This is a genomic window from Leptospira sp. WS58.C1, assembly GCF_040833995.1.
Taxonomy (GTDB): domain Bacteria; phylum Spirochaetota; class Leptospiria; order Leptospirales; family Leptospiraceae; genus Leptospira_B; species Leptospira_B cinconiae.
This window is the reverse complement of record NZ_CP162137.1, coordinates 1,896,747-1,954,417: the sequence shown is the minus strand read 5'-3', so window position 1 is coordinate 1,954,417 and position 57,671 is coordinate 1,896,747. Positions and strand designations below refer to the sequence as shown.

Sequence of the window (57,671 nt, the reverse complement as noted above, 5' to 3'; positions counted from 1 at the left end):
GAGAAAATACTCTTTCCCCTGCTCGAAAATCCGGAAGTCCAAGGCCGATCCCTGCATTTAACACTCCAACGAGAGTGACCCTTGCCGCATCCAAACCCTTAGAGATCATCTGGGTTCCGGTCAAAATATCGATCTCTCCGTCTACCAATCTTCCGATCACATCCGTGAGAACACTTTTGTCCTGGATGGAATCCTGGTCTAAACGTTCTACTTTTGCGCCCGGGAAAGTTTCTAAAAGGAACTCTTCCAATTTTTGGGTGCCTGTTCCCATCATGACGAGTTTTTCTCCCAATTTGGATTCCAATCTTTGGAGAGAATCCGAAAATCCGCAGAGGTGACAGATAACGGTACCTTTTTTATGATAACATAGATGAGATGTGCAGTTCGGGCAAGGGATGTACGTTTTTTCCTTTTCGGAATAGAGTAAAGGACTATATCCTCTTCTGTTTAAAAGAAGAATGATCTGTTCTTTTTTATCCAACCTCTGCTTGATCGCAAATGTAAGTTCCGAACCGAGAAGCCTTGCATCTTTTTTATTTTCTTCGATCCGAACTGTCGGAGGTTTTGCGGTTCCCGGTCTTTTGGTCAGAGTTTGTAGACCGATTTTTCCCGTTTTTGCCAAATGATATACTTCTAAAGAAGGAGTTGCCGATCCTAAGACCAATACCGCTTTGTTTGTTCTGCAACGTTGTAGCGCAACCTGTCTTGCATGGTATCTAGGTGTAGAATGTTCTTTAAAAGAACCGTCATGTTCTTCGTCTATGATGACGAGTCCCAAGTTTGAAACGGGTGCGAATACGGCGGATCTTGTTCCTACTGCGATCCTTTTTTTCCCTTGAAGTAGGTCCGTATATGCTTTGAATCTTTCCGAAACTTTTAATGCGGAATGTAATAATGCGATCTCTCCCGGAAATACCGCTTCTAATTTGCGGATGATATGATAGGTCAAACCTATCTCCGGAACTAAAAGTAAAACTCCCTTGTTTGAGTTTTGTAGAATGTCCCGGATCAAATGCAGATACACTTCGGTTTTTCCGCTTCCCGTTATTCCGAATAGAAGATGTATGGAGTCTTTTCCAAAATCCGCTTTGATATTTCGGTATGCCGCTTCCTGTTCTTCGTTTAATGGGAACGGTTCCGAAGCCGAGAGTCCCTCGGTTAGTTTTACTTTGGAATGCCTTCTCCCCGACGGGATCATCTTGTGGATACATTCCCCGAGAGATGCGAGGTATTGTTCTTTTACCCAATAGGCAAGTTGGATCTGCTCATCGTTGATGACAGGAATTTTGTCTATGACCCGATCTACTTGTAAGACTGCGTAGCTGGGTTCATTATGATGTAAGGATAATACGATCCCTTCTTCTTTTCTTCCTCTGAGTTTGGCTTCTACCCTCATTCCGATTTGTGTGCCAGAAGGGACCTCGTAGGTGAATGTATCTTCTAAGATCGGAAGATCGAAGGCTAGTTCTGCATATTGGATCAAATTTTCTCTTTAATCTCCTGATGAAAGATCCCGAGTTGGGAGAGGATACTTTCTTTGACTTCTATTTCCTTCTTCTTGGCTTCTTGGAATTCGATAGAATCGGCTTTACTGGATTTTCTTTTTTGTTCCGCCGCTAAGATCGCTTCCGGAGAACGAAGCACCACCATCGGGATACCTGGTTGGAACTCTAAAGTTTTGCCCATTTGTTTGAGGGCCTCTTCTTTTCCGAAATATAGAGTGGCTGCGGCGCCTAACAGTATAATTCCTTGTATATTTTCTTCTTGGATGGTTTCCTGCACTTGGACCTTACAGTTCTGGGTCCTTCTTTTCCAATCTTCTTCATTCGATCTGTCTTGGGAAAATAAACATCCCGGAAATTCTTGGAAATAGAACTCCTTCATCGTAAATCCGAATACTTTTTGGATCATTCTATCGAATACATCCTCCGCTTCGCTGGTCCTGAAAATTTTTAAGGGAGATGTTTTTACGTACGATTGTTTTCCCGAGATCGTTTCGCCAGTATAATGTAATACTAATATTTTTTTTCTACCCCGGATGATAAAATGACGAACTGCGCTCAAACGGTCAGGGCATAATTTGCAGGAGAAGTTTCTGTCCTCTTTTTTCGGAGGGATCCTCATTTGGATCCCGGGAATGGTAGTCTCTTTTTCTTTTTTCGATCCGATGGAGGACCAATTCCAGGAATCTTTCCATTCTAAGTCCAGATCCTGGGGATCTTTTTCTCCCTGTTTTCTTATGATTGGGAATTCTCCGTTTTGGACTAAAAATTTAAAGTCCTGCAGGATCCCTTTCAGCTCTGTAAAAATTCCAGGCTTAGTCATGGATGTCCTCCGCCTGTATTCCTAAAGATTTCATTTTTCTGTATAAATGGGATCTTTCGATTCCGAGCGCCTTGGAGGTTTTGGAGACGTTTCCTTCATTCGTCTGTAAGGTTTTTAGAATATACTGTTTTTCAAATTCTTCTTTTGCCTTTTTGAAGTCCCCTTTTTCCACCAGATCGTTTGCCTTCACGAATCCGGTCATGGAATCCTTCACATCTTGGGCGCGGATGATATCGCTTACGGTCATGATACAAAGTCTTTCGATCACGTTCTTTAATTCTCTGATATTTCCAGGCCAAAAATGGTTTTCTAAGATGGCGACCGCTTCTTTCTCTATAATTTTAGGAGAAAGATTATTTTCCGCGATCGTTTGTCTTACGTAATGATCCACTAAAAGTGGAATATCGGATTTTCGATCGCGTAACGGAGGGATCGTAATCGGGATCACATTCAATCTGTAATATAGATCTTCTCTGAACTTTCCGTCTTTGATCGCTTCTTCCACAGGTATATTAGTCGCTGCGATAATTCGAACATCTACGGATATTTGTTCCGTACTTCCCAACTTTTCGAATCTTTGTTCTTGGAGGATACGAAGTACCTTTGCCTGGGTGGATAGGGACATATCGCAGATCTCGTCCAGGAATAATGTGCCTCCGTTGGCAGCCTCGAATTTTCCGATCCTTGTGTCCGTAGCCCCTGTGAATGCACCTTTTACATATCCGAACAATTCCGACTCTATCAATTCCTCTGGGAGAGCGGCACAGTTGACCTCTACGAAGGGTTGATCCTTTCTTTTAGAATTTTTGAATATAGTTTTGGCGACCAATTCCTTTCCCGTTCCATTCTCCCCGTAAATGAACACCCTTGCGTTTGTGGCGGCCGCCTGAGCTATGGAAAATTTAACTTTTTGGATGGCGGGAGAATTTCCTAAAATTTCATCCGATTCCAGTTTAATTTCAGGAACTTCCGACTTTCCGGAATATACTAAAGCCTCTTCTACCGCTTCTAAAACTTTTGCTATCGATAATGGTTTTTCTAAAAAGTTTAATGCACCCTTTTTGGTGGCTTGTACTGCAAGTTCTATCGTTCCATGTCCTGAGATCATGACCACTGGGACAGTCGGATAAATTTTTTTGATCTCATCTAGGATGCTTAGTCCGTCCTCTTTTCCGAGCCAAACATCCAGCAAAACAAGACTTGGTCTTTCTATCTTAAGGTGTTTTAAGAAGTTTTTTCCGGAAGAGAATTGTTCCGCTTCGTAATTTTCGTCCTCCAAAATATCTTGGAGGGATTTGCGGATTTCCGGTTCATCATCTACTATAAATATTCTCATCTTAAGCTACCGGAAGTTCTATCCTGAATTTACATCCGCCTAATTCGGAAGAGTCTACAGAAATATGACCGTTATGATCGATCACCGTTTTTTGTACGATTGCAAGTCCTATCCCTGATACATGTTCGTCCTTGGTGGAATAATACGGTTCAAAAACTTTGGATCTGTATTCTGGAGTGATACCGATCCCGTTATCTTCCACAAGTAAAACCACTGAACGTCTCATGATCCTTTTTTCTAATACGGTGGAGATACGGACTTTTCCTTGGAAAAAACTGGAATCGCCTCTCTGTCTTCTTTTTTCGATGGCTTCCACAGCATTTTTAAAAAGATTGTTCATGATCCCTAAAAACAGTTTTTTGTCCAAAAAGATTTCGGGTAAATTTTTAGCGAAGTTTAGTTCTATTTGGATTCCCGGAGTATGTTCGAAAAGTTTTGCACTTTCTAACACGACCGGTTCCAAATGTTGGTTGATCAGCCTAGGTGCGGGCATTCTCGCAAATTCCGAGAATTCATTTACCAGATGTTCCAGAATTTTTACCTGACCGACAATTGTTTCACTACCTTTTGTTACGATTTCTTGGAATTCTTCCGGAACTTCAGAGTTCAGCTTTCTTCGTATTCTTTCCGCCGAAAGTTGGATTGGGGTCAGAGGATTTTTGATCTCGTGCGCCATTCTTTGAGCCACTTCTTTCCAGGCGGCGATCCTTTGAGAATGCATCAATTCCTCGTTCTTGGATTTTAGGTCCTTCACCATCTGGTTGAAGGATTCTACCAAGGCTCCTATCTCTCCTCCTTCCGTAAGCGGAAGATTGATGTCGGTATCTCCTAATGAGACTTTTTGCGTGGCGTTGGCAAGATCAATGATCGGTCTGGAGATTTTTCGTGCGAATACAAGGGAGAAAAAAATGGAAAGTAAAAATGCGAATACGGTCAATAAAGTGATAGTAAGCCTGACCTCGTACGGAAGTTTTTCTTTTGTCAAATCGGCAGTGATATAATTTTTTCTGGTATTTATAAAAGAATATGCTTTGGATTCTTCTCCGTGAAAAACACGTTTTCCTAATATTAAGAACTTTGAAGGATTTAAGGATTCTATTTTGAGCAGATAAAAGCTTAAACTTTGGCTCAATATTAATTTTTCCGAGATTCCTTCCGTTCCGAAAGAGGTAAATTCTTCCGGAGAGATGGTCAGTTTTAATGATCTGTTTTCGAGTGCGGGCACATTATTATCGTACCAACCCACATAATAATTCGGGTTCGAGATCAGATCTAATTCGTTCGCACGATTTGTGAGTAGATTCGGGTTTGGATTTTCCCTTTTGACAAGATTTCTAAATAGTTTAGCCTTTTCTAATAGATTATTCTTTTCCGGTTCCAGTTCCTTTCGAACGAAGTGATCCCCCGCTTCCAGAGCTTGCGCGATATCCAAACCGTAAAATCCTTCGAATACTCTTCCGATCACATTAGAAGTGAGAAGAAATACCGGAAAAGAAGGAAGCATCGCGATGAACAAAAAGGATAGAGAAAGTCTGTATCGGATGGAACTTTTGAGCCTTCCAGTCTCCAAATTCCTGCGATTCCTATAAAAATAGGAAAGGATCAAGAATAATACGACTAATGGAACCGTATAATATACGTAGATCAATATTCGATCTACTATATCTATACTTTCCGAATTTCTAAAATGAATGAGTTCAGCAGCGAGAACTGCTATAAAGATCACTCCGGATAAAATCAGAAGATCTCGAAGATAATATCGATTTTCCTCCTCTATCCGAAATGGAAACCATTTCATACAGCAAAATCGCCTTCCACTAATTTTGCCAAAGCATCCGCTGCTTCTTCTTCCTGTGGACCTTCGGTTTTAATGGAAAATTCAGCGCCGGGGGCTAATGCCAACATCATAAGTCCCATGATACTTTTACCGTTTACTTCCACACCATCTTTTGAGACTAGAACTTCGCAGGAGTATTTTGCCGCGCAATTCACAAAGACAGAGGCGGGACGAGCATGCATCCCTGCGCCGTTTTCGTTAATTTTGAGGTGGATTTCTTTCAACTTTTCCTTGCTGTAGATAAATATTTAATTTTTGGCTGAATTCCGCCGCCGCATTTTTTCCCAACTTTTTTAATCTTTGGTTCATTGCAGCGGTCTCCACGATGATCGGTATATTTCTTCCCGGTCGGACCGGAAGTTTGATCAATGGAATATTGACTCCGAGAACTTCTTCCGTTCTATTTTCAAGTCCGGTTCTGTCGAATTCCTTTTCTTCGGTCCATTCTTCCAGATGGATGATAAGTTCAATAAGTTTATGGTCTCTAACGGATCCGATCCCGAATATATCTTTTATATTCAAAATTCCTAATCCTCTGATCTCCATGTGGTGTCGTAGAAGGTCCGAACAAGTCCCGATCAAATAACTTTCGGAAAGTCGTCTGATCTCCACCATATCGTCCGCAACCAAACGGTGTCCTCTTTCTATGAGTTCGAGAGCCGTTTCACTTTTTCCCACACCGCTCTTTCCGGAGAGAAGTATCCCAATCCCGAATACCTCGATCAGAACTCCATGTCTCATGGTCCTAGGCGCAAGACTTCTGTCCAAAATCTGAGAGATTAGTGTGATGAACTTATGAGTGGAAACATCGGAACCCAATAGTGGAATATTCAGACGATCGCAGTATTCTATAAAGATATGAGGAGGAACATTCCCGTGAGTGAATATGATACAGTTCAAATGAAAATGGAAAAAGTCTGCGGCGAGTTTTTCCATTTCCTCACCTTCTTTAGAAGTGATATAGGCCCATTCTCCTTTTCCAAAAATTTGGATACGATCATGGGCGAAACTTTCGTAAAAACCAGTAAGTGAAAGACCGGGACGGTTGATCTCAGAACTATGGATCCGGTTTTGGAGCCCATTTTCTCCTGCAATGAGTTTTAAACCTAACTCCGGATGATCTTTTAGAATATTAGAAACATTAATTCCGGGAACGGACATGAGTTACCTTGCTTCCAGAGATTTTACTTTTTTTCTTTGGTTGGATGGTAAAATTTTTAGGATTTTACGGTACTTTGCAACGGTTCTTCTGGCGATCTCTATCCCTTTACTCTCGATTTTTTCGACTATATCTTGGTCGGAGAGGGGATTTTCCGGATCTTCTTCTTTTACTAGAATACGTATAATGTCATGAATGGTTTTTGAAGATTCCATTCCACCTTCGGAACTTTTGGATTTTAATCCGGAAGAGAAGAACCATTTTAATTCTAAAATCCCCCAAGAAGTTTGGACATACTTATTGGAAGTGATCCGCGAGACTGTGGATTCATGTAGGTCCAATCTTTCTGCGATATCTTTTAAGGTGAGAGGTTTTAAAAATCTCACACCTTTTCGGAAAAATTCTGTTTGGAGTTCGATGATCGCAGATACAACTCTATAGAGGGTCTGTCTTCGTTGGTTTACGGAGCGGATGAGCCACTCTGCTGAATTCAGCTTTGTGGAAATATATTCTTTATCTGAATCCTTAGCCCCGGCCCCTTTTTTGAGCATACCCTTATATTCTTTATTAATTTTTAATTTAGGAAGCCATTCGTCGTTCAGCAATATGCTGAACTCGCCTTCTATTTCTCTGATGATTACATCGGGAACTATATAATCCGGTTTTTGGGGAGTGTATAATGTTGCGGGGAAAGGTTCCAGTTTTTTGATCTCAGCCGCCATTGCTTCGATCGCTTCCACAGGAAGACCCATTTTTTTGGAAATTCCCTTATAATCCAGTTTTTCGAGGTCTTTTAGGTAATTTAAGATAAGATCATGTAGGTTTTTATCTTCCGGTTTAAGGATCTTTGCCTGGATATATAATGTTTCTTGAATGCTTCCGGCACCTATTCCGAGTGGATCCAATTGATGGATTTGTTCCAAAACCTTTTTGATCGTTTTGACAGAAACTCCTATCTCCGCGGCAAGTTCGCTTTGAGTTTGCGAAATAAATCCTCTATCGTCCAGCATGGAGATCAGAATTTCCGCGATCTCCATTTCTTTTCCCTTTAAGGAAGAGATCCTGAGTTGCCAAAGTAAATGTTCCGAAAGGGATTGTGTGTTGGGAGAGGATTCTATATATTTTTGGTTTCTATCGGAAGCATCGGTGCCTCGATACTGAGGTTTGTCTAAGCTGAAAGAATCCTGCCAACCCGGATCCGAATTTTTGAGAAAGTCGTTCTTCTCTTTTCTTTTCAGATCGTCTACCGAATAGAGTTCCGGACTTTTACTTCGTTCCGAGCCTGGCTCTTCTTCCAGCATAGGGTTTTCCACCAGTTCTGCGCTGATCCTATCCGCTAATTCCAGAGTTGACAAAGGCAAAAGCTCTATGGACTGGCGCAAATCCTGCGTCATGACAAGCTTTTGTGTCTGCTTCTGTACTAACTGGTGGTTCAGATTCACAGCTTGAAGTCCTCTCCTAGATACATTCTCTTAGCTTCTTTATCATTCACGAGTTCTTTCGGAGTTCCCGCGATTAAGATCCGACCGCTATGCATGATATACGCTCTGTCAGTGATCTTTAGTGTTTCTCGAACATTATGGTCGGTGATTAATATGCCCAGTCCCTTTTTCTTTAAACTATTTATAACAGTTTGAATATCTTTAACTGCTATAGGGTCGACCCCTGCGAAGGGCTCGTCAAGAAGGATAAAATCCGGATTTGTGACTAATGCTCTAGCAATTTCGCATCTTCTTCTTTCCCCACCGGAAAGAGTAAAACCTTTTTGGTTGGCGACTCGCATAATCTGCAATTCTAACAGTAGTTCGTCTCTTCTGCGAATGATTTCGGATCTAGGAATGTTTAGAGTTTCAAGGATAGCTTCCAGATTTTCAGCAACGGTGAGTTTTCTAAAGATGGAAGCTTCTTGTGCAAGATATCCTACTCCTAATTTGGCTCTAGTATGCATAGGAGCGTCCGTTACGTCTTGGTCATCTATGAATACATGACCTGAATCGGGTTTTACGAAACCGACGGACATATAGAAGGAAGTGGTTTTTCCGGCTCCGTTCGGACCAAGGAGACCTACAACTTCTCCTTTACGAACATCGAAACTGACTCCGTCTACAACCTTACGCTTATTGTATATTTTGATTAAGTTTTGGCACCGGATCCTTTGTCCCATTATGCAAGCCTAATTTCCTAAATGGACTCCTTCTGTCAGAATTGATCTTCCTTCTCTTGGATAAAAGACGATTTTTCCCGCCCTTAGGATCTTACCGCTTCGGTTAATCCTTGGATTTCCTTCTAAAGTAACCGATTCTTCGTTTTCAAAATAAGTGGCGTATTCGCCTTGCGCTTCTGTCGACTTGGATTTGATCCAAATATTTCCTCGGATCACCGTTTCTTTTTGATCCAAAAAACGTTCGAATTCTTGTGCGGTGATTGTGCTTGTCACTCGATCGGAATTTTTTTCTAAAAATTCCATTTTACCTTCGTCCGTCAGGTGGAGATAGTTTTCGTTTCGAAAGTAATCGAATACGTTACCCGAAAGAAGTAGATGATTTTCTCGATCATGTACCTTAATATTCTTTCTTGCTTTGATGATACGCGAATCTTTTCCTACGGACTCGATAGTATCCGATGTGATCTTCAGGTCTTTTCGTAGTACTGTTGCATTCCCGCTGATGAGTACAGTGCGATCGTTCTCTTCATTGGGACGGCTTTCTATTTTATCCCCTTTTAGGATAGTGAGAATTGTTTGTTTTTTCTCGTTTCCTTCCGGATCTTTTTTAGTCTCTTCCGAGGATTGAAATAGTACAGTGTTATCTTCTAAAAGTATCCTACTTTCATTTGTGTAAAAGGATAATTTTTTGCCGCTCAAATATCTGTTCTTGGAGATCAGGATCGGGTTCGGATCGGTAGTGATTAGATGTTCCGATTCTTTAAAAACTGCTTCCGAGCAGAAGATCGTAACTTCCGGATGATTTACGATCACTCCTCCATGCAGCTTTGTAATTTTCGTGCTTAATTCTCGGTCTATTTGTTTTGCGGAGATGACCGTCGTTTTACCTGTTTTATCCCGAAAGCTAAGCCTAGGTCTTTCTTTGATATAGACCATTTCGGAGTATTTATCGTATTCCCCTACTCCTGCTCTCATCACGGTCCCGTTCTCCTGGTCTTCTATATGGACTCCGTTCTTTAAAAAAGCCTTATATGCTTCTTTTCCATAGACCTCGATCCTGTTTGCGCCCAATTTTACTTTTTTATGTTGGATCCAGGCACCACCTTCCAAACTGAATATTGTGACTTTTAATCCCTGGATTTCTCTATCTTCTTGGGTAAGCGCACTTGCTCCCCAATAGGTGGGAAAACTTTCCTTACGTTTCGGATCGACTTCTCCGATCCCTTGGAAACTTTTCGGGTCCAATGTTTCCGCAGAAAATAAAAGCGGAGGCCTGGAGTGAGATCCTGCAGGAGAATAAAATAAAAAAAATAGATAGAATGAGACCAGGATACGTTTCATTTTTCTTTAGGGGAAGAAGAAAGTGGATTGGAACCACCTTGGGTAATAGCAGTCGGTTTTAAAATAGTAAACTTATTCAGATCCTTGTCAGCTCTGAGCCCCACTCCTCTGATATGTGTTCCATTTGCGTCAATGATCACTTCCTCGTTGGAAGTTAATTCCTTAGTCTCGTCGTTGTAATCCAATGATCTTGCTTTAAGAGTCCGATTTTCTTCCGTTTTCAGAAGAATGTTCCCGGTAATTTTCATCAGTTTTTTGACCTGGTTGATCTCTCCCTTATCACCCGTGAGTTTGGACTTAAACTTTCCGTTCTCATATTGGTCGAAATTGATCCCATACAGAACGTATCTTTTTTCGTCTGCGTAAAGATAAGCCTCTTCCGCTTTCAATTTCCATAATATAGTTCCGTTTCCGTCGTACTGATCCTTTGCAAAATTTTTGAAAGAAACGGTGGAACCTTTTTCTTTTTCTTCTTCTACACGAGTGTATTTAGCGTCCGATTTTCCACCGGAATAAAAGAAAAGAACTAAGAATAAAATTCCGAGTCCTACTCCTAGGCCCGGACCGTATTTTCTAACGGTTTCCGGGTCTAATTTGAGTAGAGTGAGTATGCGGGAATACAAGGTTCTATCGATTAGCGGTTTAGGATTTCCTGTTTTACGTAACGATCTAAACCGACCAATTCCTTTAATAAGGATTTAATTTCTGAGAGAGGATATTGAGTGGTAGCATCGGAAAGCGCTTTGGCAGGGTCCGGATGCACCTCCATAAAGATACCTTCTATCCCGAGCGCCACTGCACTTCTTGTCATACTCGGAATATATTCTCTCTGCCCCCCGGTGATATTACCCGCCGCTCCAGGCAATTGTGCGGAGTGAGTGGCGTCGAATACTACCGGAATATCATAACTATGTAATATAGGGACGGTTCTTCCGTCGAATACCAAATTCCCGTAACCGAATGTGGTCCCTCTTTCGGTAACCATATACTTTTCGGAGCCGGATTCTTGGATTTTTGTTTTGATATGTCTACAATCGGAAGGAGCTAAGAACTGTCCTTTTTTGACATTCACCCATTTTCCGGTTTTAGCGGATTCTGCGATTAGATCCGTTTGTCTACTCAAGAATGCCGGGATCTGATACATATCGATCACATCTTTCAGCGGACCAACTTGAGAAGTCTCATGGATATCGGTTAACACCGGGACGTTAAATTTTGTCTTAATATGTTCTAAATGTTTGATCCCTTCCGTAAGTCCGGGACCTCTATACGAAGTAACGGAGGAACGATTTGCCTTGTCGAAACTACTTTTGAAAACATAAGGGATGCCAAGTTCGGAGGTGATCTCTAACATCTCCGCACAGACTTTTTCGAGTAAGTCCCTGTTTTCCATGACGCAAGGACCGGCGATCAAGAAGAATGGATTTTTTCCTCCGATCTTTTTGCCGGTTAAAAAATCCCTTTCTTGGGCAGTTTTATCGCTCATTACGCCTTCCTTGCAAATTTGACCGCGGCACGGATGAATCCGGCGAATAATGGATGCGGTTTTGTAGGTTTTCCAGTGAATTCAGGATGGAATTGAACTCCAATAAACCAAGGATGATCCGGAATTTCTACGATTTCAATCAGGTTTTCATCCGGAGAAATACCGGAAAGGATCATTCCTTTCTCTTCGAATCTTTGTTTGTATTTGTTGGTAAACTCGAATCTATGTCTATGTCGCTCATAGATCAGCTCTTGTTTATATTCGTTAAATGCTAAGGTGTTCTTTTTGATCTTACAAGGATAAGATCCTAAACGCATGGTCCCACCCATCTGATCGATATCCATCTGCTCTTCGATAAGAGAGATCACCGGGTCCGGAGAGTCCGGCCTAAATTCAGTGGAGTTTGCATCTTTAAGACCGAGCACATTCCTTGCGTATTCAATCACTGCACATTGCATTCCAAGACAGATCCCGAAGAACGGAATTCCTTTGGTTCTTGCGTATTGGATTGCGGCGATCTTACCTTCTATCCCTCTGTCCCCGAATCCACCCGGAACTAAAACACCATGAGCGGATTTTAAAACATCCTTCACATTCGTTTTATCCAGTTTTTCAGGATCTACTTTGATAAATTCCACGTTTGCTTCGTTTGCAATCCCGCCATGAGATAAACTTTCGTAAACGGAACGATACGCATCATGAAGGGAGATGTACTTACCGACTACTGCGATCTGGACGGTTTGTTTTGCGGATTGAAGACTTTTTATGATCTTCTCCCATTCCGTAAAATTGGATTTTCCAAGTTCAAGTCCTAATGTTTTTAGAACTACTTGGTCCAATTTTTCTTCCTTGTACATTTTAGGGATTTCGTAAATGGAAGTGCTGATATCGGAAGCGGAGATCACATTTTCTTCTTTTACGTTACAGAAGGAGGAAATTTTTCCTTTCATCTCCTTTGGCATCGGCTGGTTCACACGGCAGATCAAAATATCAGGTTGGATCCCGAGAGCTAAAAGTTCTTTCACGGAGTGTTGGGTAGGTTTTGTTTTTGCTTCCCCAGCTACTGTGATGGTTGGAACTAAAGTAACATGGATAAATAAAACTTGAGAAGGTCCATGCTCGTATCTCATCTGACGGATCGCTTCCAAGAACGGAATAGACTCGATGTCACCCACTGTTCCGCCGATCTCAACGATCACAAAGTCGGTCGCATTTTCTCTGGCAAGAGTATAGATCCTATTTCGGATCTCGTTCGTGATATGAGGAACTACCTGAACTGTTCTACCCAGATAATCCCCTTTTCTTTCTCTTTGGATTACAGTATTATAAATTTGTCCGGTGGAGACGGAATTTTTACGAGTAAATTTGGATTTGGTAAATCTTTCGTAATACCCGAGATCCAAATCGGTTTCTGCTCCATCTTCGGTCACATACACTTCTCCATGCTGGTACGGACTCATGGTTCCAGGATCTATATTGATATAAGGATCCATTTTTTGCAGGGAAACGGAATAACCCCTACTTTCCAGAAGGCATCCAAGGGCTGCTGCGGATACACCCTTTCCAAGGGAGGAACAAACACCTCCGGTCACGAAAATAAATTTAGTTTTGGACAAACCGATCTCCTACCTGCTGAACAGAGTTTTCTTCAGTCTCGGAAAATCCAACTCGGAATTTCGCGGAATTGAGAAGGAATTCTAGGGTTTTTGTCGAATGCGCCGGATCAGATCCGTGCTGGAAAATCCAGGAACAAAAGGCAGAATTTTCACTTCTCCGCCTAATTTGCGAACAAGGGGAGTTTCCGGAAGCGCTTCCAGATCATAATCTCCCCCTTTTACGTGAATATGAGGTGCTACCTCTGAGATCAGCTCTAAGGGAGTGTCTTCGGAAAACACACTAATATAGTCCACAAAAGAAAGACAGGAAAGAAGAAGTGCCCGGTCCTCTTCCGGATTGACAGGACGTTCCGGTCCTTTCAGTCTTTTGACAGAAGAATCGGAATTGATCCCTACCCAAAGAACGTCTCCCAAATCTTTTGCTTGCGAAAGATACGTTAAATGGCCTTTATGAACTAGATCGAATACACCGTTTGTAAAAACGATTTTTTGGTGAGAGCGAATCTTCTCCGAAACATTCTTCACTTCCGTAAAAGGAATAATTTTCTCGATACAGGAAGAGAAAGAAGACTTCACTGAAAACTTCCTCTTTTCTCTAAAGCTTCCAAAAGTTCTTCTAAAGAAACGGTTTCCGCACCCAATTTTCCGACAACCACACCTGCTGCTGCGTTCGAAACGATTGCCGCTTCTAATTCTCCTAAACCTGCCGCTAAAAAGGAAGTATAAACCGAGATCACAGTATCCCCTGCTCCGGTTACGTCGAATACTTCTTTCGCAACTGTAGGAATATGATAGGTCTTGGATTCGGAAGAAATGTAAAGGCTCATTCCCTTTTCTCCCCGAGTAATCATCATAGAAGGTGAATGTAGATTTTCCGCGATCTTCCCCGCTGCTTCTTCCACTTCCGCATTCGTCTCTAATTTTTTCCCGAGAGCCTTTCCTGCTTCGTGGTGGTTCGGGGTCATGACGGTAGCTTTTTCATATTGGAAAAAATGAGACACTTGCGGATCCACTGTTACGATCTTTTTATGTTGGACGGCCAGATCGATTGTTTTGCGGATGAGACTTGCAGTCAGAGTTCCTTTATCATAATCGGAAAGAATAACTGCATCCGCTTCTTGGATGATCTTGGAAAAACTTTCCAGTAATTGTTTTTCTTCCGAATCACTGAGTGGAAATGTTTCTTCCCTATCGATACGACAAACTTGCTGGTGACCTGCGATCACTCTAGTTTTTAGAATGGTAGGTACGATTTCGGAACGAATAATTGTGTTCTTGGAAGAGTTTGTGTTTTCGGTGGAAAGAAGATCATCCAAAGTTTTTGCGGCAGGGTCGTTACCCGCTCTGCCCAATACAAAAGATTGAACGCCTAAACTGGAAAGATTTTTTACCACATTCCCTGCACCACCCAAAGTGGTTTTTTCATTACGAACCCAGACCACCGGAACGGGAGCCTCCGGAGAAATTCGGTTCACTTCTCCGATCAGATACTCGTCCAGGATGAGATCTCCGATCACGATTATTTTAGTGGTTTTTAATTTAGAAGCCGCTTCCAAATATCGCTTTTTATCTAAGTAATACAATTTTAAACCGGTCTTACAATTTGATTTGCGTTTTCACTTCAACAGGTTAGGATAAATCCTAGGTGTCAAGAACTACAATTCCGATCTTTCCTCTTCCCGAAGTCATCTTATTTCCAGGCACATTTCTTCCCCTTCATATTTTCGAGCCTCGATACAGGATGATGTTGGACTATTGTTCCGAGTCCGGCGAAGAAATGGCGATCGCGCCGATCAAAATGGATCCCGATAATTTAAAAAATCCTCAGCCGGAAATAGAAACTATTTTCGGTTGGGGTACGATTGTCAGAAGAGACCCACTTCCCGACGGAAGATCCAATATTCTACTTGAAGGCAAAGGGATCGCAAAATTAGAATCTTACGATACCATGGAGCCTTTCCGGATCGGCCTAGTAGAAAAGATAGAAGCTGATTCCAAATACATCGAAGACAAACTTTTTGTAGAGATTTTCGATCGGATCCTGTATCTTACTAAACGAATTCTACTTTCAGAAGGCGCTAAGGAAGAACTGATCCTCCGAATGAACGATCTCTGGTCTCATCCTTTCCCTGTGGATTTTATTTCTTCGATTTTAAATTTCAATTTTAAGAAGAAGCAGGAGATCCTCTCCAGCACGGATCAAATCCTGAAAGCACAACTACTTGTCGGCATTGTAGAAGAGATGAATTTAGGGGAATAGTTTCGCAGGTATTTTCGCACTGAGTTCACAGAGAACACAGAGTTTTTCACGCCACGGCGCAAAGATAAAAAGATAGGTTTCGAAATTCTAAAAATCTCTTCTAAACTTCACGGCTTCGCGTGAGCCCCATCTCTGTGATCTCCGTGGGCTCTGTGCGAAATAAAAAACTAATTCACAACTTTCTTAAATACTCTTCTAGATAGAACAAAACGATCGAGCCACCATTTCATCCGGATCTTGTCGATTACCACTCCACGAGTGGAAGAAGCATGCGCAAATTCCTCTCCGTTTAAGACCATACCTACATGAGTCACTTTGGACTGATTGGGAGAAGCGGAAAAGAAAATGAGGTCTCCTGATCTCATTTCATTATGAGAAACTCCGATACCCATTTTGGTTTGTGCACTAGAAGCGCGAGATACCATTTTTTCTGGAACGCCGATACGACCATCCGTTAAAACTCTATACGTAAAACCGGAACAGTCGGTTCCAGTTTTAGCCGCATTCGCCCATTTATAAGGAGTCCCGATCCATTCTTTCGCAACCTTTTGTAGCGCGTTGGAAGATAAAGTCTCCCAACCTTCTTTGCTTGGCTTATCAGGTTCTGTCGGTTCTCCCGGTTCCGGTAAATTTGGGACCAAGGGCGGATCCGGCAACGGTTCGATTCTTGGTCTGTCCCCGATTACGATCCCACCCACTTCCTCTAACGAAGTTTCTACCGCACGAGCGGAAGCGAATTTTTGAGGAGAAGCGACCTTCTCTCCTTCATGCAATTTTTTTAAATTAGAAAGAAGGATATAAGAGGCACCATCCAATTTTGAATCCAGCACGGATTTGAAAGAGTTTTCCGTTTTTGCAAAAGGGATACTTCTCCCTTTAGCGGGGAATTGGGTTAGGATTTTGGATGCCAAACGGTTTTCCGGAAAATCCACTAACTTTCCTGCGATAAGTGCCCTTCCACCTGCAAGTACTGAAAAACCGTCCCATTTTTTTTCCATGGCGGCTTCTACAAAACGGTTTCTGACTTCTTCTCTAATCCCTGCTTTTTTGGTTTCTTTAAAATATAAACCTATATAGCTGAAATCTTCTTTGGAGATTTCCCTTTTGGAAACGACAGGAATTGCGTCTTCCGCTTCCTCAAAAGTGAGTCCTTCTTTGACCGCGTAGTCCAGGTTCACTATCAGTTCCGCCGTTTTTTCCGGACTTACACCTTCTAAGATCGCCCAAGGGATCACATTTTTCGTGATCTTCAGCACTGCCTTACTTCCGGCTCTTTGTCCTAATTTTTGAAAAACGGAGTTTTTGATAAGAAGTGTCTGAGAACGATCCCAATCCGCTTTTAATAGATCCTCGAAAGGATCTGCAAATACGGAACAGGAGAAAAAAAGAAGAATAGTAACTACAAAGATCCGAACTCTCATTTTACACCATGCATCCAAGATTCTAATTTTTTACGGAATAAAAATAAACCGATCGCTGTGATCATCGGAAGAAAGAAAAAGATCAGAAAAAAACCGGATAAGGATTCCCTTCCTCCCATATAACGAGTCAATTCACCCGCAAGAACATGGGCGAAGAAGTTTGCCAAGAACCAAAATCCCATCATCATTGAAGCGACTTTCACCGGAGCTAATTTTGTAACCAAAGAAAGACCTACAGGCGAGAGGAATAATTCTCCGATCGTTAAAAGTAGAATCGAAAGAATGATCCAAATGGAAGAAAATTTTTCAGTCGATCCGAAAGTTACCAAAGAAAGAAGAAGGTAACCGAATCCTAAAACGATTAGTCCTAAACAAAACTTGGTCACTGTCGAAATATGCCTGCCCGATTCCTCGAATTTTTTCCAGATCCAAGAAATGACCAAAGCTAAACTCACCACAAAAAGTGGGTTGAGAGATTGGTAATTTGCAGCAGGGACTTCCCAGCCTAAAATATTTCTATCCACATATCTATCTATGATCAGGCTTAAGGAAGAACCGATCTGCTCATAAGAAGCCCAGAATGTAATCGTGACCGCGGAAAAAACCAGGATCGCAAAAATCCTTTCTCTGTTTTGTTTTGGATCTTCTTCTTTCGGATCGGAAATCGACTGATTTCCATTCGCTAGGAATGCGTCCGGATTGACTCTTCTTCCTAAAACTCCGAAGATAATAAGACCAATGAGCATTCCTGCTGCTGCGATCCCGAAACCGTAATGCCAACCTTTGTATTCCGCAAGATTGGCGCAGGCCCAGGTTCCCAGGATCGCTCCTAAATTGATCCCAAAATAGAATATCGTAAAACCGGAATCTTTTAACTCCGGTTTCCCTTCTAATTCGTAAATTCTTCCTACGACGGTGGAAATACAAGGTTTGAAAAAACCGTTTCCTGCGATCAAAAGTCCAAGTCCCAAGTAAAAAGTCCAAAGACCGTTGAACGCCAAGGAAAGATGGCCGAACATCATAAGGATTCCGCCCAAAAAGATGGAACGTTTGTATCCTAAAACTCGGTCCGCTAGTAAACCTCCCAAAATGGGGGTCAGATACACGAATCCATTATAAAATCCGTATATTCTCCCCGCCTGAGCGTCTTGCATCAAAAGTTCTTTTGTAAGAAATAGAACAAGAAGCGCTCTCATTCCGTAAAAAGAAAATCTCTCCCACATTTCCACGAAGAAGAGAACGTACAAACCTTTAGGATGAGTTATTTGCCTTTGGCTCTGGATTTCCATTCCGGTTCCGGGATCTTGGATTCAAAATTAGCGTATCTTGCGGCAACGAATAGATGGTCAGAAAGTCTATTCATAAATGTAAGATTTTCTGCAAAGATTTCGTGGCCTTCTTCCTTATAACGGACCATTTCTCTTTCTAACCTTCTTGCCAGTGTTCTGGCCACATGCAAAAAAGAAGAAGCGGAGGATCCGCCAGGTAGGATAAAATTTTTCAAAGGAAGAAGTGAATCTTGCCAGAGATCTATTTCTTTTTCTAGTTGGGAAATATCCTCTTCTAAGATACAGGAAGAATCGTCCTTCTTCTTATAACCTGCGAGTTCTGAACCCAATTCAAACAGTAAATTTTGGATCCTTTCGAGTGAGTCCTTTAGTTTGGAATTTTTTGTTAGGAAAGAAATTGAGACTCCGATTGCGGAATTCAATTCGTCTGCGGTCCCATACAACTCTACCCTAGGATCAGCTTTAGAAACCCTGGTTCCGGAAGCCAAGGATGTGGTGCCGGAGTCGCCCTTTTTGGTGTAAATTTTCATGATTCAGCCTGAATTTAGGGGACAGAATTCGAAAAACTTCGGAAAATTCCCGCAAGAAAAGCGGTTTTAACGGAAAAAAAGTTGCGAAATGGTCAACGTGGATGATAGAATAAGGGCAGATTTTCCCTCTTTTGGATTATCGTCGTTTGCGACTTTAGTCTTTAGGAAAAATCGTAAAAAAAATCTCCCCATAAAAATAAGGGAGTGAAATTCGCAGTGGATATCCGGGTTGCCCGGGAGGCTCTCTCCTCCTAAAAGCCCGGCCTAATAGTTCGGACGGATCCGAACTCTAGCTACAGGGAGGTTGTTGATGATTATCAATCACAACATCAGCGCTCTTCGTACGAATAACGTACTGAAGACAGTCAATCACGAGCTGGACAAAACCACAGAAAAACTATCCACCGGTATGAGGATCAATCGTGCCGGAGATGATGCATTGGGATTTGCCGTTTCCGAAAGGATGCGCACCCAGATCCGTGGTCTTGCTCAAGCAGAAAGAAACGTAATGGATGGAGTTTCATTCATTCAGGTTACCGAAGGGAATCTGGAGCAAGTGAATAATATTCTCCAAAGACTCCGAGAATTATCCATCCAAACTTCCAACGGGATTTACTCGGACGATGATCGTAAACTCGTTCAACTGGAAGTAGATCAACTCATCGAAGAAGTGGACCGCTTAGGTAAAACCGCCGAGTTCAACAAAATTCGACCTTTGAGTGGAGCCTACTCTAAGGATTCTAAAAATCCGATCCAGTTGCATGTGGGACCGAATCAAAACGAGAAGCTGGAAATTTTCGTGGATGCCATGAATGCCGGTGCTCTTCAATTGGAGACCAACGGGAAAAAGCAGACTTTGTCTACTCCCGCTTCTTCCAACACGATGATCGGTATTCTGGATAACGCGATCCAAAAGGTGAATAAACAAAGGTCCGACTTAGGAGCTTATTATAACCGTTTGGAAATCACGGCAGAAGGCCTACAAGCAAACTATATTAATATGGTGTCTGCGGAAAGCCGAGTAAGGGACGCGGATATGGCAGAACATATCGTGGACTACACCAAAAATCAGATCTTGACCAAAAGTGGGGTTGCAATGCTTGCTCAGGCAAACATGAGACCGGAACAAGTGGTAAAACTTCTGAGTGAAAGATTCGGATGAGAAAATAGATTTTCTGAAAATTCGAAGAGACCCGTCCGAGAGGACGGGTTTTTTATTATAAAAGTGTAAACTGTTAAGTTTAGAATTTATCCGCTTGTGCTTTGTAAGCAGCTGCTTCTTTTTCACAATGATCGGCTAATTTTTTATATTTTTCCTTCTCAGCTGCATCAGCGGTTGCCTTTCCGCCGTGAGATTGGCCAGCCAAGGATTTATATTTATCCGCCAAGTCCTTATGGTCTTTGGCTTTTTTACTAAAATATTCTTTGGCGATCTTTTTTAGATCCGGAGTGGTTGCTTCCGCGATGAGTAGGTTGTCCAGTTCGGTGAATGCATAAGCATTACCTGCCAGGATAAGGGAAAATAAAATGGTTGCTAAAGTTTTTTTCATACAAACTCCTAATGTGCGCCCGCTAAGTTTACGGGCACTGTGTCCTATAGTCAATATTAAATTGATTGAATTGTCTTAACATCTTATGAAATGCGAAGTGATTTTTATCAAAGGATTAAGACTTTTTGAAGGTCCCCTTTTTTGCATCGCATTCCTTTTTCGTTAAGGAGATCCAGCCCTTCCCTTTGCAGGAGTTTTGTCCTGAGCAAGAGTTCCCGTTTGTATGGCAGTCGCTTTTTCCTTTGCAGGAATTGACCCCGTGACATTCTCCTTTTGTGTTATCCGTACCGCCCTCCTGTTTTTCGGAAAATACTTCTCCCGATAGAAATAGTCCGGAGATTGCCGCTCCGATGATCAGTTTTTTTGTAGTGTTGTTCATATTGTATTCCTTATTATTTAAATTGATTTCGTTCTTCTTTTCTTAACTAAAGGAAAGCTCGGAAGGATATTTTCCAGTTTTCCCTCTTTCCAGAGCATGTATATAGGAGGATATACTAAAAGTTCCAGAATAAAACTGGTCACAAGTCCCCCCACCATGGGAGCCGCAATCCTTTTCATTACGTCGGAACCTGTGCTCATAGACCACATGATCGGGAGAAGTCCCATCATAGCTGCGAGTACAGTCATGATCTTAGGACGAATCCTATGAACCGCTCCATGGATGATCGCTTCTATCAGATCTTCTTTGGTCCTAAGTTTTCCTTTTTTCTTAGCGTCCTCGTAGGAAAGATCCAGATATAAGAGCATAAACACACCTGTCTCCGCATCCAGCCCCATGAGCGCTATCATTCCTACCCAAACTGCAACCGAGATCTGGTAATCCAGTATATACAAAAGTCCTATAGCACCTATCAAAGAAAAAGGGACTGCAAGCAGTACGATCAGCGTTTTTATATAGGATTTTGTATTGAAGTACAATAATAAAAATATAATAAAGATCGTTAAGGGAAGAATATACATCATTCGTTCTCTAACCCGTATCATATTCTCATATTGACCACTCCAAACTATGGAATATCCGGGAGGAAGAATGATCGAATCTGAAACTTTCTTTTTTGCTTGATCCACAAAACCGCCTATATCGGAAGTTGAAGGATCCACATACACGTAACCTGCCAAAAACCCGTTCTCATCCCGGATCATGGAAGGACCGGTTTTTGCTCCAATACTTGCAATTTCAGAGATCGGAATATGGCCGAATTCTTTTGTGGGAACTAGGATAGTTTTGATCTTATCCAAAGAATCTCGTAACTCCCGTGGATAGCGAACATTTACGGAAAAACGTTCTCGTCCTTCGACCGTTTGAGTGATCTGTTCTCCTCCGATGGCTGCCACAATGATCTGTTGAGCGGTCTCTACGGAAATATTATATCTTGCTAATTTTTCTCTTCTTAAATTTAGATCTAGGAAATAACCGCCAGCGGTTCTTTCCGCAAATACGCTTCTGACGTTTTTATCCGTTTTTAGAAGTGCTTCTATTTTGATCCCTATGGATTCTATTTCCTCCAGAGAAGAACCTAAAATCTTAATTCCGATCGGTGTCCTCATTCCGGTACTGAGCATATCGATCCGAGTTTTGATCGGCATGGTCCAGGCATTTGTGGCCCCCGGAAATTGCATTTCCTTGTTCATCTTCTCTACTAACTCATCCTTGGTCAGTCTTTCCGATACAAAAGGAAGAAACGGATATTGGAAGATCCTTGGCCAATTGGAATAGAATCTGTCTGCCTTTCTCCATTCATCTTGCGGTTTCAAAAGGATCACAGTTTCCATCATGGAGAATGGTGCGGGATCTGTAGCTGTATCGGAACGTCCCGCTTTTCCAAAAACTCGTTTCACTTCCGGAAAACTTTTCAGTTTTTTATCCATAGCGATCATGAGTTTTTCCGCTTCCGCTACCGATATCCCTGGCAAGGTAGTCGGCATGTATAGAAAGGATTCCTCATACAGCTGGGGCATAAATTCCGAGCCCAAACTAAAATATACAGGAATGGTCAGGATCACTAAAGTGAACGCGGAAGCTATGATCGTTTTAGGTCGGTGAAGAACATAACGGCAAGCTGGTTCGTAAAATCTGAATAGGATCTTACTAACCGGATGTTTTTCTTCCGGATAATATTTTCCGACAAACATAGTAGTCGCAATCTTAGAAAGAAGTGCATTCTTAAATTGGAAAGGCTCCATTCTCGTGAATAACATTCTAACTGCGGGATCCAACGTGATTGCCAAGAATGCAGCAACAGCCATCGCAATATTTTTAGAATAAGCTAACGGACGAAACAATCTTCCTTCTTGGTCTACAAGTGTGAAGATCGGGAAGAAGGCGACAGCAATCACCAGTAATGAGAAGAATACGGAAGGTCCCACTTCGAGTAGTGCTTCCAATCTGACTTTGTGATAATCTCCTATTCTCCCGCCTGATTCCCATTCTTCCAATTTTTTGTATGCGTTTTCTACTTCTACGATCGCCCCATCCACTAATACCCCGATAGAAATTGCCATACCGGCTAAAGACATTATATTGGCGTTTATATCCAGTAGATTCATCGGAATAAACGCGATGATGACCGAGATCGGTATGGTTAGGATCGGAATAATGGCAGAAGGGAAATGCCATAAAAAAATGAGGATCACGATCGAGACAATGATCATCTCTTCGACCAATTTGAATTTCAAATTACTGATTGCGTGTTCAATCAGTTCGGATCGATCATAAGTGGTGATTAGCTCCGCACCTTTCGGTAGATTTTTTTTAATTTCTTCTAACTTTATTTTGACCCTTTCGATAACCGATAATGCGTTTTCTCCATGACGCATGACGATAGTGCCTGCGACTACATCCCCTTCTCCGTTTAGATCCACAATCCCTCTACGAATATCAGGTCCGAATTGGACGGAAGCCACGTTTTTTAGAAGCACCGGAGTTCCGTTTATGTCCGTGGAAAGAGGAATATTTTCTATATCAGTCAAAGAAGAAAGATAACCTCTCCCTCTCACCATATACTCTGCGCCGGAGATTTCCAGTAGGCGTCCTCCGGTTTCCTGGTTACTTTCTCGGACCTTTTGTATAACCGTTTCAAAATCCACATTATATGATCTTAAAGCGTTTGGATGGATCGTGATTTGGTATTGTTTTTTGAAACCTCCGATCCCTGCTACTTCCGAAACTCCAGGAACCGAATTTAATAAATATCGCAGATGAAAATCCTGATACGTCCTTAAATCGACCAAGGAATTGTTTCCCGTTTGGTCTATCAATGCATATTGGTACACCCATCCTACTGCGCTTGCGTCCGGACCCAATTCCGTTTTTACGCCTGAAGGAAGTAAAGGTTGTATTCGTGAAAGGTATTCCAAAACCCTGGATCTGGCCCAATAGATATCCGTGCCATCCTGGAAAATCACATAAACATAGGAAAAACCGAAATCCGAAAATCCACGAACCACTTTGATCTTAGGAGCGCCTAAGAGTGACGTGATGATCGGATAAGTGACCTGGTCCTCCATGATATCCGGACTTCTGTCCCAACGAGAATATACGATCACTTGGGTATCGGATAGATCCGGGATCGCATCCAAAGGAATGGTTTTCATAGACACATAAGATGCGATGAGTATCGCAAGGGTGACCAGAAGAACTAAAAACTTATTTTCTGCGGAAAATCGAATGATAGATTGGATCATATAGAGCTTTCCTTAATGAGCGTGAGATTCGGAGCCGAATCTGATTTTCGCTTCCGAATCGATTAGGAAGGTAGACTCAGTCACCACTCTTTGGCCTTCTTGGACGCCGGATAAAATTTCCACCCAGGGTTCTATATTTTTACCTGTTTGGACGGAAACCGCTTGGAATTTATCTGGAGCAGTTTGCACATAAGCGATCTTTTGTTTCCCGGTATCCAAAATCGCAGAAGTCGGAACGGATAAAACTTTCGGAAGTGAAACTTCTATCATTGCATCTCCGAACATCTGCGGTTTTAAAAGTTGGCTTGGATCCGAAACCTCACTACGAAGCCTAAGAGTGCGATTGTTTTTATCCAAGATTACATCTATACTTTTGATCTTTCCTATAAATTCTTTCTCAGGATATACATCCGTTTTAAATTTGATAGGGAGTCCGACTTTGGCAGTGGTGAAATCGGATTCATAGATCTGAGAATAGATATGTGCCCTACCCGATTTTCCTCCCAAGATCAACTCGGACGGATCTCTAGCTCCGGATGTCCAAACTCGGATCTGATCCTGACTTAAGCCCAATTGTTTGAGTCTTAGCTGTAGATTTCGAATGATCTCAGGAGAAAGAAATTCGGAAGAACGAACCGCCTCTTTGTATTCGCTCAGCGCAGAATACAATTCCGGATCATACGCAACGCTAGAATAAGCGCTGATCTTTTTGATCAGGTTCCTTCTACTCGCTAATTCGGTTTTGATCCCGATCGATTGTTGTTTTTCGAAAGAAAGAATTAAATCTTTTGAATTTTTATCGGAAGAAGTTTCGGGCAGATGAGAAGTATGATCTTCTTCTTTAGATCCGGCTACTACCTCCGAAGAAATGTTCGAATTCGAATGATCCTTATGCTCGGATGGATCTTCCTTTTTGACCAGATCCATATTGCAGATAGGACAGGTTCCTGGACGATCCGAAGTATAGTGAGGATGCATCGGACAATAATAGATGTCTTTTTTAGAAGAACAGTTTGCTACCAAAGCTGCTATCATCAGAACGGCTAGAAGTATTCCGATCCGTCCCAACCAAAAAGAATGTTTTGCGAGAAGATCATTTGGCTTCATAGATAATCTCTCCGCATTTTTTCATCTTAGAGTCGTATGGATTTTTGATCTCTTTTCCGGATGCCAACCATTTTTTCTTAAGCATTGGACAATAGAAAACGGAAACGCCGGATTTATCGTGATGTCCCACGACGGATTCCAACTCTTTGGATAAACGTTCGAATAAATCTCTTTTTTTGGATAGATCGGTTGTTTTTCCGAGTTCTTCGGCAATCGGTAACGCCTTTCTGAATTTTTCAGAATCCTTCTTATGGTCTGCATCCTCCTTCAAAAGTTCAACTAATGTTCGCACATCCAAATTTCCTGCCGTTTCCGAATAGATGGAAGAATGGATCTTGGCGACTTCTCTTAGGACGAAAGTTTCTTTTCCTTCATGAGCGAAAAGATTACCTGCGATCAGGAGTGATATTAAAAATATATAATGTAATTTATTCATTGGGTTGTCCTCAGTTATGTTTGTCATGTTCCGGAGTTTTATTGTCTTTATAGATAAAACTTAAGAGTTTTAAAGTATTGAGAATGGATTCGTTTTTACGTTCTTTCAGATCTTCTAAACGTATTTTTGCATTTAGTATTTCCGTTTGGGCAAGAAGGGTGTCCTGCAAGTTGACTTTTCCGGAAGTATATTGGAAGGAGCCGGCCCTTGCGGATTTTTCCAATTCAGGGATGAGTCTTTTTTCTACCAACCGTATTTGGTCGGAAACACCTTTGATATAGGCGAGATTCCGATTTAATTCCGACATCATTTGGACCCTTGTTTTTTCGACGGAGTCTTTTCCTACTTCTGCAAGATGTTCCGTCTCTCCCGTTATGGAATTCCATTTGAGAGCCGACCAAACCGGAACTCTCATATTCACTCCAAAACTGAAAAGATCTCCCCTATATTCCGTGGTGTCCATAAGCCCATAATTTAAGGGACCTTGGTCCAAAGCGAAAGTTTGGGATCTACGTTTCATATAGGAAAAAAAGACTTCGGTTTGAGGTGCCAGAGAATACTTGGTTAGTTTTGCCTGCTCCTTTAATCGTTTTTCTTCTTCCATTTGTATTTTATATTCCGGCGAATCCTCGATCAATGAAGTTTGTGCAGCGACTAAGGCTAAGAGCTCCTCATTTTTCTTTTCTAAAAAAGAATCCAGATCTATTGAATATAGATCGGAGAAGGTAATCTTGTTGGAGATCTGATAATACTCGAGTTGAGACTTCAGATCTTTCAATTGAGTCGAGTATTCCGTTTCTTTTTCGATCGCTTCCGTTTTTGCAACCGTCGCCTTTAATACGCCGGATAAAGTGTTCTCACCGTATGAATATGAACTTTCACTAATGGACTTTTGAGCGCCAAGGAGAGTTAATATTCTCTCATTGATCGCCTTCTTCTTTTCAGAATATTTGTATTTGTTTAATCGAACAAAAAAATCCCCTAAGATCCTATTTACACCAGCTATATAAGCAAAGTTGGACTCGGTTTGCATGAGTTTGGAGATCTTTTTTTCGGTGCTCAATTTTCCCGGGAAAGGAAACTCTTGGGACACGGACAATTCTATCCCTGTCATTGTAGGAGTGTCCAATGCCCGATCGGAGGTAGAGTATCCTCCTCGGGTGGGATAATTTCGGAAAGCAACTCCTATTTTAGGATCCGGTAATATACCTGTTCCTTCCGAATGGGATTTGTGGGCCTGCGAAAGTCCGGCCAAAGACTTGGATTCAGGATGTTCCTTTACTAAAACATCCAAGATCTCTTCTAAGTTCTTTTTTTCCGCGTATAATGCGGATGAAAATAATGTATAAATTAATATTAAGACAATAATTCTTGCGTTCATATTTCCTCCTAAAGTTGCAAACGGAGAAAATATGGATCAGATCAGGAAAACTTGGAGAGAGCTTAAACTAAGAGAATTTGAGGACGGGATCGAAATATAAGAATCGTTTAAAATGACGTTTTCTAATACGATCTGAGGAGAATTCAGTTCTGAAATAAACAAAAAGATCAGAACCTTATGTAATCCCAACTTTTCCCAATCCAAAAGTTTGGAAAGATCCAGAGATACGAGGCTACTCTCTTTAGGACAACATTCGTTGGCGGAGGATTCGCTCTTTTTTTCCGGCTTTTCTGATCGATGGCAGGGAGGAGTTTGAGAAGTCTGCTTTTGTTCTGCAAGATTGGACATGCTCACCGGACAATTTCCGGTCAGGCTATAAATGGATACGCAGGCGATTTGGAGAAAAAATCCAAGCGCGAGTATAGAGCCGATCGCCTTTTTAGATCCCAAACTCATAAGCTTTTTCTATCTGACTCTAGATTTTCAAGAAAAGTCAAGAAAAAAAGAAAGAGGATATATTTCTTCATAGAACCGACGGATACAGGCGATTGTATAAGATTATTATTGGAATTCCCAAAAAACAAATTTACGGCTTCTGGAAAAAAGGATTACTCAAAATGACCGCGGTTGGATAAACCACCTGGACTCTTACATATAGATCCGTAGGTTTTAATCTATAAGAACCTTTGTTCTGATAGGAAGTATGAGATAGAATTTCAGAATTTTGGCCGATAAAGTCAACGCTGATCGGAGTATCCTCGAAATCGAAATGGATCTCATTTTCCGAATTTAATCCTATGGGTCCTAATTTAGGTTCTTCTAAACTTCTTTCCATTTTGCGAACACAAAGATAGTTTCCTTCTTTCAAGGATCTAAGGACTTCCCTTTCATCTAGACTGTCGGTATTCACAAGAAGATATCTCATCAAAGATTCTCCTTCCTGTTTGTAAATTTCGGAACTTAGGTCTCTCCAATTCGGGATCCCGGAAGTCCTGACTCTTAAATATTCTTCTCTGGGAAGGTAATGTAGATCATCGGATGCCATACAGAAAGAAGGACGTTTCTCGCTTAATAGTTTGTCCCAAAATTTAGGAATATCACCGAATGGGCTCATTACTTCTAATGCATCGTATTCTTTCAGCTGGGAAAGTAGTCGTAAGGGAAAAGATTCATTCAAAAGTGGATGATTGATCACTACGAAACCGTCTTTGGATCGTAATTTATCGATCACCCACTGTAAATTTTCAGGATCCGCATAGAGAGGAAATAGATCGTAACTCGCTTCTTCCAAACCTAAAACGCTCATATGTCTTTTTCTAAGATTCGTTCCCCATTCGAATCCTTTGATCTGAGCAAGTTTCGGAGAATCCGGACTAGTGATCCTTTCGTAATCGGTGAAGCCTAAAATTTTATATCCGTTTGCCGCATAAATAGTCTCAATCTCTTCCGGGGTGTTCCTACCGGGAGTAAACCAAGTACGGTTGGTATGTAAATGAATCCCCGTCTTTTGGAGTTTGAGTGTGGTGTTTCTTTTATAAGGATTGGAATATTTTTCCCAATCAATCGATGACCTAAAAGTATCCGCTCTAAAAATCGCCCAAGTGAACAGATTTCCGAGTAAAAGTATTCCTAAAAAGATAGAAACTAAGAAGAATAGTGTACTTCTTTTCATTCTATCGCTAGTACAAAATTTCGGGGTTTAACCGAAAACTAGAATTCGTTGTTTAGAATGTTACAACTTGTATACGATTTCGAATGAGGGATCTTGTAGATTCACTGATCTGTAACAGAGAAGATCCGAATTCTGGATGATTCTTCGGCCCTTCTTGGACGAACTCTAATTTAGAATGAAACCGATCCCGCTTGTTTTGGTTCTCCCGGCATATAACGAAGAGTTAACGATTGAAAAAACAATCTTGGAATTTTATAAAGAGATCCCAAACGCATATTTTGTGATCGTTGATAACAATTCCAAGGACAGAACTTCTGAGATCTCGAAAAACGTCCTAGCAGAACATACGATCTCCGGAGAGGTGATCTTTGAACCGAGGCAAGGAAAAGCAAATGCGATCCGATCTGCATTTACTAAAATAGATGCGGAAATATATATCATGTGCGATGCGGATCTGACCTACCCCGCTTTCAAGATACACACTATGATCCAAGCTCTAAAGGAAAAAGATTTAGATATGGTGGTGGGGGATCGTTTGAGCGAGGGAGATTATGGAAGGGAGAATAAAAGAAGATTCCATTCCACAGGGAATAAACTTGTTCTTACTTTGATCAATTTTCTATTCGCCACCAAGCTAAAAGATCCGATGAGCGGATATAGAGTATTTTCTCGAAAGTTCATAAAAAACTATCCGGTGCTTACGTCCGGCTTTGAGATAGAGATCGAAATGACCTTACATGCTTTGGATAAAAGATTCAGATTGGAAGAGATCTCTGTTCCTTACAAAGATAGACCAGCCGGAAGTTTTTCAAAATTGAATACTATCCGAGACGGTTACAAAGTCGTTCAAAACATATTATGGATCTTTAAAGATTATAAACCGATGCATTTTTTCGGATTTTTTTCCGTCCTTTCAGCGGCTTTGTCTATAGCTGCCGGTATTCCGCCCGTAATAGATTATATCGAATATAAATATGTATATCATGTTCCTTTAGCAATTTTAGCCACTGGATTGATGCTGTTTTCCTGGATCCAAATTTCGATCGGACTTATTCTGCATACGGTTTCTAAAATCCAAAGAACCAATTTTGAATTAAGATTAATTCAATACGGAATGGAAATTCCGATCTGGAAGCAAATAACTCCGACTACTCCCGCGGCAGCGATGCGTAGATCTTTAGTCCGGGCAGAGCCCGGATGAGCGCGAATGCGCGAAATCGAAGCAGCGCGATCCGAGCGATAGCGAGTGAGCCGCCCAAATCAGTCACTCTTGTTGGAATTCCTACAGCAATTGTTCGCCCCCACCCGAATTTTGGGTGGAGGGGTGTGGCCCGTGGGCGAGAGTCGGCATTCATAAATCACAAAAAAGGTATTCTTTCAATCCAAATTCTGCTTTATAAAAATGGAATGGAGATTCCGGATTCCACTTTTAAGTTCTGAATCTATCGTTTCCTTCTTGTTTTCCTATTTCCTCTACTTCGGAGAAGTATCCAGAAGAATTACCCCGTTTTCAGAAGAAACTACCTGAAACGTTCTTTGCGGATAGGTTAAGACTAACTCCAATAAGCTGTTTTTATTGGATATGACGGAAAGTCTTTCTTTAGACTGTAAAAGGGATGTTTCGTCTTTAAATTTATAACTTCCGATTATATGGATCTTCTTGTCTCGATAGAACATTGGATAGAAGGATAGATATTTATAATATACGATTTTATTTTCAAACTTTGCGGCCTTATCGAAAAGACGAAGATTTCCATCTTGCAAAAAAGAAATGATCTTAGGAGTGATCGTAAATGATAGAACTCCTACAAAGATCAACATGGATGCCCAGGTTGAAACTAGGAAAAAATCTTTTCCTTCTTCGGTCCCCTTTTTGAAAAATTGCAAACTTATAAATCCGACCAAAATTCCTAAAAGAAGAAGTATCCCAGATAACGAATCCGAGAGGGAGAAGGATGGCAATTGCTCCTTCCCAAGTCCTAGTGAATGAATGGAATATTCTAAAATAAACGGCAAAAGCAGGAAGATCGCTCCAATGACAAAACCTAATCCTAAAAAAGAAGATGAGAATATATTGGATTTTAACACTTCCGGCTTTTCTAAGAGTAAGTAGGACCCAAAAAAGGATAACGGGAAATAGATAGAAGAAGAATAATGAGGCAATTTGGTTTGAACGATAGAAAAGATGAGTAGAACAATCCCCAACCAAAGCAGAAAGTAGCGGGAGATCCTGGAAATTTTAGGAGCAGTAAACCTTCTCCAGTTCTGAATAATCGGAAATAGAAGCGCTGTCCACGGAAAGAATCCGAGAAACATTACGATAAAATGATAGAACCAAGGTCCAGTATGTGATTCTAAGGATTTAGTCAAAAGTTTTTTCTGAAAATCGAAGAACTGCGTTAAGAACTCGTTTCCATACAGTATAAAATTTGTGAGATAATAGATACTTAATACGAAAATCGAAACGATCGCAAATAGGATCAAATCCAAGATCCTGATCCTAAAGTTTCTTTCAAAAACCCTATTTACCCCAAAAATAAAAAGCGGGATAGCTAAACCTAAAGGACCCTTTGTTAAAACGGCAATTCCACCAAAGAAAGCCGCTGATAAGATCCAGATCGTCCTGGAACGAAAGTCTCCCTTCTCCTTTGTTTCATATAAATACAAAGAAAGGACGGATGCGAAGATGAATGTATTGAATAGATGGTCTATATATGCGGTTCTGGAAAGTAAAAGTGGTAAAAAAGAAGCGGAATATAAAAACGCCCACAGGAAACCGAATTTTTTAGAATGTAAGATTGTTCCGAATCGAACTAAGATCCAAAAGGATAAGATCCCGCTAAAAACGGACGGAAGCCTTGCGGAAAATTCGGAGAGTCCGAAAACTTTGTAAAATAGATTTGCGAACCAAAAGTAAAATGGAGGTTTTTCACTGAACGGTTGCCCGTTGATTTGGATCCTAAAATATTCTCCGGTTTCCAACATGGATTTGGAAGCCGCGCCGTAAATATTCTCGTCCCAATCGATGAGAGAGAAACTTCCTAAACCGAAAAGTAATAAGCCCAGATACACAGGAATTGTCAGAGGTAAAAACCAATTTCGCAGCAACAAACGAATCTTCCTTGGAAAGAATCACTTTCCAATTCCAAAAAAAGAAACAAATACAGCTCTGCATTCTAAAACTAAAATTTAGAATTGGTGTTCGGTTACAAATCGGATAAAAATTAGGATTTGGTACAAAGCTTGCGGGTTAAAATTACATTTCAATCTATATGTTTCGCGAGAACGATATGAATTTTGCGTTTTACTTGTAACTCCGGTAAATGATCTAACGATCTTTATTTATAAAAAAAGGATGAAGACAAAAAAAAGCCTAACTTTCGCTTACGAGAAGTTAGGCTTCAGAGTCGTACGGCGATTTATAATAAATATAAATCCGTGGTCCCGTCGAAAGAACCAACATTAGCTTAGAGCCAGCTCCCCTGCCGGAATACTACTTAAGTCAAACCGGCAAGTTAGCTACCTGAATTACTTCAGTAGCTGGAGCACGGTTTGCGGTTTCATGTTCGCCTGAGCGAGCATCGCAGTGGCAGCTTGAGTCAGAATTTGATATCTGGTAAAGCTGGTCATTTGCTCAGCCATATCAGTATCACGAATTCTTGATTCAGCCGCTTGGATATTCTCGTAAGCGTTCATTAAACCCTTAGCAGCATGTTCCAGACGGTTGTAATAAGCTCCCAAGTCGGCTCTTTGTTTAGAAATTAATCTAAGAGCGTCGTCAGCAAGACCGATTACGGAGTTCGCTTTTCCCGCCGTAGAAAGAGAGATGAAAGTCAGAACGGTCGGGTTTCTTAATCCCAGAGCCGCAGTGTTCATCGTTTCGATATACACTCTTTCTCTTTGGTGCATGTTAGCACCCATGTGGAACCACATACTTGCGGTCGGGTTCAAACGAGCGAAAGCTCCCGTAAGGAGTTTCATTTTGTTGAACTCGGCCTGAGAAGCAATCCTGTCGATCTCGTCGACCAACTGAGATACCTCTACTTGTATTTGTTGACGGTCTTCTTCGGTGTAGATACCGTTCGCTGCTTGTACTGCAAGCACGCGGATCCTTTGAACAACTTCATGGGTTTCTTGCAGATACCCTTCCGCTGTTTGAATCAAAGACATACCGTCTTCAGTGTTTTGTTCCGCCCTGCGTAAACCTCCGACCTGTGTTCTCATTTTTTCAGACACAGCCAAACCGGATGCATCATCACCTGCACGGTTGATTCTCATACCGGAAGACAACTTTTCGATGTCTTTGTTCATGCTTTCGCTATTGAACTTCAAAGTTCTATGAGCGAAGATGGCACTGATATTGTGGTTAATAATCATTCGGTTCCTCCTTGAATCCGAATCTCTCCGAAAAGAGAATTTGATTTTCCTAGAGGTCTTCCTTGACCTCTTCCCCTTGAAAATCGGGAAGATTTGGGAATTGGAAGAGATACTTTTTTCTGCCAAAGTTGGATAAAAGATACCTTCCTTTTGTAAGTGTATATGTCGCCTTTTGGATCTCTGGTGCGGATTCCGGCACGAAAATGCTTGCCTCCGACGGGACCAGGCAACAGCCTGAAAGTAGATGCTCGAAAAAATCTATCTCGCGAATCCCCGCGGTTTCTGTGCCGGAGTTAAATACGCAATTTCTTATGTGGAACAGGTCCAATCCAATTCCAAGGAACAGATCTATGTCCGCAAAGAGATCGTCCATAACCGAAGAGTCGTGGAAGATATGAAAAAAAGAGGGATCAAATTTATTAACGAACTGGGGGAAGCACCGGACGGCTCCACAGTGGTTTTCTCCGCTCATGGAGTTTCTCCCGAAGTGGTAGAAGAAGCGAAGCGTAGGGGAATGAAGATTGGGGACGCTACCTGCCCCCTGGTGACTAGAGTTCACAGAAAAGCACGTAGATATAAGGATTCTCACCAGATCATTTATATAGGCCACCAGGGTCATGACGAAGCAATAGGAACTATGGGAGAAGCCAGGATGTTCTTAGTGGAATCCCCGGAAGATGTCCAAAAACTAGTCGGAAAATTGGACACAAGCAAACCGATTACGTATCTGATGCAGACTACTTTGTCCGTAGCGGATACAAAATTGGTAGTGGAAAAGATTGCGGAATTATTCCCAAGTGTTGAGCATCCAGCGAAAGACGATATCTGTTACGCTACTACGGAAAGGCAAGAAGCTGTTTCTTCTATGATGGAAACGATAGACGCAATGATGGTGATCGGGGCCGATAATAGTTCCAACTCACTTAGGCTCCTACAATTGGCCAAAAAATCCAAACCTTCCTCTTTCAAGGTCAGTTCTTTAGAAGAATTAAATAAGGATTATATAGCCGACTCCGGGATCAAGATCCTGGGGATCACAGCGGGAGCTTCTACTCCCCAGATCTTAGTGGATGAGATCATTTCCAAGCTCATACAATTCTATCCGGAAGCTGTTCTGGATCTTTTCCCCGGTTCGAGGGAGGACTCCATGAGCTTTAAATTGCCTGCAAATCTCCTCATGTAGTCACTTCGACATTTAAGTTATGTCTCGGATCTCGCAAAAATGAACGATTTACTTCAGAGTAAGTCATTTTTGTGGAATTTTCTCCTAAAATGGTTGAATTAAGTTTATTTTCGCGTAAATTTTCTGGCCTATATGGTTGGGGAAGAGCTGCAGTTCGATATAGAAACCGAACTATTTCAAATTATTGTTTCCCAAACTTCCGACGCAATTCTTGTTACAGACGCCGTTCTAAATGAGAACGGACCTTCTATCGTTTTTGCAAATCCCGCATTCTGTGAATTAACCGGATATAACCCGGAAGAGCTGATTGGCAGATCTCCAAAAATTTTGTTCGGTAAAGAAACGGACAAAAGAATATTACAAAATCTTAAAGATTGCTTATTGCGGGGAGATTCCTATTCTTCCTCTACAATTAACTACAAAAAGGACGGCACTAAATATTATTCCGAATGGAAAGTTTCTCCCGTAAAAGATCAGAACGGTAATATTACAAATTTATTATCTATTCAGCGAGATAGCAGTGAAAAAATCATCCGAGAGGAATTCGCGGCCAAAAGACTAAGATCCGAAATGGGCCTTACGGCGGCTTCTCAGATCTTACTGAATACGACCCATGAAAGTTTTACGATAGAAAGAGCGATCGAACATTTTTTGGTATTGGTGGAAGCCGAAAGGATCTACTTATATAAAAAAACAGCTAATCCGGACGTGTTAGCATTACAAGCGGAGATCAAAAGCCCCTACTCCAGCGCGACTCTTGCTGAAACTCATCCCGAAATTTCACTCTCCACCAAATTTGCCGGATGGAAACAATACCTACTTAAAAATGATATAGTGGAGTTTCGGACTTCAGATCTTTCCGGATCGGAAATGGCCTTTTGTCAGGGAAGGAGAACGGATACAATTTTTCTCTTTCCGATACGAATGTCCGGAGACTGGTTCGGATTTTTGGGAATGGAATTCTTCCAACATGAATCCGGTCCGGAAGAACAATTTACATTTCGCACTTTCGCAGATCTGATCGGATTTTATTTAGAAAGAAAATCCATATTAGAGGAATTGAAGCTCCATAAGGAAAATTTAGAAGAAACTGTTATCAAAAGAACCAAAGAACTTTCCGTCCAAAAGGAAAAGGCGGAAGCGGCAAGCACGGCTAAAAGCGATTTTCTTGCGAACATGAGCCACGAACTCCGTACTCCTTTGAACGCGATCATCGGGCTTTCTAAGCTGATCAAGATACAGGACGAAAATTCCAACGATAAAAGATACTTGGATCTCATCCATAAATCAGGATTACATTTATTAGGTTTAATTAATGATATTCTTGAACTTTCAAAACTGAATGCAGGAAAGTCCTCATTCTATTTTTCAGAATTGGATTTTAGAAAGGAATTGGAACAAGTCGTAGAATTTTTAGAGCCGGAACTTCTAAGAAAGCATATCCACCTAGTCTGGAATGATCCGGAAGATATTTCTTTTATGATCTGGGGAGATCCCAAGCGGATCCGTCAGATATTTTTGAACCTAGTTGGGAACGCTGTCAAATTTACCGCTGAGCAAGGTTCAATCTATCTTTCTACACATACGGAAGGAAAAGATTGGGTAGTGGAGATTACGGATACGGGGATCGGAATTCCGGAATCGGAACAGAAAAAAATTTTCGATACGTTCTACCAGGTTCGAAATTCCGGATCCAGGGAGACGGAAGGAACAGGGCTTGGCCTTTCTATCGTTCAAAAATTAGTAGAGGCGCACGGGGGAAGTATTCGGGTAAAAAGCCAGCATGGGACCGGGACCACTTTTTATCTAAACCTTCCCAGGCTGGAACAAACTGCTAAAGAATCTAAGCCGAGAAAAAATTTTGCGGGAGCCTATCCTGATAAATTAAAAAATTTCTGCTTTATCCAATTGGAATTATCCAATCAGAAGAACGCAGAACTACTCACTCATTTTTTTAAGAAACAAAACCAACCGTTACTCCGGGAACTTAGAAAGGACAAAAAAATCGTTTTATTCCAAGATTCTAATTCTTCCGTAAAGGATAGAATATCGGAAATTTGGAAAACAGTTTTTATTCTCCCCGAAGAAATGCAGGATTTTGAAAAAAAATTTTCCAAGGAGAATTACGACTTCGTTCTCTCCCAACCGATTTCCTTGGATGAATTAAAATTAGTATTAGAAGAATTGGCGGAGCAGATCAATGACTAACGCAACAAGTTCCGTAATTAAAAGTAAGCAGGAGAGAAAGAGTGTAGTACGAGATCCTATACTTCTAGTTGAGGACAAGTTAGAGAATACTCTCATGCTTGAAGCTCTTTGCGATGAGTTCGGGATCCAGTATCACTCCGCTACCAACGGAGAAGAGGCCTTGGAGATGGCCAAGGCCAATAAATATTCTTTTTATATAGTGGACCTTATGATGCCTGTGATGGATGGGCCCACTTTCATCCAAAGACTAAAGGAATTCCAACCCGATGCCACTGTACTGGTACAAACAGCACTCGATTCAACGGATACGGTGATCGAAGTGATGAAACTCGGAGTATTCGATTATATAATCAAACCTATCCTTCCAGATCAATTTCATAAGGCTTTAAATAAGGCAGTAGACTATCGTTTTCTGAAGGCTAGCGAAGCCGCGATCATAGAAGCGGAAAGTCTGAAACTTAGGAACCAGTTGGAATGGTTGACTTATAAGGAAACTAGAAGAAAAGCCGGAGACGAATCCTGGGAAAAATCCTCCATTCATTCCTTGCAGACATCCCTATCCCAAGGTTCCGGGATCGGAGCGATTATTAGTTTATTGGATATGATCAAGACCGAAATGAAAGAGGAAGGTGAAAATTATCTAATTAATAAAAATATGATGAATATGGTGATGGAAAATCAGGAAATCACCAAAAATTTATTAAAAGGACTCACTCAGTTATTAGAAATTATCAATCGGAATCTTGATAAGAAAAAGATCAAGGCATCCGAACTAGTGGATAGAATAAAACATTCCGGCGAGTTCATCCAACCTTATTTGGAAAAAAAAGGACTCAGACTTGCTCTACCCATTTTAAAAAAGGAAGTCGAGTTGGAAATAGAGATCGATCTATTCCTATTAGCCTTAGAGGAAGTGATCTTAAACGCTTATAAGTATTGTGCTCCAAAAACTTCTTTAGAGGTGTTTACGAGCATCAATCAAGGATATTTCTGCGTCGTTGTAAAGAATATAGTGGATGAAAAACCTTACGGAGGTGTGGACGAAAAATATGAGAACCTGGTTTTACAACCGTTCTTCCGAATTCATCCTCCCGTAGAAAGTGTTTCCCATTTGGAAAGGTTCGGTCTAGGTCTGGGGCTAACTGCGGTAGATCAAATCCTCAGAAAACATAACGGTCTATTTTTTATTCATAACGCAAAAGACCACACCGGAGAACAGGTAAGGTTATGTGTAATGAGTGAACTATTATTACCCATTCAATGAAAATGATAAGAAGGAGAATATGAAAAAAATCTTAATCGTTGATGATTCGGCCGTATTCCGAAAGATACTTACCCTCCATCTTTCTCAGGCTTCCTTTTCCGTTATTGAAGCGGAAGACGGATTACAAGGTCTTGAAAAGTTGAAAGAAGGCAAAGTGGATCTCGTAGTTAGCGATATGAATATGCCTAATATGAACGGTATATCGTTTGTAAAGGCGATCAAGGAAGACTCGAACCATAAATTTGTTCCGATCATCATGCTGACCACCGAATCACAAGATGAGCTGAAAAATGAAGGTTTAAAAGCCGGTGCAAAAGCTTGGCTTACTAAACCTTTTTCTCCCGAAGAACTTTTAAAAACCATACAGGTTTTACTCGTATAATCACGGGAAAATGTTATGTCTTTGGAAATAAAAGTATCAGAACTCGGCCAAAAAAACTCCAGACCGATCTTTCATCTGGAACTTTCAGGAGAGGCTTCTATTTATTTTGTATTAGATTGGAAATCCAAAATACAATCTCTTTTGGATAAAAATCCGATCCGGATCGAGATCGATACTTCTTCTTTGGAAAAGGTAGACTCCAGTTTTGTTCAATCTTTAATTTTGCTAAAAAAGGATTCCCTGGATAGATCTTGGGATCTCGCCATATTAAATCATCCGAAGTGTCTATTAGAATTTTATGATCTATACGGTTTGATCGGCTTCTTTCAGGATCGTATAAGAATATCCAAAAAAGATTCTTCTGAATTTAAGTTCTCTTACGGATTGGAGAAAGTGTGATGGACCTTTCCGAAATCAAAGAAGCATTTATACAGGAATCTCTCGAATTATTATCCGGAGCCGAATTGTTTCTTTTGCGTATGGAAAAAGGAGATTTCGACGAAGAAGCAATTCATTCCATGTTCCGGTCTGTCCATACCGTAAAAGGAACCGCTGGAATGTTCGGATATGAATCCATAGAAGAATGTTCTCATGAGTTGGAAACTCTATTAGATCTTGCCAGGTCGGGAAAAACCGAATTAGACCCGACTAAGATAGATTTTTTGTTAAGGGCAATAGATCATTTAAAACGAATTGTAGGAGATCCAACCCCGGGTAATAATTTACCTCCTGAATTGGATGCGGAACAGATAAAAATTCTAAGAGAAGCTCAAGGATTTACGGGAAAAAACTCAGACAAAAAGAAAACAAACGATCCGGTAGAACATCCAACTGGAGAGAATTCGGAGAAAAAAGGAGCGGTTAACTCTTACTGGCAAGTCACATTTTTTCCAGGTGCAAATATCTTCAAAGATGGAATGGATCCGTTCTCTTTTTTGAAATACCTGAGAAAGATCGGTGAGATCAAAAACTTATACGTTTATAAGACAAAACTGCCGGATTGGAATAGCTGGGATCCTGAAAATTGTTACATAGGTTACGAGGTTCAGCTTGATTCTAACTCAGAGCGGAAGGATCTGGAATCGGTTTTTTCTTTCGTAAAGGATTCTTCCTTTTTAAAGATTGTATCTCCGCATTCTTCGGAAGAGATATTTTATTCGATCGCAAACGAGATACCTTGCAAAAAAGAAGAATATTTTAAGGCATTGGAATTACAAGGGCTTCACATCCAAGCGCCAATTTCCGTACATTCTTCGGAAATTCCGAAAGAACAAACTTCTTCCAAAAAGTCGGAAGGTGAAAAATCACAAACTACGCAGATCGTTCCTAAGCTGATCCGTATCGACTCCGCGAAAGTGGACCAATTAGTAAACCTTGTCGGAGAATTGATCATCTCCGAGGCAAGCCTTGGTCGTTTACTTGCTGAAAAAGAAGACTCAGACTTAAACGAATCGGCTGAATTATTATCCAGGCTTGTGGGAGAGATCCGAGAAACAGCGATGGCACTTCGGATGGTTCCTATCGGCGAACTTTTTGAAAAATATCGAAGGACCGTTAGAGATATTTCTTTGGAGCTCGGAAAGGAAGTCGACTTCGAAATTTTAGGCGGAGAAACGGAACTCGACAGGTCCGTGATCGAAAAAATAAACGATCCGATCGTTCATATATTGAGGAACGCATTGGACCATGGAATAGAACCCAGCCAAGAGAGAACGAATCTAGGAAAGTCAAAAAGAGGAAAATTAAAGATACAAGCCTCCCACTCGACAGGAAGTATTTCGATAGAGATCTCGGATGACGGAAAAGGGATCAACCATGAAAAAATCAGAGAAAAAGCGATCGAAAAAGGTTTAATAGAATCAACCCAAGTATTAAACGAACAAGAAATTTTTAATCTAATCTTCCAGCCCGGATTTTCAACGGCGGAATCCGTTACTAGCCTTTCAGGCAGAGGTGTTGGAATGGATGTGGTACTTAGAAATATCGAATCCTTAAGAGGATCCGTGAACGTACAATCGGAATTCGGAAAAGGTTGTGTATTCTCCATTCGTCTTCCGCTTACACTTGCGATCATCGATGGGTTCTTAGTCAGATCTTGTGATTCATATTTTGTAGTACCGATGGATTGGGTAAGAGAGACCATGGAGTCGGAGCTCCTACTTCTTCCTGACGAGATTTCAGGTTCTATTAATTTAAGAGGGGAAGTTCTCCCTATTCTACATTTGGGAAGATTTTTAGGACTCCCCGATCCGGATGAAGGAAGAAAAAACGTACTCATTCTCGAACATGACGGCAGGAATTTCGGGATATTAGTCAATGACTTACTTGGTGAAATTCAATCCGTAATCAAACCTTTGAATGAAATTTTCAAAGGGATCCAATGTATCAGCGGAACATCCGTTTTAGGGACCGGAAAGATCGCGTTCATTCTGGACGTACCTGGTCTTCATTCCCTTTTAAAAATCCAAAGAACTAATCTAAGAGATAGAACATTCGCACGTTGAAAAAACTGCGATCGATAAGGAAATAATTAATTTATAGCGTGGGTAAATCGTATGGAACAGGGTAAATTAAAACTAAGTGTGCTTGTTTGGTCTTTGCTGTTGGGAATATTTCTCACATTCGGATCATCCGGTTGGAGTTATTTATATGATCACGGTTTTGAAACGGGATCTTCGAATAAAATTTCGGTATCTTCCGAAACAATACACTCGGAATTAAAGGATTATCAATCAGGTCTGTATTCTCTATTTCTCCCCGACCAAAGTAGAGAATCCCTTTTTTCTAAATTAGAAAATCTGAAATCGATCCAAGCAACGATCTTGTCGGATATAAATGAATATTCATCGGGTACTACGGATCCGAAAGACCTGCAACAATTCCAGAAGGATCTCGAGTCCCTTCAGGAAAGTATCCTAACTGCAAAAGGGGTTTTAGGGATCCAGGCAAAGGATACTAAAGAGATGTTTTTAAACCAGATTACGGATAATTCCCTGCCTAAATTCGAAAAGTTGAAATCCGATTGGGAAAAATTTTCAGTCTCCGTTCCTACCCCTGTTCGGCAAGAAGACCCCTTCTATTTTCATTTCCTGTTCGCAATATTCGGGACCCTTCTGCTACCTGCATTGGTGATTTACCTAAAACCTTTCTCTTCCGGAACTATTATTTCCAACGGTAAGTCCGACTCGGAAGAATTCATTCGAATCAGGACCGCTTTGGACAATGTGACTACAAATATCATGATGGCCGACCAAAACTTAAAGGTCACATACATGAATAAGTCCATACGAAAGATGTTCGGAAATGCGGAAGATGATATCAAAAAACAACTTAGCCAGTTCCGATTGGAATCTTTGATGGGTTCTAATATTGATAGCTACCATAAAAACCCCGCTCACCAAAGAAACATCTTAAAGGATCTGAACCAAACATTCCGTTCCAGTATCGAGATCGGAGGGAGAAGTTTTGATCTTATAGCAAATCCGATCCTGACCGAATCCGGGGATAGACTGGGAGCGGTTGTGGAATGGGCGGACGTAACGGAACAGAAAAAATTGTTGGAAGTCCGACGCCAGGAAAATGAAGAACTGACCCGTATCAAAGTGGCATTAGATAATACCAGTACGAACATCATGATCGCGGATACCCATCTGAATATAAAATATATGAATAAAGCGATAATGAAAATGTTTGAAATAGGTGAAACCGATATTAGAAAACAACTCAACAATTTCCATCTGAATAAACTTCTCGGATCGAATATAGATTCTTATCACAAAAATCCATCGCATCAAAGAGGAATACTTGCTTCCTTTACGAATACTTTCAAATCCAGCATAGAAATTGGAGGAAGGACATTCGATCTCATTGCAAACCCTATTCTTACTGAAAACGGAGATAGATTAGGAGCCGTGGTGGAATGGTCGGATGTAACCGAGCAGAAAAAGTTGACCGCAGCTAGGAAACTAGAAAATGACGAGCTTACTCGGATCAAGGTAGCATTGGACAACGCTTCCACGAATGTGATGATCGCGGATAACGAATTTAACATCAAGTATATGAATAAGGCAGTATATAAGATGTTCCAAAATAGCGAGGGGGATATTAGAAAACAATTAAGCGCATTTAACTTGCAAAGTTTGCTTGGAACTAATATCGATACTTTCCATAAAAACCCTGCTCATCAAAGAAACCTGCTCGCGAATTTGAATAGCACGTATGAGTCTTCCATAACCATCGGAGGAAGGTCATTCAATCTGATCGCAAATCCTATTTTAAGTTCCGAAGGGCAAAGATTGGGAGCTGTGGTGGAATGGTACGATGTCACTGCGGAGCTTGCGGTCCAAAAAGAAATAGAGGAGATCGTAGGTGCCGCCGCAAAAGGAGATTTTAAAACTAGAGTAAAATTAGAAGGTAAAGAAGGATTCTTTAGGACCTTGGGGGAAGGGATTAATTCATTCTTACAGGTCAGCGAGACCGGACTTAATGAAGTGGTAGAAGCTTTGGGAAGATTGGCTAACGGAGATCTGACTTCCAAAATAGAGAACGAATACTACGGAACGTTCGGCAAACTAAAAGAATACGGAAATACTACCGTGGATAAATTGAACGAGATCATGGGCGATATCGTTATGAAAGCCGGAAGTTTAGTCGGTTCTGCTACGGAGGTTTCATCCACAGCGAATTCTCTTAGCCAAGGAGCTTCCGAACAAGCCGCCTCCGTCGAAGAAACAACATCTTCGTTGGAAGAAATGACAGCTTCTATCGACCAAAATGCGAGCAATTCCAAACAAACGGAACAGATTGCTAGTCAATCCTCCAAGGATGCGGAAGAAGGTGGAAAATCAGTAACGGAAACTGTGACTGCAATGAAACAGATCGCTGAGAAAATTTCCATCATTGAGGATATTGCGTACCAGACAAATCTACTCGCGTTGAACGCCGCTATCGAAGCTGCGAGAGCGGGGGAACACGGACGAGGATTTGCAGTCGTTGCTTCGGAAGTTAGAAAATTAGCGGAAAGAAGCCAAAAATCGGCAAATGAGATCTCTAGTCTTGCGGTATCGTCGGTAGCAATCGCCGAAAAAGCGGGAAAACTCATAAGTGAGATTGTTCCGAATATTAGGAAAACGGCAGACTTGGTGCAAGAGATCACGGCTTCCAGCGAAGAACAGGCTTCCGGAGTGGTCGAGATCAATAAAGCAATGGGTCAATTGGATCAAGTTTCTCAACAAAATGCATCCGCATCGGAAGAGTTAGCCGCCATTGCGGAAGAAATGAATAGTCAGGCGGAATCCTTGAGGGAATCCGTATTATTCTTCCGATTGAACAAGGAATCGTTAGGAAAGGAGACTGCTGGAAACGGTGCCAAGAGTATTGCGGCCGTGAGGACTGTAAGTATCCCTGATAAGCCTAAGTTTGAGAAATATTGAGGTAGTAACGCTTGAGCACTTTCGAAGATAACCAGTATTTGACCTTTAAGATCGGAGAAGAAACTTTCGGAATAGGGCTTTTGAACGTAAAAGAGATCCTAGAATACACTCATGTGACCACCGTTCCTATGATGCCTACTTTTATACCGGGGGTAATCAATCTAAGAGGAAATGTGGTCCCTGTTTTGGATGTATGCGATAAGTTTTTCAGGAAAAAACATTCTCCGGACAAAAGGACCTGTATCGTGATCGTGGAAGTTCCTGAATCGATAAACGGAGCCGGTATGGATATAGGTCTAATCGTCGAATCCGTTTACGAAGTATTGGGGATACCTTCCAACGAAATCGAACCGCCTCCCACGTTCGGCTCCAGGATACGTGTTGATTTTCTATCCGGAATGGCGAGGCAGCCAACCGGATTTATTCTTTTATTGAACCTTCTCCGCTTATTGACCGTAGAAGAACTGACCGCATTAGAAGAGACAAGGGAAGAAGCGGCTAACGTAGTATCTGCCGGCTAAAAAATGGAACCTGAGATCGTACGGGATATTTTCCTACAACCGGGAGGTTTCTATTGGGGGGAAAATGGTACAAGGATCCGCACACTTTTAGGTTCCTGCGTAGCATTATGTTTTTGGCATCCTTATTCCAAAGTGGGCGGAATGGCTCATATCATGTTGCCGAAAAGACCCTCCCATATTACGGAGCCCCATCCGAAATATGCGGACGATGCGCTGGAAACTTTCCTAAAACAATTCCAAAAATTAGGAGAAAGACCCGGCAGATTCGTTTGCAAAGTTTTCGGCGGTGCGTCCATGTTCTCCCCCGAAGAAGATAAAATTGAGGAAGTAAAGAGGATCGTGGAAATCGGCGAAAAGAATGTGGAATCCGTATTGGATTTAGTCCGCAAAGCGAATATAGATCTAACAGCTTCCAATATCGGAGGTAAATCTCACCGAAAAATATATTTCTCCCTTTGGGACGGAGAAGTATACATGGAAAATCCAAAAAGTTAGTAAAACATGATATACGTATATATTATCGACGATTCCGCAGTGGTCCGATCCGTACTCAAACAGGTTCTGGAAATGAATTCGGATATAAAAGTGATCGGATCTTCTCCCGATCCGGTATTTGCTTTGGAAAAACTCGGAAAGTCGGAGAGATGGCCGGACGTAATTGTTTTGGATATCGAAATGCCAAGAATGGATGGGATCAGTTTTTTAAAAAAGATCATGCATACCCACCCTACTCCCGTATTGATCTGCTCTTCTCTTGCGGAAGAAGCTTCCGAAACGGCTTGGATCGCGTTAAAAGAAGGAGCTGTAGGAATTGTTACGAAACCGAAAATTGGTCTTAAAGATTTTTTAGAAGATTCTGCGATCTATCTGGGAGAATGTGTACGCTCTGCTTCCATTTCCAAGCTGAAACATCAAATTTTTTCTCCTCCTGCCAGAACGGATGGACTTGATTTTACGAAAATTGCAACTACCGACAAGATAGTGGCAATAGGAACTTCCACGGGCGGAACGATCGCTTTAGAGGAAATTCTCACTTCCCTTCCTGCTAATAGTCCCGGAATAGTCATTGTACAACATATGCCTGAAAAATTTACGGAGGCATTTGCGAATCGGTTAGATAAGATGTGTAAAATTACGGTAAAAGAAGCACGGGACAGGGACAGGGTCCAAGAAGGAGTCGCACTCATTGCACCGGGGAACAAACATATGGAAGTTATTGGAAGTGGAGCGCAATTTATCGTAAGGATTTCGGATGGTCCATTAGTAAATCGTCATAGACCTTCCGTGGATGTATTATTCCATTCTGTTGCAAAAAATGTGGGGAGAAACGCAAAGGCATTTCTACTTACCGGTATGGGAGCCGACGGTGCTGCAGGTCTCTTAGAGATCAGAAAAGCCGGAGGAAGAACGATTGCTCAAGACGAAACAAGTTCTGTCGTATTCGGTATGCCAAAGGAAGCGATAGAAAGAGGGGCTGCGGAAAAGATACTTTCCTTAAAAGATATACCTGCCGAGATTCTCACAGGTTAAAATTCCCGCAAGAATCTCGGATATTAGTAACTTAAAGAAGGGAGAAAGTCACTTTATTCTTTCTGTCTTGGATCTCTTCCGGAGTTTCTACCTTTAAGACCTCGTCCGGAACGATCTTGAAGATGGTCTGTCCTTTTTGTATGATCTTTCCGTCGCTATCCTTCAGGATCACTTCTTTAATGGTCCCAGAGAATGGAGCGGTGATCTTATTGAACATTTTCATAACTTCTACGATAAATAAAGGTTGGCCAGCTTTAAAATGCTCGCCTTCTTTAACCATAGGAGGTAGATCCGGAGCTTCTTTCGAATAGAACATTCCACCCATTGGTGAAACGATCTCGTCGGAACTTGCTTTCGGAGCAGGCGCCAAAAATTTAATATATGCGTCTCTTGTTTCCGCTTTTCTAAATTCCTCAGGGATCACAGGCTCTAAGTTCTCATCCACTCCCAGTTTATAGAAACCGGATTTGTTTCCAAGATTCGGAATAAGTTTCAACAATTCCAATCCGATCTGGAAACCTTTATGAGAGGAAATTGCTTTTGTCCAAACGGATGCATCCACTCCGGCCGGAGCCTTTCCTCCTAGGATAGAATCCCAATCCGGAGAATCGGCTTGCTTACCGGTCAGTTTTTCTAGTTCTTTATAAAAAGATAATGCAGATTGCAAAACTTTCTGGTCATGATCCCAAATCTGTTCGGAAGGTGATTGGTGTAATTCTCCTTCCATGTGCAGATAATAGTATAGATCGGAAAGAATATGGACCGGGTTTCTAAGCCAAACTACTTGGTCTTTTTCGATCTTCCAGGAAGTATTCTCATGATATCCTAAGAATCCGGCTAATACATGCGCATCTGCAAGCAACTCACTGATCGGCCTTGTGATCAAGGTGAGCTTACGGGAAAGAACCTTCTTTCCTTCCGCGGGAGCATTCGAAAGGATTTTTGTCCAAGCTACTTCCAGATCCACATCTTTGCCTAGGCTCTCTAATGCACCGACTGCCGCCAGATAAGAGATCATAAATGCTGTAGAAGGTTTGAATAAAGGGTCTTTTCCTAAGATCCAATGGATCAAACCATAATGAACAAGTAAGTTAGTCTGTAGATCTTGGCCTCTAAGTTCCGTCTTTCTGAGAATATTACCAAGTCTGCGAAGGTTATCTTCCCTACTTGTACCATAAGTTATCAAAAGTGCTATGTTGGAATCGTAAGCTCCGGCCACTTTATAGTGTACGAATAAGCCTGTATCGGGGTTTCTAACGGAGATGCCTTGGTCGTCCCTGATCTCTTCCGGTAGAGGTTTAGACCAACCTAAAATAACTCCACCAGCGTGCGGCTGGATCGCCTTATTAGTAGCATTGATACGAACTTCCGCGCCGGAAATATTTCTTACGATACGTTCCGGTTTCGGAAGTCTTTTCCCGTGAAGCGAAATAAGTGCCATTGCTTCGATCAAACTATCTACGATAAAAAATTCGGATTTGTTTTCAGGATTTGTGAACTTTAATGAATACACCATCTCTGTGACCCTGTGCTCTACCTGGATCCTGGTGTTCATTTCCATGAAGAAGTGGTTTGTTCCTTCTACGATCAACTCGAAGGTGGACACACTATTTAAAGCCACAGCTTGTCCAAACCTCTCGGATTGTTCTTCCATTTCTTTCAGGACTTGAAGATCGGCTTTTATGATCTCGGCTTTTTTAGGAGATGTTTTTTCAAGTACTGCGATCTCGTTTTGCAGAAGTTCCTGGGTAAGAGATATCTCCAAAAGTTTCTGCTCATGCATTTGAACGGAACAGTCCCTTCCTCCGAGAGCAAGACACCACTCTCCGTTACCGATCAACTGTATCTCGTTGTGTCTGGTCTTTTCGATATTTAATTCTATCAAAAAGTTCCGATTGGAACCGGGAGCGGTTACTTTAGATTCCGATAAAATTTCCTGTACTGCCGTTTTTACTTCTTCCGGTTTGGAAACTACCCTTTGGCCCTTTCCGCCGCCGCCGCCCACGTATTTAAAACGAATTCGGTTACTTGGATATTTTTTCCAGATCTCCGAAGCTTCAATTTCAGCCTGAGCCTGTAATTCGGGAATGGTAACTAATTCTACGATCTTTTCGTATCCGGCGTATAATAAGGTTTCCGCATTTTCTTCTAAGGAGACGGAAGGATTATAAGTAAAGTCCAATCCTTTTTCTTTCGCAAGAGCGGTTAACGCCTTTTCATCTTTTGCTTTTTTGAGAAGACAAGTAGCGGAGATCGTATCAACACCCGGAGTCACGGAAACATTCAGCTTACGAGCGAGCTTTTTTGCCTCGTCCTTTGAACCCGCCTGGTGGGCAACATGGGAAGAAGGTCCCATGAATGTAATTCCGCTCTCCTCGATCGCCTCTATGAACTCGGAATCTTCCGCCATAAATCCGTAACCGGCAAAAATATGAGTGTAATCGTTCTCTTTTGCGATCTGGATGATTTGTTTGATCCTAGCTGCTTTTTCTTCCGCACCGGCTCCCATATAATCTGGAACTCTGTGAATATTGGAAGGAAATCTGAAGTCCCTCAGCTCCGGAGCAAGTGCCATCGGATAGACGACTGAGTCTTTTTCGGAAAGCAAGATACCGTATTCTCTGATCCCTATTTGGTCGAAAATTTCCATTGCCTCTTTTCGGACTGGGCCTCGGCAAACGATCAAACATTTGATCGTTTGCAATGAGAATGAATGGATCCAAGGAGAAGTAGATTCGCGAAATGTAATGCGCCGATTTTGGTAGTCGATCATCTTTGTTTACTCGAATTCCCTTTGAGGTCCGGACATTGGTCCGGGTTTATAGTGTCGGATTAAATAATCTAGATTTTGGAATAGGATGTTTCTCGTGGTTCCCGGAAGAACGATCCTAGAAACGGAGCCTAAAGATAAAGCTTCCTTAGGGTTCATGAGATCTTTCTCATATTTTAGAGAGAGAATTTGCAGTTTTTTATCCCTGGTCGCTGCGGCATCCTTTTCAGAAACGCCATTCTTCAGATTTTCCTTATATTCTTTTTGGATCGCGGTAATCTCGTCCTTATAGACGTAATCCTTACCTGCAGGTCCCATTACCGCAATCCTTGCGGTCGGAAGTGCAAACACCATGTCTGCGCCCGTATGATAAGAGTTAAAACTTGCGTAAGCTCCACCGAAGGCATTTCGGATGATCAGAGTCAATCTTGGAGTACGAATATCAATGATCGAATCCAAAAGTTTTCTTCCTTCCAAAACGATACCGTTCTGCTCTTGCTCTTTTCCGGGCAAAAATCCGGTGGTGTCCTCTAAGAATATTAAAGGAATATTATATACATTGCAAAAGCGGATAAATCTTGTACCTTTTCTTGCCGCACCGATATCGATCTGACCGGAAGAAACGGCGGAATTATTCGCTACGAATCCTACTACATGCCCACCCAATCTACCGAATGCGGTGACCAGGTTTCTGGATCTTTGAGGCTGGATCTCGAAGTATTGTCCATGGTCACAAATATTCTGAATATACAATGTGATATCGAAAGGAGTGTTCATCCCGGTCGGAGAATTGAATGTCTTTTTGAATAATATTTCTTCTTCGTAGATAAATCGGTCCGTAGGATCGGAAGTAGGATGGAAAGGTGCTGCACTAGAGCTATTATCGGGAATATATGATAGAAGTCTAAGTGCTGTCCTCAATGCTCCTAATTCGTCGTTCGTAACTAGGTCTACTACCCCGCTTTGTCCATGGACTTTTGGTCCTCCCAAATCGTCCGCGCTGATGTCCTCACCTAAAACCGATTTAACGACTCCAGGACCGGTCAATCCGAAGAATGTATTCTCCGGTTGGATCATAAAGGAACCTTGTCTTGGAAGATAAGCTCCACCACCCGCGTTAAATCCGAACATAAGCATTAAGCTAGGAACCACACCGCTGATCTTTCGGAGTGCGGTAAATGCTTCCGAATATCCGTCCAGACCACCTACTCCTGCAGGAACATATGCACCTGCCGAATCGTTCATTCCGATCAGGGGAATTCCATGTTCCCCTGCCATGTAGATAAGTCTTGCGAGTTTATTTCCGTTCGTAGCATCCATGGACCCAGCTCTAAGAGTGAAGTCATGTCCGTAAATTGCTACGTCCCTTCCGTTAATATTTAAAATACCTGTGATTAAGGAAGCCCCGTCTAAATTTTTTCCCCAGTTTTGGTAGAGAATATTGGGTTCCGAATTGGTAAGCACCTTGATCCTTTCCCAAACGGTCATTCTTCCTTTGGAATGTTGTACTAGGATCCTATCCGTTCCTCCTCCTTGCAGAGGTTTTTCCAATAATTCTTTGCCCATTGCATTGGCATCGTCGTAAATACTGGAGACGGGTTGGGATTCCGATGATTCAGAAGTGTGAAACGGATTATCTAAAGAGTACGCTTGTTCCGACATACGGTACACAGTTTTTAGAGAAAGGCCAGGGAGGAAAGCTAAAAACCGCGGTTCGGTAGACCGATTTATTGGAGGCTAGAATCCACAGTATCATAGATCCGAAAAAGGGAATCCATATCTATGATCTCAAAAACCTTACGAACTGCGGGACGCAATGCCGCTAGCTTAAGTTGTATCTCCCTTTCCTTACAAACTCTTAAGGAACCTACGATAACTCTTAAACCGGCGGAGGAAACAAACTCTACATTGGACATATCCAGGACGATATTGGACTCAGTGGCTTTTCGGATATGATCCATGAACGCCTGTTCCACCTTATGGGTATTGTGAACGTCCATATTTCCAATTAGATGGATCACTCTTGAGTTTCCTTTGATTTCTACCGTCAGTTCCATTTTGCCCCCATCGTTAGCGGAAAAATTTTTGGAGAGTGAGTATGTTTCTTCCCTCTTCCATTTTATAATCCACCACGTCCATCAATGTCTCTATCAGATACACACCGAATCCGCCTTTTCTTTTTCCGGAGAGGTTCTCCTCGATGGACGGGTCTTTCACGTTCGTTCTGTCGAATCCTTTTCCGGAATCGGTCAGCACGATCGTGATAGAATCTTCAGTGAACCGAATTTTACAATCGAATTTCGGATTTCTGAGCAGAGTATCTTTATATCCGTGGATCACAATATTTGTGGCTGCCTCGTCCCCCGCTAAAAGAATATCGTCTCTTAAAAAATCAGGTAAATTTCTGACCTTGATCGCATCGTATATAAATTCTCTAAAGATCGGAATTTGCGCGGTATTTGCATCGAATGTCCTGAAAAATTGGAAATCGTTATTGTACTTCAATAGAAGCACGGTGAAATCGTCGAAAGGTTCTTTTCCGGCGGAAAATTTTCGAATGGTAGCGTACAATTCTTCCACAATTTTCTGGGCGGGAAGATGTCTTCTGGATTTGATCTCTTCTATCATTCTTTCCAGACCGAACTCATTTCCCTGGGCGTCTTTTTCCTCTACCGCACCGTCCGTATAAAGAACGAAAATATCTCCCGGTTTGACCGTAAAATTTCCGCCCTTGTATTTAGCGGTCGGGATCACACCGAGCGGAGGCCCCTGTCCTTTTAGTAACTCGTAAGAGCCGTCTTCCTTGATCCAGACCTGATCGTTATGACCTGCGGAGGCGTATTCAATCGTAAACAAGGAAGGATTATAATGAATGAAGAATGCGGTGACGAACATTCCAAAATGGGAATCTTCGAAGATAAGTTCATTTCCCTGTCTTAAAATTTCTTCGGGACTGAGATCGTGATTTCTCGCAAGGGTTCGGATGATAGAAGAACTCATCGCCATAAAAAGTGCTGCCGGAAGACTTTTCCCGGAAACATCAGCGATCAGAAAGGAATATTGCCCGTCGCTGTACTGGTAATAATCGTAAAAGTCCCCGGAAACATCTTTTGCCGGAACGGAAAAAATACCTAGGTCAAAGTTGGAATAAAATACTTTTTCGGAGGGAAGAATATTCTGCTGGATCTTCCGGGTAATTTCCATTTCTTGTTGGATCGCTTTTTTCTCCAACATCTCCGTTCTGAGACGGAATGCTTCGAATCCCTTGGTAAACTGGGAAGCCATGGTTTGTAATAATCGGAAGTCCGAATCCTGATAAGAAAGTTTATCCTTTCTATCTGCAACAGTCAAGGCCCCGTAAGGTTCTCCACTGGAAAGGAATAAGGGCACGATAATATAAGAACCTTTTAAATATCTTCTGTCCAACTCATGAGGGAAAGGTTGGTCCAAAATATCCCTTTTTAAAACAGGAAGACCTTCCTTGATGCTGGATAAAACTTGGGTACCGGAAATTTCTTCTTCCTGTACCCTGTCTATTTTTTCCGTTTCCCCGTCGTAATAGGCACAGTTGATAAAATTTTCTTTAGTAAGACTGTATAAGAAGATACCCGCAACACTCGCATCCAGCTCTCGGATGATCAACCGGATGGATTTTCGAACTAGACCTAAACGATTTGTAGAAAGACTGACTGCTTGGGAGAGTTCGAATAAGGATTCCAATTCGGAGACTTTTTTGCGAAGGTCCTTATTTGCATTCTCTAAGTTCTGTAAGAGTCCCGTCTTCTGAATGGCAAGTGCGGAAGTCCCGGAAAAACTTAAAAAAAGTTCCAGATCTTCTCCTGTAAACGTTTCTCTGTCCACGGTATTGATCGCTTCGATCACACCGATAACTTCGTCGTTGGCGACTAAGGGTGCTGCCATGATATTGCGAGTAGTGAATTGTGACGCTTTATCCACTTCTTTATAAACTCGATCATCATTTTGAGCGTCGTTAATGATCATCGGTTTACGTTCTCGAACGACTAAACCTGCCACGCCCTTTCCTACAGGAACTTGCATCTTTGTGACAGCTTCACTTTTTTCTCCAAGCACAGTGTGGAAGTAGAGATATTCCTTGGATTCATCCAGAAGAAGAACGCTACAAGCTTCGGTCCTAAACACCGTCTTTGAAGAAAGCATAATCGCTTCTAATAATTGGGAAAGATCTAAAGAAGAATTGATCAGTCCGGAAACACGGATCACTTCGGTAAGTAGGAAGTCGAAACGTTCCGACTGTCTTTTCGCCTGTGCCGCTTCCAATACCAACTGAGTGGTCGCAAGTAAGGAAAGAGTGACTAAGGAAGCGTCCCCGGATACATGAGATTCCTTTAATAGTCTTCCTACCGTTTTACAAGTAGTACGGAGAAGTTCAAAATCGGTCTTCGAAAAACGATCCGCTGTCGTTTTTCCTTGTAAGACTAAGACTGCGTAACTGGCACGATTTGTTTTAAGACTGGAATCGAGGTCATCTACTTTCAATCGGACCACTAAAAGTGGAAAGCTGCTTGGTACTTTAGCCCAAGGTGGTGTTTTACCTCTTTCTAAAAGTAGGTCTTTTCCGGATTGAGAGAATGCCCAATGTGCGGCTTCTACCAGCTCCTTTTCGTTACGACCCGAAATTTGTCGAATATTGGCAGACTCTGTTGTCGAAAATATACCGCCTAATTCTGCATGAGTGAGGGCAATTGCCTCTCTCAAAAAACTATCAAAGATAGAGGAGACCCCTAAACCTTCTTCTAAAAAGAAGGAACCGTCACTTCGACTTCTGAGAAGGGTCTCCTGTTTTTTGATCTGGGTCAAGGTCTAAAAAATTAGGATTGGAATTTAAGGGATTCTTCCCTTAATTTTTTATTAGCGTGTTCAAGTTCTTTGATCCGATTCATTGCGGATATTAATTCATCCCGGGATAAGTTAGTCACGATTGAAGTCGCATCGAAAGCTTCTTTAACATCCTTCAATTCTTGTCCGGAATACTGGATAATAGTCTCGTACATACGAATGATCTCGTCCGCATTTTCCAATTCTTGCTCGTTCAATCTTAAAACTTTTTCATAACCTTTGATGATATCGTTTTGGATTTTTATTTTTTTTTGTAGCTCATCGACGGAATCGCTCATCCGATTGCTCCTAAAATAATATATATTGACAGCATGCCCAAGGACACCAAGCTGGAATCAAAGGGGACGTAGCTCAGTTGGGAGAGCATTTGAATGGCATTCAAAAGGTCGGGGGTTCGATTCCCCTCGTCTCCACCACCTCAAGCCGAACCTAATAGATAGTTTCCATTCCTAATCACTGTCAAGACTAATGCGAGAGAATCATTGGACTTTTACCAGCCGGGGAAATCCCAAAAAAGACGAGGTGCTTTGGCTTCGGGACCCCTTACATTCTTTCGATCGTTCTTTTAGCCCGGAACTTTCCTCCGAATATTATCTTACTGTGGCGGAGGGTCCGGAAAAATTCTCCGGATTTACCAACGACGATATTCTGGATTTTCTGAAAAAACGAAAGAAGAAACAGATTCTCATTGCAGAAGGATTTTCTACGAGACTGGTATGGCCCCTTCTCACCCAGCCGAATGATAAAATATTTTCTACATTTCTGATCTTCCCGAATCCTATGCCGGTGTCCGGATACTCCACGTCCCTTTTGGAAAAAACGGATTGGTTTCTGCGGAATTTAACCCAGATCCCTAAGTTCTTTTGGGATCCTTTTGGATTGGAAAAACTCTGGAACGGTTTGGAGAAGGAAGATCTCTATTCCCAAAAAGCAAAATGTCCTGTAGGATTACTTCTTCCCAGAACCGTAGGACCCTTAGCTGACCAAGCCGAAATTTTACAAAACCTTTCTGTGGCAACCTCGGTGTTCAGATGGGAAGCTCAAAATCCCAAATTTTCGGAACCGACCGCTGGAATGCTGTCTAAAATCCTAGAACAGTTCTTAAAATCTGGTGGGCAAAAACCGGTGAAGGATAGCTCTAGGACAAGGTTCTGAAAATGTCAGTACGTAAAATTCTCAAAATCGGCGATCCCCTCCTCAGAAAGACAAGCGAAGATGTCCATCCCGACGAACTGGGAACCAAAGAGTTCAAAAAGTTGATCCGAGACATGTTCGATACGATGAGACATGCGGACGGTGTGGGCTTGGCTGCTCCTCAAATCGGTATCATGAAAAAGATCGTGGTTGTGGGTTCCGATCCTGAAGATGATAGTCCATCTAGGGTGCCGGAAAGGATTATCATCAATCCGGAGATCAAACCGATCACGGATTCGGTAGACGGTAATTGGGAAGGTTGTCTTTCCGTTCCCGGAATGAGGGGTTTTGTAGAAAGACCTAATAAGATCCAAATGAAATGGATGGATGAAAAAGGAAACTCCCACGAAGAAACGATCGAAGGATATTCCGCGATCGTATACCAACATGAATGCGATCATCTAAACGGAGTTTTGTACGTAGATAGATTAAAAAGTACAAAAATGTTCGGATTCAACGACTCCATGGAATTAAGCGGTCCTATCCTGGACTAAAATAACTTCTCCCCTAAATCCTCAAGCGGAAGCCCCTATGAAAAGTATCATCGAATATTTCCTCTCGAAAAGTATCTTCGTAAATTTACTCACAGTACTCATTATTCTTTCCGGAAGTTTCCTGGCCGTTAAGATGAATAGAGAAGCATTCCCGAATATCAACTTCGACATAGTTTCCATCTCCACATTGTATCTGGGAGCCTCTCCCCAAGAGGTAGAAAAACTAGTCACAAATCCTCTGGAAAAAGCGATCAAAGAAGTGGATGGGATCAAAGAATATAGATCCGCTTCTATCGAAGGTAGATCCGGTATCGTGATTACTTTGGATCCTGATACAAAAGATACCCAAAAGGTGGTGGATGATATCAAATCCGCCATTGACCGGGTAGAAGACCTTCCGGAAGAAGCCGAAGATCCAATTGTAACGGAGATCACGACCGCAAGGACCCCGGTGATCGAGGTTTCTATCACATTAAAAGAAGATGATGGATCTGTCGAGGCTGAGAAAAAATTACGTGCCCAGGCAAAGATCGTAGAGCAGGCGCTTTTGGATATTTCGGGCGTAGCAAAGGTTTCTCGTAGGGGTTGGAGAGAGACCGAAATGCAAGTGGATATTCTTCCGAATCGTTTGTCCGGATTTTATCTTACAGGCCAAGACGTAATTAACGCATTAAGAAATCGTAACGTTAACGTTCCTGGCGGAAATGTGACCGGTCTGGATAAGGAGATCATTCTTAGGACGATCGGCGAATTCGATACTCCGGATGAAATTTCCAGAGTACATGTTCGAGGAAACGAGATCGGTAATGCGATCCAAGTCCAGGATGTTGCCCGAGTAACGGAAGGTTTGCGGGAGGCGGATTATATTGAAAATGTAAACGGAACCAAAACCGTAGCTCTTACAGTCTTAAAAAGACAAAGTGCGGATGCGATCAAGGTAGTAGACAATGTAAAAGCCACCGTAGAAAAATTTCGCCAAGGTTCTCCTGAATTCCAATACGCATTCGTAAACGACCTTTCTAAATACATTCGACGCAGGTTGAACGTTCTTATTTCCAATGCTACATTCGGGATGATCTTAGTTACAGGATCTTTATTCTTCTTTTTAGGCTGGAGAGTGGCTTTGATGACCGCTCTTGGGATCCCGGTATCATTCGGCGCTACATTCTTCATCATGGACCAATTCGGGCTCACCCTAAATTTAATCTCGATGTTCGGTTTGGTCCTTGTAGTCGGGATCCTGGTGGATGATGCGATCATCATCTGTGAAAACGTATATCGATATATAGAAGAAGGTCTTCCTCCTTATGAAGCCACTCTAAAGGGAACCTTGGAAGTGGTTTCTCCGGTAACAGCAACCGTTACTACGACTATCGCTGCATTTGCCCCACTTCTATTCATGCCTGGTATTTTCGGTAAGTTCGTATTCAGTATTCCGCTTGTTGTAATCATTGCACTTTGTGCCTCGCTTGCGGAGGCGTTCTTCATTCTGCCGAATCACTTATACGATATCAATAAAGGCGGAGTAAAAGCTGGAGAAATTAAGGAAGAATCCGGATGGTTCTCTAAGTTTAGAAATACGAAATATGTTCCTGCACTTCGTTTCGCATTGAACAATCCTTGGAAAATGACGATAGGGATTGTTTTCTTGTTGATCGTTAGTTTTATCATCCAGATATTATTCTCTAAGTTTAAATTATTCCCCGGTTCCGTGGATCAGTTCTACGTAAAGGTCACCGCAAAAACCGGTGCAAGTCTAAATGAGACGTATCGTTATTTAGAAGTGATCGAAAAAGAGATCGCAAAAGTCCCTCAGGAAGATCTGGAAAATTATGCGACTCGTGTAGGGATCATCCAAGCTAATCCGAATGATCCTTTTACCAAAAGAGGAAAACATTACGGAATGGTAATGGCATATTTAACTGCGGAAGAAAACCGTAAAAAATGTCACAAAACGGACGATATCATCCAGAAAATTAGAAGAAAAACTCTCTGGTTACTCAACGAAACTTCTCGCAAAATTGAAGAAGAGAAGATCCAAAAAGAAGCGGCAGAGACCAAGAATCCTTGCGATGTTCCTGAACCTGTTGTTATTCCCGAAGAGTTTGAATCTCTTAGAGGGAAATTGGTCGCCTTAGAATATGAAAAAGTGTCCGGAGGCCCTCCGGTCGGAAAGCCTGTTGCGATCGAGATCAGGGGAGATAGTTACGATACTCTTCTGAAAATCGCATCCGAATACAAAGGTGTACTCGGAAAAGTAAAAGGAGTCACAGATATTGCAGACGACTTCAACGAGGGTAAGGACGAAGTCCGTATCCGGGTGAGCGAATCGCTTGCTTCCACCGCTGGAGTTTCGGTAGCCAGGGTCGCGCAAGCGATCAATACCGCATTCCAAGGGACTGTCGCCACTAAGATCAAAAGAACGGACGAAGAAGTAGAAGTAAAGGTACGTTTTCCCGAATCTTACCGGAAGTCAGTGGATAGTTTAAATCATGTATATGTTTCGAATTCCATCGGCAAAATGATCCCGGTATCCCGACTCGTCACGATGCAAAGACTTCCCGGGGTTTCCAATATCAATCACTTGGATGGAAAACGTTTAGTCACAGTCACCGCAAACTTAGCTGGTGGAAAACAGGCGAATTCCAGCGAGGCAAATGCTTCCGCTAAAAAATTAGCGGACCAAGAAAAGATTATCGAAAAATACCCGGGTTATATGGTCCGTTTCGGCGGAGAGAATAAAGACACGGAAGAATCCATGGGTTCCTTAGGATTTTTATTCTTCATGGCTTTACTAATCATGTACATCATCATTGCGTCTCAATTCGGATCTTTGATGCAACC

48 protein-coding genes and 1 tRNA gene (2 of these 49 cut by a window edge) are annotated in these 57,671 nt (G+C 41.8%); 17 read left to right on the top strand and 32 right to left on the bottom strand.

Annotation, left to right across the window (positions count from 1 at the left end; translation table 11 throughout):
- The 14 genes from priA to rfaE1 all read right to left on the bottom strand — a co-directional run.
- Positions 1-1,483: the 5' portion of a primosomal protein N' gene (priA, locus tag AB3N61_RS08840; protein WP_367897372.1), read on the bottom strand. 461 nt of this gene lie to the left of the window's left edge; 1,483 of the gene's 1,944 nt are visible here — the first part of the coding sequence; its start codon is at positions 1,481-1,483; the stop codon falls past the left edge of the window.
- Positions 1,480-2,325, bottom strand: coding sequence for a hypothetical protein (locus AB3N61_RS08835; protein WP_367897371.1), 846 nt, complete (start codon positions 2,323-2,325; stop codon positions 1,480-1,482). The genes priA and AB3N61_RS08835 overlap by 4 nt, the downstream gene beginning before the upstream one ends.
- Positions 2,318-3,661: a sigma-54-dependent transcriptional regulator gene (locus AB3N61_RS08830; protein ID WP_367897370.1), complete on the bottom strand. Its 1,344-nt coding sequence runs from the start codon at positions 3,659-3,661 to the stop codon at positions 2,318-2,320. The genes AB3N61_RS08835 and AB3N61_RS08830 overlap by 8 nt, the downstream gene beginning before the upstream one ends.
- Position 3,662: 1 nt before the next feature.
- Positions 3,663-5,438 carry an LIC_11548 family sensor histidine kinase gene (locus tag AB3N61_RS08825; RefSeq protein ID WP_036088848.1) on the bottom strand — a complete coding sequence of 592 codons (1,776 nt, stop codon included), beginning with the start codon at positions 5,436-5,438 and terminating at the stop codon, positions 3,663-3,665.
- Positions 5,439-5,455: 17 nt separating this feature from the next.
- Positions 5,456-5,722, bottom strand: coding sequence for an HPr family phosphocarrier protein (locus tag AB3N61_RS08820; RefSeq protein ID WP_198289287.1), 267 nt, complete (start codon positions 5,720-5,722; stop codon positions 5,456-5,458).
- Positions 5,697-6,659: an HPr(Ser) kinase/phosphatase gene (gene hprK, locus AB3N61_RS08815; RefSeq protein ID WP_367897369.1), complete on the bottom strand. Its 963-nt coding sequence runs from the start codon at positions 6,657-6,659 to the stop codon at positions 5,697-5,699. The genes AB3N61_RS08820 and hprK overlap by 26 nt, the downstream gene beginning before the upstream one ends.
- Positions 6,660-6,662: 3 nt before the next feature.
- Positions 6,663-8,099 carry an RNA polymerase factor sigma-54 gene (gene rpoN, locus AB3N61_RS08810; RefSeq protein ID WP_367897368.1) on the bottom strand — a complete coding sequence of 479 codons (1,437 nt, stop codon included), beginning with the start codon at positions 8,097-8,099 and terminating at the stop codon, positions 6,663-6,665.
- On the bottom strand, positions 8,096-8,821 hold the full coding sequence (gene lptB / locus AB3N61_RS08805; protein ID WP_008590112.1) for an LPS export ABC transporter ATP-binding protein: 726 nt from the start codon (positions 8,819-8,821) through the stop codon (positions 8,096-8,098). The genes rpoN and lptB overlap by 4 nt, the downstream gene beginning before the upstream one ends.
- Before the next feature lie 9 nt (positions 8,822-8,830).
- On the bottom strand, positions 8,831-10,162 hold the full coding sequence (locus AB3N61_RS08800; protein ID WP_020768168.1) for an LptA/OstA family protein: 1,332 nt from the start codon (positions 10,160-10,162) through the stop codon (positions 8,831-8,833).
- Positions 10,159-10,785: an LPS export ABC transporter periplasmic protein LptC gene (lptC, locus tag AB3N61_RS08795; protein WP_367897367.1), complete on the bottom strand. Its 627-nt coding sequence runs from the start codon at positions 10,783-10,785 to the stop codon at positions 10,159-10,161. Before lptC ends, AB3N61_RS08800 begins: the two co-directional genes overlap by 4 nt.
- A gap of 11 nt (positions 10,786-10,796) precedes the next feature.
- Entirely contained in the window at positions 10,797-11,648 is an 852-nt protein-coding gene (kdsA, locus tag AB3N61_RS08790) for a 3-deoxy-8-phosphooctulonate synthase (protein ID WP_367897366.1), read from the bottom strand.
- Positions 11,648-13,264 carry a CTP synthase gene (locus tag AB3N61_RS08785; protein ID WP_036088728.1) on the bottom strand — a complete coding sequence of 539 codons (1,617 nt, stop codon included), beginning with the start codon at positions 13,262-13,264 and terminating at the stop codon, positions 11,648-11,650. The genes kdsA and AB3N61_RS08785 overlap by 1 nt, the downstream gene beginning before the upstream one ends.
- A gap of 81 nt (positions 13,265-13,345) precedes the next feature.
- Positions 13,346-13,840: a D-glycero-beta-D-manno-heptose 1-phosphate adenylyltransferase gene (rfaE2, locus tag AB3N61_RS08780; RefSeq protein WP_412758365.1), complete on the bottom strand. Its 495-nt coding sequence runs from the start codon at positions 13,838-13,840 to the stop codon at positions 13,346-13,348.
- Positions 13,837-14,847 (bottom strand): D-glycero-beta-D-manno-heptose-7-phosphate kinase, encoded by a 1,011-nt coding sequence (rfaE1, locus tag AB3N61_RS08775; protein ID WP_367897365.1) that lies wholly within the window; start codon positions 14,845-14,847, stop codon positions 13,837-13,839. The genes rfaE2 and rfaE1 overlap by 4 nt, the downstream gene beginning before the upstream one ends.
- A 62-nt stretch (positions 14,848-14,909) precedes the next feature.
- On the opposite strand from rfaE1, the gene AB3N61_RS08770 reads away from it, so the two are divergent.
- Positions 14,910-15,524, top strand: a complete 615-nt coding sequence (locus tag AB3N61_RS08770; RefSeq protein ID WP_020768249.1) for an LON peptidase substrate-binding domain-containing protein — start codon at positions 14,910-14,912, stop codon at positions 15,522-15,524.
- 167 nt (positions 15,525-15,691) lie between these two features.
- Here the strand turns inward: AB3N61_RS08770 and AB3N61_RS08765 are convergent, their stop codons facing one another.
- The 3 genes from AB3N61_RS08765 to AB3N61_RS08755 are packed head-to-tail and all read right to left on the bottom strand — an operon-like array spanning position 15,692 to position 18,764.
- Positions 15,692-16,945, bottom strand: a complete 1,254-nt coding sequence (locus AB3N61_RS08765; RefSeq protein WP_367897364.1) for a C40 family peptidase — start codon at positions 16,943-16,945, stop codon at positions 15,692-15,694.
- Complete coding sequence (locus AB3N61_RS08760) at positions 16,942-18,234, bottom strand: peptide MFS transporter (protein WP_367897363.1); 1,293 nt, start codon at positions 18,232-18,234, stop codon at positions 16,942-16,944. The genes AB3N61_RS08765 and AB3N61_RS08760 overlap by 4 nt, the downstream gene beginning before the upstream one ends.
- Positions 18,207-18,764 (bottom strand): cob(I)yrinic acid a,c-diamide adenosyltransferase, encoded by a 558-nt coding sequence (locus AB3N61_RS08755; protein ID WP_367897362.1) that lies wholly within the window; start codon positions 18,762-18,764, stop codon positions 18,207-18,209. The genes AB3N61_RS08760 and AB3N61_RS08755 overlap by 28 nt, the downstream gene beginning before the upstream one ends.
- A gap of 310 nt (positions 18,765-19,074) precedes the next feature.
- Between AB3N61_RS08755 and AB3N61_RS08750 the strand changes: the two genes are divergently transcribed.
- Positions 19,075-19,926, top strand: a complete 852-nt coding sequence (locus tag AB3N61_RS08750) for a flagellin (RefSeq protein ID WP_367897361.1) — start codon at positions 19,075-19,077, stop codon at positions 19,924-19,926.
- 79 nt (positions 19,927-20,005) lie between these two features.
- Here AB3N61_RS08750 and AB3N61_RS08745 read toward each other — a convergent pair whose 3' ends face one another.
- From AB3N61_RS08745 to AB3N61_RS08710, 8 genes are all read right to left on the bottom strand, one after another.
- On the bottom strand, positions 20,006-20,314 hold the full coding sequence (locus tag AB3N61_RS08745) for an LIC_10421 family protein (protein ID WP_367897360.1): 309 nt from the start codon (positions 20,312-20,314) through the stop codon (positions 20,006-20,008).
- Between the two features lie 115 nt (positions 20,315-20,429).
- Positions 20,430-20,693 (bottom strand): hypothetical protein, encoded by a 264-nt coding sequence (locus tag AB3N61_RS08740; protein ID WP_367897359.1) that lies wholly within the window; start codon positions 20,691-20,693, stop codon positions 20,430-20,432.
- Positions 20,694-20,710: 17 nt separating this feature from the next.
- Positions 20,711-23,998, bottom strand: coding sequence for an efflux RND transporter permease subunit (locus tag AB3N61_RS08735; RefSeq protein WP_367897358.1), 3,288 nt, complete (start codon positions 23,996-23,998; stop codon positions 20,711-20,713).
- 12 nt (positions 23,999-24,010) lie between these two features.
- Entirely contained in the window at positions 24,011-25,105 is a 1,095-nt protein-coding gene (locus AB3N61_RS08730) for an efflux RND transporter periplasmic adaptor subunit (RefSeq protein ID WP_367897357.1), read from the bottom strand.
- Positions 25,092-25,541, bottom strand: a complete 450-nt coding sequence (locus AB3N61_RS08725; protein ID WP_367897356.1) for an LIC13259/LIC11441 family protein — start codon at positions 25,539-25,541, stop codon at positions 25,092-25,094. The genes AB3N61_RS08730 and AB3N61_RS08725 overlap by 14 nt, the downstream gene beginning before the upstream one ends.
- Before the next feature lie 10 nt (positions 25,542-25,551).
- On the bottom strand, positions 25,552-26,922 hold the full coding sequence (locus tag AB3N61_RS08720; RefSeq protein ID WP_367897355.1) for a TolC family protein: 1,371 nt from the start codon (positions 26,920-26,922) through the stop codon (positions 25,552-25,554).
- Between the two features lie 36 nt (positions 26,923-26,958).
- A complete protein-coding gene (locus AB3N61_RS08715) occupies positions 26,959-27,378 on the bottom strand; it encodes a hypothetical protein (RefSeq protein WP_367897354.1) in 420 nt (139 codons plus the stop codon).
- A gap of 130 nt (positions 27,379-27,508) precedes the next feature.
- A complete protein-coding gene (locus AB3N61_RS08710) occupies positions 27,509-28,594 on the bottom strand; it encodes a hypothetical protein (RefSeq protein ID WP_020768278.1) in 1,086 nt (361 codons plus the stop codon).
- 175 nt (positions 28,595-28,769) lie between these two features.
- On the opposite strand from AB3N61_RS08710, the gene AB3N61_RS08705 reads away from it, so the two are divergent.
- Positions 28,770-29,795, top strand: a complete 1,026-nt coding sequence (locus tag AB3N61_RS08705) for a glycosyltransferase family 2 protein (RefSeq protein WP_367897353.1) — start codon at positions 28,770-28,772, stop codon at positions 29,793-29,795.
- A gap of 272 nt (positions 29,796-30,067) precedes the next feature.
- Here the strand turns inward: AB3N61_RS08705 and AB3N61_RS08700 are convergent, their stop codons facing one another.
- Positions 30,068-31,705, bottom strand: a complete 1,638-nt coding sequence (locus AB3N61_RS08700; protein WP_367897352.1) for an ArnT family glycosyltransferase — start codon at positions 31,703-31,705, stop codon at positions 30,068-30,070.
- A 417-nt stretch (positions 31,706-32,122) separates the two neighbouring features.
- Positions 32,123-32,971, bottom strand: coding sequence for a flagellin (locus tag AB3N61_RS08695; RefSeq protein ID WP_010515586.1), 849 nt, complete (start codon positions 32,969-32,971; stop codon positions 32,123-32,125).
- Positions 32,972-33,215: 244 nt separating this feature from the next.
- Here AB3N61_RS08695 and ispH point away from each other — a divergent pair, with 244 nt between their 5' ends.
- The 10 genes from ispH (at position 33,216) to AB3N61_RS08645 (ending at position 45,491) form a co-directional block, all read left to right on the top strand.
- The gene (ispH, locus tag AB3N61_RS08690) at positions 33,216-34,154 is read left to right on the top strand and encodes a 4-hydroxy-3-methylbut-2-enyl diphosphate reductase (protein ID WP_020768124.1); all 939 of its coding nucleotides are present in this window, start codon (positions 33,216-33,218) and stop codon (positions 34,152-34,154) included.
- A 132-nt stretch (positions 34,155-34,286) separates the two neighbouring features.
- Positions 34,287-36,362: a PAS domain-containing sensor histidine kinase gene (locus AB3N61_RS08685; protein WP_367897351.1), complete on the top strand. Its 2,076-nt coding sequence runs from the start codon at positions 34,287-34,289 to the stop codon at positions 36,360-36,362.
- The gene (locus tag AB3N61_RS08680; protein ID WP_020768481.1) at positions 36,355-37,626 is read left to right on the top strand and encodes a response regulator; all 1,272 of its coding nucleotides are present in this window, start codon (positions 36,355-36,357) and stop codon (positions 37,624-37,626) included. Before AB3N61_RS08685 ends, AB3N61_RS08680 begins: the two co-directional genes overlap by 8 nt.
- Before the next feature lie 19 nt (positions 37,627-37,645).
- A complete protein-coding gene (locus AB3N61_RS08675; protein WP_008591692.1) occupies positions 37,646-38,008 on the top strand; it encodes a response regulator in 363 nt (120 codons plus the stop codon).
- A gap of 15 nt (positions 38,009-38,023) precedes the next feature.
- On the top strand, positions 38,024-38,407 hold the full coding sequence (locus AB3N61_RS08670) for an STAS domain-containing protein (protein ID WP_020768163.1): 384 nt from the start codon (positions 38,024-38,026) through the stop codon (positions 38,405-38,407).
- On the top strand, positions 38,407-40,512 hold the full coding sequence (locus tag AB3N61_RS08665) for a chemotaxis protein CheA (protein ID WP_367897350.1): 2,106 nt from the start codon (positions 38,407-38,409) through the stop codon (positions 40,510-40,512). The genes AB3N61_RS08670 and AB3N61_RS08665 overlap by 1 nt, the downstream gene beginning before the upstream one ends.
- Positions 40,513-40,563: 51 nt before the next feature.
- Positions 40,564-43,440, top strand: a complete 2,877-nt coding sequence (locus AB3N61_RS08660) for a methyl-accepting chemotaxis protein (protein WP_412758364.1) — start codon at positions 40,564-40,566, stop codon at positions 43,438-43,440.
- Positions 43,441-43,451: 11 nt separating this feature from the next.
- The gene (locus tag AB3N61_RS08655) at positions 43,452-43,961 is read left to right on the top strand and encodes a chemotaxis protein CheW (RefSeq protein WP_020768261.1); all 510 of its coding nucleotides are present in this window, start codon (positions 43,452-43,454) and stop codon (positions 43,959-43,961) included.
- 3 nt (positions 43,962-43,964) lie between these two features.
- On the top strand, positions 43,965-44,456 hold the full coding sequence (locus AB3N61_RS08650) for a chemotaxis protein CheD (RefSeq protein WP_367897349.1): 492 nt from the start codon (positions 43,965-43,967) through the stop codon (positions 44,454-44,456).
- 6 nt (positions 44,457-44,462) lie between these two features.
- On the top strand, positions 44,463-45,491 hold the full coding sequence (locus AB3N61_RS08645) for a protein-glutamate methylesterase/protein-glutamine glutaminase (RefSeq protein WP_367897348.1): 1,029 nt from the start codon (positions 44,463-44,465) through the stop codon (positions 45,489-45,491).
- 31 nt (positions 45,492-45,522) lie between these two features.
- On the opposite strand, the gene AB3N61_RS08640 is transcribed toward AB3N61_RS08645, so the two are convergent.
- The 5 genes from AB3N61_RS08640 to AB3N61_RS08620 form a co-directional block, all read right to left on the bottom strand.
- On the bottom strand, positions 45,523-48,264 hold the full coding sequence (locus AB3N61_RS08640; protein ID WP_367897347.1) for a biotin/lipoyl-containing protein: 2,742 nt from the start codon (positions 48,262-48,264) through the stop codon (positions 45,523-45,525).
- A gap of 6 nt (positions 48,265-48,270) precedes the next feature.
- Positions 48,271-49,923, bottom strand: coding sequence for an acyl-CoA carboxylase subunit beta (locus AB3N61_RS08635; protein ID WP_036088716.1), 1,653 nt, complete (start codon positions 49,921-49,923; stop codon positions 48,271-48,273).
- 65 nt (positions 49,924-49,988) lie between these two features.
- Positions 49,989-50,318: an STAS domain-containing protein gene (locus AB3N61_RS08630; RefSeq protein WP_020768281.1), complete on the bottom strand. Its 330-nt coding sequence runs from the start codon at positions 50,316-50,318 to the stop codon at positions 49,989-49,991.
- Between the two features lie 13 nt (positions 50,319-50,331).
- Entirely contained in the window at positions 50,332-53,100 is a 2,769-nt protein-coding gene (locus AB3N61_RS08625) for a SpoIIE family protein phosphatase (protein WP_367897346.1), read from the bottom strand.
- 11 nt (positions 53,101-53,111) lie between these two features.
- Positions 53,112-53,417 (bottom strand): hypothetical protein, encoded by a 306-nt coding sequence (locus tag AB3N61_RS08620; protein WP_020768405.1) that lies wholly within the window; start codon positions 53,415-53,417, stop codon positions 53,112-53,114.
- A gap of 62 nt (positions 53,418-53,479) precedes the next feature.
- On the opposite strand from AB3N61_RS08620, the gene AB3N61_RS08615 reads away from it, so the two are divergent.
- The 4 genes from AB3N61_RS08615 to AB3N61_RS08600 form a co-directional block, all read left to right on the top strand.
- Positions 53,480-53,555, top strand: a tRNA-Ala gene (locus tag AB3N61_RS08615).
- A gap of 52 nt (positions 53,556-53,607) precedes the next feature.
- Complete coding sequence (locus AB3N61_RS08610) at positions 53,608-54,294, top strand: hypothetical protein (protein ID WP_367897345.1); 687 nt, start codon at positions 53,608-53,610, stop codon at positions 54,292-54,294.
- Between the two features lie 2 nt (positions 54,295-54,296).
- Positions 54,297-54,827 (top strand): peptide deformylase, encoded by a 531-nt coding sequence (gene def / locus AB3N61_RS08605; protein WP_020768433.1) that lies wholly within the window; start codon positions 54,297-54,299, stop codon positions 54,825-54,827.
- A 37-nt stretch (positions 54,828-54,864) separates the two neighbouring features.
- Positions 54,865-57,671: the 5' portion of an efflux RND transporter permease subunit gene (locus tag AB3N61_RS08600; protein WP_367897344.1), read on the top strand. It continues 571 nt past the right edge of the window; the window shows 2,807 of its 3,378 coding nt (coding positions 1-2,807); its start codon is at positions 54,865-54,867; the stop codon falls past the right edge of the window.

Coding starts and splice junctions, on each gene's coding strand:
- AB3N61_RS08835 (WP_367897371.1), bottom strand. CDS start 2,325: ATGACTAAGCCTGGAATTTTTACAGAGCTGAAAGGGATCCTGCAGGAC.
- AB3N61_RS08830 (WP_367897370.1), bottom strand. CDS start 3,661: ATGAGAATATTTATAGTAGATGATGAACCGGAAATCCGCAAATCCCTC.
- hprK (WP_367897369.1), bottom strand. CDS start 6,659: ATGTCCGTTCCCGGAATTAATGTTTCTAATATTCTAAAAGATCATCCG.
- lptB (WP_008590112.1), bottom strand. CDS start 8,821: ATGGGACAAAGGATCCGGTGCCAAAACTTAATCAAAATATACAATAAG.
- AB3N61_RS08800 (WP_020768168.1), bottom strand. CDS start 10,162: ATGAAACGTATCCTGGTCTCATTCTATCTATTTTTTTTATTTTATTCT.
- kdsA (WP_367897366.1), bottom strand. CDS start 11,648: ATGAGCGATAAAACTGCCCAAGAAAGGGATTTTTTAACCGGCAAAAAG.
- AB3N61_RS08765 (WP_367897364.1), bottom strand. CDS start 16,945: ATGAGAGTTCGGATCTTTGTAGTTACTATTCTTCTTTTTTTCTCCTGT.
- AB3N61_RS08760 (WP_367897363.1), bottom strand. CDS start 18,234: ATGGAAATCCAGAGCCAAAGGCAAATAACTCATCCTAAAGGTTTGTAC.
- AB3N61_RS08755 (WP_367897362.1), bottom strand. CDS start 18,764: ATGAAAATTTACACCAAAAAGGGCGACTCCGGCACCACATCCTTGGCT.
- AB3N61_RS08750 (WP_367897361.1), top strand. CDS start 19,075: ATGATTATCAATCACAACATCAGCGCTCTTCGTACGAATAACGTACTG.
- AB3N61_RS08745 (WP_367897360.1), bottom strand. CDS start 20,314: ATGAAAAAAACTTTAGCAACCATTTTATTTTCCCTTATCCTGGCAGGT.
- AB3N61_RS08740 (WP_367897359.1), bottom strand. CDS start 20,693: ATGAACAACACTACAAAAAAACTGATCATCGGAGCGGCAATCTCCGGA.
- AB3N61_RS08735 (WP_367897358.1), bottom strand. CDS start 23,998: ATGATCCAATCTATCATTCGATTTTCCGCAGAAAATAAGTTTTTAGTT.
- AB3N61_RS08730 (WP_367897357.1), bottom strand. CDS start 25,105: ATGAAGCCAAATGATCTTCTCGCAAAACATTCTTTTTGGTTGGGACGG.
- AB3N61_RS08725 (WP_367897356.1), bottom strand. CDS start 25,541: ATGAATAAATTACATTATATATTTTTAATATCACTCCTGATCGCAGGT.
- AB3N61_RS08720 (WP_367897355.1), bottom strand. CDS start 26,922: ATGAACGCAAGAATTATTGTCTTAATATTAATTTATACATTATTTTCA.
- AB3N61_RS08715 (WP_367897354.1), bottom strand. CDS start 27,378: ATGAGTTTGGGATCTAAAAAGGCGATCGGCTCTATACTCGCGCTTGGA.
- AB3N61_RS08710 (WP_020768278.1), bottom strand. CDS start 28,594: ATGAAAAGAAGTACACTATTCTTCTTAGTTTCTATCTTTTTAGGAATA.
- AB3N61_RS08705 (WP_367897353.1), top strand. CDS start 28,770: ATGAAACCGATCCCGCTTGTTTTGGTTCTCCCGGCATATAACGAAGAG.
- AB3N61_RS08695 (WP_010515586.1), bottom strand. CDS start 32,971: ATGATTATTAACCACAATATCAGTGCCATCTTCGCTCATAGAACTTTG.
- ispH (WP_020768124.1), top strand. CDS start 33,216: ATGCTCGAAAAAATCTATCTCGCGAATCCCCGCGGTTTCTGTGCCGGA.
- AB3N61_RS08685 (WP_367897351.1), top strand. CDS start 34,287: ATGGTTGGGGAAGAGCTGCAGTTCGATATAGAAACCGAACTATTTCAA.
- AB3N61_RS08680 (WP_020768481.1), top strand. CDS start 36,355: ATGACTAACGCAACAAGTTCCGTAATTAAAAGTAAGCAGGAGAGAAAG.
- AB3N61_RS08675 (WP_008591692.1), top strand. CDS start 37,646: ATGAAAAAAATCTTAATCGTTGATGATTCGGCCGTATTCCGAAAGATA.
- AB3N61_RS08670 (WP_020768163.1), top strand. CDS start 38,024: ATGTCTTTGGAAATAAAAGTATCAGAACTCGGCCAAAAAAACTCCAGA.
- AB3N61_RS08665 (WP_367897350.1), top strand. CDS start 38,407: ATGGACCTTTCCGAAATCAAAGAAGCATTTATACAGGAATCTCTCGAA.
- AB3N61_RS08660 (WP_412758364.1), top strand. CDS start 40,564: ATGGAACAGGGTAAATTAAAACTAAGTGTGCTTGTTTGGTCTTTGCTG.
- AB3N61_RS08650 (WP_367897349.1), top strand. CDS start 43,965: ATGGAACCTGAGATCGTACGGGATATTTTCCTACAACCGGGAGGTTTC.
- AB3N61_RS08645 (WP_367897348.1), top strand. CDS start 44,463: ATGATATACGTATATATTATCGACGATTCCGCAGTGGTCCGATCCGTA.
- AB3N61_RS08640 (WP_367897347.1), bottom strand. CDS start 48,264: ATGATCGACTACCAAAATCGGCGCATTACATTTCGCGAATCTACTTCT.
- AB3N61_RS08635 (WP_036088716.1), bottom strand. CDS start 49,923: ATGTCGGAACAAGCGTACTCTTTAGATAATCCGTTTCACACTTCTGAA.
- AB3N61_RS08630 (WP_020768281.1), bottom strand. CDS start 50,318: ATGGAACTGACGGTAGAAATCAAAGGAAACTCAAGAGTGATCCATCTA.
- AB3N61_RS08620 (WP_020768405.1), bottom strand. CDS start 53,417: ATGAGCGATTCCGTCGATGAGCTACAAAAAAAAATAAAAATCCAAAAC.
- AB3N61_RS08610 (WP_367897345.1), top strand. CDS start 53,608: ATGCGAGAGAATCATTGGACTTTTACCAGCCGGGGAAATCCCAAAAAA.
- def (WP_020768433.1), top strand. CDS start 54,297: ATGTCAGTACGTAAAATTCTCAAAATCGGCGATCCCCTCCTCAGAAAG.